Annotated in this window: 36 protein-coding genes (1 of these 36 running past the window's edge); 18 read left to right on the top strand and 18 right to left on the bottom strand. The window is 32.0% G+C overall.

Features of this window, described 5'->3' with window-relative positions:
- Positions 1 to 169: 169 nt before the first annotated feature.
- Positions 170 to 367, bottom strand: a complete 198-nt coding sequence (locus tag D7004_RS20505) for a hypothetical protein (protein ID WP_148042799.1) — start codon at positions 365 to 367, stop codon at positions 170 to 172.
- Between the two features lie 393 nt (positions 368 to 760).
- Here D7004_RS20505 and D7004_RS13715 point away from each other — a divergent pair, with 393 nt between their 5' ends.
- The 8 genes from D7004_RS13715 to D7004_RS13680 all read left to right on the top strand — a co-directional run bounded on the left by D7004_RS13715 (position 761) and on the right by D7004_RS13680 (position 9,962).
- Entirely contained in the window at positions 761 to 1,441 is a 681-nt protein-coding gene (locus D7004_RS13715; RefSeq protein WP_123206398.1) for a TolC family protein, read from the top strand.
- Positions 1,442 to 1,461: 20 nt separating this feature from the next.
- Positions 1,462 to 3,600 (top strand): exopolysaccharide transport family protein, encoded by a 2,139-nt coding sequence (locus D7004_RS13710; protein ID WP_123206397.1) that lies wholly within the window; start codon positions 1,462 to 1,464, stop codon positions 3,598 to 3,600.
- A 29-nt stretch (positions 3,601 to 3,629) separates the two neighbouring features.
- Complete coding sequence (locus D7004_RS13705) at positions 3,630 to 4,913, top strand: O-antigen ligase family protein (RefSeq protein WP_123206396.1); 1,284 nt, start codon at positions 3,630 to 3,632, stop codon at positions 4,911 to 4,913.
- A 104-nt stretch (positions 4,914 to 5,017) separates the two neighbouring features.
- Positions 5,018 to 5,641 (top strand): acyltransferase, encoded by a 624-nt coding sequence (locus tag D7004_RS13700; RefSeq protein WP_123206443.1) that lies wholly within the window; start codon positions 5,018 to 5,020, stop codon positions 5,639 to 5,641.
- Between the two features lie 9 nt (positions 5,642 to 5,650).
- On the top strand, positions 5,651 to 6,436 hold the full coding sequence (locus D7004_RS13695) for a glycosyltransferase family 2 protein (RefSeq protein ID WP_123206395.1): 786 nt from the start codon (positions 5,651 to 5,653) through the stop codon (positions 6,434 to 6,436).
- 10 nt (positions 6,437 to 6,446) lie between these two features.
- Entirely contained in the window at positions 6,447 to 7,646 is a 1,200-nt protein-coding gene (locus D7004_RS13690) for a glycosyltransferase (protein ID WP_208646840.1), read from the top strand.
- A gap of 1 nt (position 7,647) precedes the next feature.
- Positions 7,648 to 8,838 (top strand): glycosyltransferase, encoded by a 1,191-nt coding sequence (locus D7004_RS13685; RefSeq protein WP_123206394.1) that lies wholly within the window; start codon positions 7,648 to 7,650, stop codon positions 8,836 to 8,838.
- Positions 8,839 to 8,846: 8 nt separating this feature from the next.
- Positions 8,847 to 9,962, top strand: a complete 1,116-nt coding sequence (locus tag D7004_RS13680) for a glycosyltransferase family 4 protein (protein WP_123206393.1) — start codon at positions 8,847 to 8,849, stop codon at positions 9,960 to 9,962.
- A 4-nt stretch (positions 9,963 to 9,966) separates the two neighbouring features.
- On the opposite strand, the gene D7004_RS13675 is transcribed toward D7004_RS13680, so the two are convergent.
- Positions 9,967 to 10,788: a glycosyltransferase family 2 protein gene (locus tag D7004_RS13675; RefSeq protein ID WP_123206392.1), complete on the bottom strand. Its 822-nt coding sequence runs from the start codon at positions 10,786 to 10,788 to the stop codon at positions 9,967 to 9,969.
- Between the two features lie 137 nt (positions 10,789 to 10,925).
- Here D7004_RS13675 and D7004_RS13670 point away from each other — a divergent pair, with 137 nt between their 5' ends.
- The 5 genes from D7004_RS13670 to D7004_RS13650 are packed head-to-tail and all read left to right on the top strand — an operon-like array spanning position 10,926 to position 16,374.
- Positions 10,926 to 11,501, top strand: coding sequence for a gluconate 2-dehydrogenase subunit 3 family protein (locus D7004_RS13670; protein WP_167459495.1), 576 nt, complete (start codon positions 10,926 to 10,928; stop codon positions 11,499 to 11,501).
- Between the two features lie 2 nt (positions 11,502 to 11,503).
- Positions 11,504 to 13,189, top strand: a complete 1,686-nt coding sequence (locus D7004_RS13665) for a GMC oxidoreductase (protein WP_123206441.1) — start codon at positions 11,504 to 11,506, stop codon at positions 13,187 to 13,189.
- Between the two features lie 21 nt (positions 13,190 to 13,210).
- A complete protein-coding gene (locus tag D7004_RS13660) occupies positions 13,211 to 14,587 on the top strand; it encodes a lipopolysaccharide biosynthesis protein (protein ID WP_123206390.1) in 1,377 nt (458 codons plus the stop codon).
- Positions 14,574 to 15,458 (top strand): glycosyltransferase family 8 protein, encoded by an 885-nt coding sequence (locus tag D7004_RS13655; RefSeq protein WP_123206389.1) that lies wholly within the window; start codon positions 14,574 to 14,576, stop codon positions 15,456 to 15,458. Before D7004_RS13660 ends, D7004_RS13655 begins: the two co-directional genes overlap by 14 nt.
- A gap of 31 nt (positions 15,459 to 15,489) precedes the next feature.
- Positions 15,490 to 16,374 (top strand): glycosyltransferase family 8 protein, encoded by an 885-nt coding sequence (locus tag D7004_RS13650; RefSeq protein ID WP_167459494.1) that lies wholly within the window; start codon positions 15,490 to 15,492, stop codon positions 16,372 to 16,374.
- Between the two features lie 16 nt (positions 16,375 to 16,390).
- On the opposite strand, the gene D7004_RS13645 is transcribed toward D7004_RS13650, so the two are convergent.
- The 3 genes from D7004_RS13645 to D7004_RS13635 all read right to left on the bottom strand — a co-directional run bounded on the left by D7004_RS13645 (position 16,391) and on the right by D7004_RS13635 (position 20,561).
- Positions 16,391 to 17,344 (bottom strand): glycosyltransferase, encoded by a 954-nt coding sequence (locus tag D7004_RS13645; protein ID WP_123206387.1) that lies wholly within the window; start codon positions 17,342 to 17,344, stop codon positions 16,391 to 16,393.
- Positions 17,329 to 18,840, bottom strand: a complete 1,512-nt coding sequence (locus tag D7004_RS13640) for an ArnT family glycosyltransferase (RefSeq protein WP_167459493.1) — start codon at positions 18,838 to 18,840, stop codon at positions 17,329 to 17,331. Before D7004_RS13640 ends, D7004_RS13645 begins: the two co-directional genes overlap by 16 nt.
- 416 nt (positions 18,841 to 19,256) lie before the next feature.
- On the bottom strand, positions 19,257 to 20,561 hold the full coding sequence (locus D7004_RS13635; RefSeq protein ID WP_123206385.1) for a hypothetical protein: 1,305 nt from the start codon (positions 20,559 to 20,561) through the stop codon (positions 19,257 to 19,259).
- A 753-nt stretch (positions 20,562 to 21,314) separates the two neighbouring features.
- Here D7004_RS13635 and D7004_RS13630 point away from each other — a divergent pair.
- On the top strand, positions 21,315 to 22,178 hold the full coding sequence (locus D7004_RS13630; RefSeq protein WP_167459492.1) for a hypothetical protein: 864 nt from the start codon (positions 21,315 to 21,317) through the stop codon (positions 22,176 to 22,178).
- On the opposite strand, the gene D7004_RS13625 is transcribed toward D7004_RS13630, so the two are convergent.
- The 4 genes from D7004_RS13625 to D7004_RS13610 are packed head-to-tail and all read right to left on the bottom strand — an operon-like array spanning position 22,175 to position 25,795.
- Complete coding sequence (locus tag D7004_RS13625) at positions 22,175 to 22,603, bottom strand: hypothetical protein (RefSeq protein ID WP_123206383.1); 429 nt, start codon at positions 22,601 to 22,603, stop codon at positions 22,175 to 22,177. The two genes, D7004_RS13630 and D7004_RS13625, sit on opposite strands and share 4 nt — an antisense overlap.
- A 2-nt stretch (positions 22,604 to 22,605) precedes the next feature.
- Positions 22,606 to 24,042, bottom strand: a complete 1,437-nt coding sequence (locus tag D7004_RS13620; RefSeq protein ID WP_123206382.1) for a GMC oxidoreductase — start codon at positions 24,040 to 24,042, stop codon at positions 22,606 to 22,608.
- A gap of 5 nt (positions 24,043 to 24,047) precedes the next feature.
- Positions 24,048 to 25,103 carry a UbiA prenyltransferase family protein gene (locus D7004_RS13615; protein WP_123206381.1) on the bottom strand — a complete coding sequence of 352 codons (1,056 nt, stop codon included), beginning with the start codon at positions 25,101 to 25,103 and terminating at the stop codon, positions 24,048 to 24,050.
- Positions 25,100 to 25,795, bottom strand: a complete 696-nt coding sequence (locus D7004_RS13610; protein WP_167459491.1) for an HAD family hydrolase — start codon at positions 25,793 to 25,795, stop codon at positions 25,100 to 25,102. The genes D7004_RS13615 and D7004_RS13610 overlap by 4 nt, the downstream gene beginning before the upstream one ends.
- Before the next feature lie 70 nt (positions 25,796 to 25,865).
- Here D7004_RS13610 and D7004_RS13605 point away from each other — a divergent pair, with 70 nt between their 5' ends.
- Together D7004_RS13605 and D7004_RS13600 are read left to right on the top strand one after the other, a co-directional pair.
- A complete protein-coding gene (locus D7004_RS13605; protein ID WP_123206379.1) occupies positions 25,866 to 27,506 on the top strand; it encodes a glycosyltransferase family 39 protein in 1,641 nt (546 codons plus the stop codon).
- A gap of 2 nt (positions 27,507 to 27,508) precedes the next feature.
- The gene (locus tag D7004_RS13600) at positions 27,509 to 28,354 is read left to right on the top strand and encodes a beta-1,6-N-acetylglucosaminyltransferase (RefSeq protein WP_123206378.1); all 846 of its coding nucleotides are present in this window, start codon (positions 27,509 to 27,511) and stop codon (positions 28,352 to 28,354) included.
- Between the two features lie 3 nt (positions 28,355 to 28,357).
- Here the strand turns inward: D7004_RS13600 and D7004_RS13595 are convergent, their stop codons facing one another.
- The 4 genes from D7004_RS13595 to D7004_RS13580 are packed head-to-tail and all read right to left on the bottom strand — an operon-like array spanning position 28,358 to position 31,482.
- Positions 28,358 to 29,170 carry a methyltransferase, TIGR04325 family gene (locus tag D7004_RS13595; protein ID WP_123206377.1) on the bottom strand — a complete coding sequence of 271 codons (813 nt, stop codon included), beginning with the start codon at positions 29,168 to 29,170 and terminating at the stop codon, positions 28,358 to 28,360.
- A gap of 8 nt (positions 29,171 to 29,178) precedes the next feature.
- Positions 29,179 to 30,276 carry a DegT/DnrJ/EryC1/StrS family aminotransferase gene (locus D7004_RS13590; protein WP_123206376.1) on the bottom strand — a complete coding sequence of 366 codons (1,098 nt, stop codon included), beginning with the start codon at positions 30,274 to 30,276 and terminating at the stop codon, positions 29,179 to 29,181.
- Positions 30,251 to 30,625 carry a sugar 3,4-ketoisomerase gene (locus tag D7004_RS13585; RefSeq protein WP_123206375.1) on the bottom strand — a complete coding sequence of 125 codons (375 nt, stop codon included), beginning with the start codon at positions 30,623 to 30,625 and terminating at the stop codon, positions 30,251 to 30,253. The genes D7004_RS13590 and D7004_RS13585 overlap by 26 nt, the downstream gene beginning before the upstream one ends.
- The gene (locus tag D7004_RS13580) at positions 30,610 to 31,482 is read right to left on the bottom strand and encodes a beta-1,6-N-acetylglucosaminyltransferase (RefSeq protein WP_123206374.1); all 873 of its coding nucleotides are present in this window, start codon (positions 31,480 to 31,482) and stop codon (positions 30,610 to 30,612) included. Before D7004_RS13580 ends, D7004_RS13585 begins: the two co-directional genes overlap by 16 nt.
- A 285-nt stretch (positions 31,483 to 31,767) precedes the next feature.
- Here D7004_RS13580 and D7004_RS13575 point away from each other — a divergent pair, with 285 nt between their 5' ends.
- Both D7004_RS13575 and D7004_RS13570 read left to right on the top strand, forming a co-directional pair.
- Complete coding sequence (locus tag D7004_RS13575; protein ID WP_123206373.1) at positions 31,768 to 32,679, top strand: glycosyltransferase family 2 protein; 912 nt, start codon at positions 31,768 to 31,770, stop codon at positions 32,677 to 32,679.
- Between the two features lie 9 nt (positions 32,680 to 32,688).
- Complete coding sequence (locus D7004_RS13570) at positions 32,689 to 33,858, top strand: glycosyltransferase family 2 protein (RefSeq protein WP_123206372.1); 1,170 nt, start codon at positions 32,689 to 32,691, stop codon at positions 33,856 to 33,858.
- An 8-nt stretch (positions 33,859 to 33,866) separates the two neighbouring features.
- Here D7004_RS13570 and D7004_RS13565 read toward each other — a convergent pair whose 3' ends face one another.
- The 5 genes from D7004_RS13565 to D7004_RS13545 form a co-directional block, all read right to left on the bottom strand.
- Positions 33,867 to 34,652: an FkbM family methyltransferase gene (locus D7004_RS13565; protein WP_123206371.1), complete on the bottom strand. Its 786-nt coding sequence runs from the start codon at positions 34,650 to 34,652 to the stop codon at positions 33,867 to 33,869.
- 81 nt (positions 34,653 to 34,733) lie between these two features.
- The gene (locus D7004_RS13560) at positions 34,734 to 35,567 is read right to left on the bottom strand and encodes a cupin-like domain-containing protein (RefSeq protein WP_123206370.1); all 834 of its coding nucleotides are present in this window, start codon (positions 35,565 to 35,567) and stop codon (positions 34,734 to 34,736) included.
- 117 nt (positions 35,568 to 35,684) lie between these two features.
- Positions 35,685 to 36,371, bottom strand: a complete 687-nt coding sequence (locus tag D7004_RS13555) for a 4'-phosphopantetheinyl transferase family protein (RefSeq protein ID WP_123206369.1) — start codon at positions 36,369 to 36,371, stop codon at positions 35,685 to 35,687.
- Positions 36,372 to 36,380: 9 nt separating this feature from the next.
- On the bottom strand, positions 36,381 to 40,403 hold the full coding sequence (locus D7004_RS13550) for a non-ribosomal peptide synthetase (RefSeq protein WP_123206368.1): 4,023 nt from the start codon (positions 40,401 to 40,403) through the stop codon (positions 36,381 to 36,383).
- Positions 40,403 to 41,156, bottom strand: partial view of a polyketide synthase gene (locus D7004_RS13545; RefSeq protein ID WP_123206367.1) — the final stretch only. 5,870 nt of this gene lie beyond the right edge of the window; only the last 754 of its 6,624 coding nucleotides appear in the window; its start codon lies off the right edge, out of view; the stop codon is at positions 40,403 to 40,405. The genes D7004_RS13550 and D7004_RS13545 overlap by 1 nt, the downstream gene beginning before the upstream one ends.

Genomic DNA, 41,156 nt, shown 5'->3' with positions numbered 1-41,156 from the left:
TAATTTGGATTGGCGCAAAGGGGTCTTTTTCCTTTGGCGAACCTTATCAAATTAACTCGGCTAAGGGGAACTTTTTAGATTGGCGAAGAGGGGTCAATTTGAAGCGGTTTATCCAGCGATAGTACAAATCAAAGACAGCATCAAACAAATTTTCTGAATCAATTCTACATCAATTCCAGAAAAAATTGGCATATTCATCAAATGTAATGTATTGATCTCTACGCTTATTCAATACAAACCTTAAATTTCTAAGCACTCTTTGTGCTTGTGCTAAGCTTTTTCCAGTTAAGATGCTAAATCCTTCGGATAAATACATACTCTTTTCATGTGTTGTTTGTTTAAACCGCAACAAGTTGGGAGGTGCCATAGCTTTACAATTTTGATTTACGGAGTTAAGCCCTTAACAGCGGATCATCTGCGCTTCATCTGCCGATGGAGACTAAGGAAAAAGCAAACTGTAAAACTATCCTACCCGAGCAGTGATTCAATGAATGATAGTTATTAAGCCTAATATCTGAAAAAATAGCTTTTTTGACAAGAGATAAAAAGTGCTAAATGATGCAAAAAATTATAAATAAGAATAAATAGTGCAATACGTGCTTATTAATAACCCATATTTTTTAGTACACGAAAAACACTTTAGTATTTTTTTTCTTTCACATAATTAAAAGAAACAAGTTTAATTGTATCTTTATCCGTTTTTGTAGCATCCCATATTTAAATTCAAAAATAAAACCTATATAAATCAACCCTATTATTAATGAAAACTTTACTAAAAATTACGCTCGCATGCTTAATCTTTTTAAGCGTGAATGCTTATTCGCAAGAAACAATTATTCCTGAAATAAAATATGCTGATTTAGAAAAGTATATTGAATTGGCAAAACAAAATTTTCCTCGGGCAAAATCTTATCAGCTTCGTTCTGATGGTGTGAAAATTGGAATTACTACGGCTAGCTTATCTTATTTAGATATCTTTAACGCTTCGTATTTTTACAGACCAGGTGATAGAGCTGTATTAGATCCTGTTAATCCTTATAATGTTAATGGTGTTCAATTTGGTGTTGGTATCAATTTAGGTAATTTGCTAACCAAACCTTTCTTGGTTAAGAAGGCTAAAATCGATTATGAACTTGCAAAGCTTGAACAAAAAGATTTTGAGCTTTTGTTAGTTAATGATGTTAAAGTTAGATACTACGATTATATCCAACAATTAAGCTTGTTAAAAATCAGTTCTCAAATGGCTCAAGATAATAAAGGTGTAGCCGAAAGTTTGAGACTAAGATTTGAAAAGGGAGAAATTACTTTAGATGCATACAATCAATCTCGTATAAATCAATTCACATCTTTCCAACAAAAAATCCAAGCAGAATCGTTGTATTTAAAATCTAAGGATCTGTTGGAACAAATTATTGGCATGAAGTTAAGCGAGGTTAAATAAGAGAAATTAAAATTCTTTAAATGGATATAAAATCACTTTTAAAACTGATTAATAAATATAAATGGGTGCTAATTCTAGTGCCCATTATTGCTGTAACAATTACTTACTTTTTGGTTCAAAATTTACCTAAACAGTATAGTTCAGAAGTTCAAATATCTACGGGACTTTTAGATCCTTCGAAAAAAGTTATTTCAAATGAGACCACCGATTTTTTTCAAGTAAGTCAACAGTTTAATCAAATTATGGAGAAATTCAAGATGAAAAAGATCATGAATATACTCGCTTATAATTTGATGATTCATGATTTAGAAAATCCAAAAAAGTCATTTAGAAAATATAGTGAAAAGCTTGATTCCTTAAATGCTCAAAATCGAGCTGAATTGATCCAGATATTTAGAGAAAAACTTGCCACTAAATCAATACTAACATTATCCGACAATAATGGTAAATACAAACTTTACAATTTGGTTGGTTCAATGGGATATGGTGAGGAAACACTGAGAAAGCAAATTGAAATTAACCATGCAGATAACAGTGATTTAATAACTTTAGAATATGTTTCTGAGAACCCAGAACTTTCTTCTTATGTTGTAAATACATTAGCTGCCGATTTTATTAGTAACTACAGCAGTGAGATAAGTTTTAACCAAAATAATTCCATAGTTCTTTTAGATTCTTTACTGAAACAAAAGGAAGTTACTATGAATGAGAAAAATAACGCTCTGGCAGCTTTCAAAAAGAATAAAGGGTTTTTAAATCTTGATGAGCAATCGGGCTCTGTGTATGGTCAAATTACCCAATATGAAGCACAACGGGCTGATGCATTAACAAAAATTCAATCCAATCAGGGTGCACTGTCAGTTATACGAAGTAAACTAAATGGAAATGACTCATACACTGCAGGAAGTACACAAGCCGATAATCGCGAACTTATTCGTTTAAAAGGCGACCTCAAAATTGCTACAGATAGGTACGTCGACAACGGGTTTAAGGCTTCAGATCAATTAAAGATCGATTCTATTAATAGAATTATAGTTAGAAAAAGTAATCAGAATGCTGATGAAAATGTAGTAGATCCACGTGCATCTAAACAAACACTAATTGCGCAAAAAACAGCCCTTGAAATATCACTTGAAGAGCAAAAAAGAAGTCTAACTATTATCAATCAGCAGTTAGGTATTTTAAGAGCGAAATATAGCAGTATGGTTCCTTATGATGCTGATATTCAAAATTATCAGAGAGAGGCTGATTTGGCCATTAAAGAATATACAACTGCTTTAGATCAGGTTAATCAAAATAGGGCAGGACAGAGCTTAGGACTAAGATTGCAGATTGAACAACTTGGCTTGCCAGGTAATCCTGAACCATCTAAAAAGATTTTCTACCTATTAGGTGCTGGTGCAGGAAGTTTTATCGCCAGTTTTGGATTTGTATTATTAATATTCTTTCTCGATCACAAAATTGTTAGTGCTCAACAGTTGGCCAACGCAACAAGATCGAAAACGCTTGGTGTATTAAACAAAATCGAAAGCAACGAAAGAAACATTAGAGATATTTGGAACGATAAAGATGGGAATCAAAACTTCGAGCTTTATAGAGATATGCTTAGGTCGTTACGTTTCGAAATCAATAACCAAATGGATGCAGATGGGAGTAAGATTTTGGGCATTACGAGTTTGGTAGCAGGCGAAGGAAAAACATTTTTATGTTACAGTCTGGCTTACGCTTTTGCAATGACTGGTAAAAAGGTTCTTTTAATCGCTGATGAGCTTCCTGTTGTTCAATCTGATAGTAAGGCTCTTGCTACCAGTCAAAATTTCCAAACGTTTTTAATCAAAAAGGAGATTCATACAGAAGATCTGATAACGATTATGAATAAAAGTAAAGCCCGAGAATCACTTTTAGAAATTCAAAGCATAAAAAGTCTTCAGGCTGGTTTTGACGTATTAAAAGATGAATTTGATACTATTATTGTAGACGTAAATGCACTTCAGGATATAAACATTGCAAAGGAGTGGCTTCTATTTACTGAGAAGAATATTTCAGTTTTCGAAGCCGGTAATACCATTAAAGATTCTAATAAGGAGTTTGTAGATTATATTAAAAAACTACCTGGATTTTTAGGATGGGTGTTAAATAAAACTCAGGTACAGAGCTAATTAAAAAAATATAACTACCTTTTGTATTTATGGTTGCTAAAGTTGTCGTTTACATATTATTAATATATTGCTTTGTTTACTGGCTTATTTCAAGAGAACTAGGAATAATGTTTCCTATTGGTATTCTCATCGAAGTAATCATGTTAATTGCTTTTATATGCGCAATTTTTTCAGTTCCTAAAGAAAATTGGAAGAACTTAAATAACGACCTATTTTATCTTTTTCTGTTTTGGTTTTTTTTAAGTGTACTCGAAGTGGCTAATCCTGCCGGTGCAAGCACAATAGGATGGCTTAAAGAAATTAGATCAGCTGCAGAATATCCTTTATTAATTGTTACGCTTTATTTTTTAGTTTTTAAAACCAATAAAGATTTAGATTATTTTTTACTGATTGTTATTGCATTATCCACCGTTGCAGCTTTAGATGGTATAAAGCAGTTGCATTTTGGTTTATCAAAAGGAGATAGAATATTTTTAGATAATGGAGGTGCAGTAACCCATGTATTGTGGGGACGATTAAGGGTATTCTCATTCTACTCTGAAGCAGCACAATTTGGTGCATCACAAGCACATATTGGTTTGCTAACATTAATATTGGCGTTAGGACCGGTTAAAAAGAAGGTAAGGATTATATTGTTAACATGTTCGGCGCTAATGTTGTATGGTATGCTAATCTCTGGAACTAGAGGCGCTATGTTTGCTTTAGTACCTGGAGCCTTTGTTGCAATATTACTCAGTAAAAAATTCAAAGTATTATTTTTAGGTGGTGCATTAGCGATACTATTTCTATGTTTTTTAAAGTTTACAAATATTGGCAACGGAAATTACAATATATATAGATTTAGAAGCTCTTTAAATCCAGATGATCCCTCTCTAAATGTAAGATTAGCCTCTCAAAGGGTTTTAAAAGAATATATGAGCGGTATTCCGTTTGGCGGTGGTTTAGGTGTTGTTGGTTCAAATGGAATGGCTTATAATGCTGATAAGTTTTTATCAAAAGTACAACCAGATAGCTACTGGGTTAAAGTTTGGGCCATGTATGGCATTGTTGGTTTTACCATTTGGATTTGTATGATGGTATATATACTCGGGCGATGTTGTGGTATTGTATGGGATATAGAAGATGAGGGTTTAAAGATAAAGGCGATTGCATTAACATCTGGTTTTGCAGGAATTCTTTTTTGTAGTTACGGTAATGAAGTTATCAATACTATGCCCACAACGATTATAGTATATGCATCAATTGTTTTTGTATATATGATGCCTAAGCTAGATCAAGAATTAAAAGAAAAAAAATTAATTAAAATAGCCTGATATGCCCTGGGAGATATTTAGTGTACCTGCTATAATTTTCTTTATAATTGGTTTTTTTAGAGGAAGAAGAAAACCGAATACAGAAGATTTTAACGAATAAAATAATGACCTCAATCATCTCTAAAATAAAATCAAATCCAAAGTTGAAAAGTTTAGCGTTAAGTATGCTAATACCAACAAATGATAATAAACCACGTTTATGGGTCCGTTTGTTTTTAAATCCATTTAAACATAAAAGAGGTAAAGGCGCTATTGTTAGGTACAATACCAGGCTTGATGTTTTTCCGTTTAACGATTTTCGCTTAGGTAATAATTCTGTTATTGAAGATTTTGCAACAATTAATAATGGTGTTGGTGATGTTATCATAGGCGACAAAACCATTGTTGGTATGGGCAATGTAATCATCGGTCCAGTCACTATTGGAAACCATGTTATGATGGCTCAAAATATTGTGATATCTGGGCTAAATCATGGTTACGAAGACGTAAATACCCCACCATCCCTTCAAAAAGTTTCGTGCAAACCCATCGTAATTGCTGATGATGTATGGATTGGCGCAAATAGCGTAATTACCGCAGGAGTAGTACTTGGCAAACATTGTATCATTGGTGCAGGGAGCGTAGTTACTAAAAATATTCCCGAATTTTCTGTAGCAGTAGGTAATCCTGCAAGAGTAATTAAGCAATATAATAAACTAACTTCCTCATGGGAGAAAATATCCCTTTAACTAAAGCAAATGGAAACCACAACGAAAGTTGCATATTTTGATGATATAACGCTAGTGATTACCCATTACAATCGTAGTAAATCTTTAGAGCGTTTGCTTTCCGAATTGAAGAAAGCTAATTGTGCTTTTAAAGAAATTATTATATCAGATGATTGCAGTTCGGTTGAACACATTGATTATATTAATAGTTTAAGCAACCAATACGATTTTAAGTTGATTACTACACCTGTTAATAAAGGTCTAGGAAATAATTTAAATAAGGGTTTAGATGCTGTGAAAACGCCATTCACTTTATACATACAAGAAGATTTTATCCCATTAGATAATTTTGCGCAAAATTTAGAAAACGGTCATTCCCTTTTAATGGAGCGTGAGGATTTTGATGTGGTTCGCTTTTATGCTTACGAAAAATACCCTTACCTAAAGAGTTATAAATACGGTTTTTCTGAAATGCTTTTTAAATGGTGGTACCCTGGATTAAATAAATTTGCTTTATATAGCGACCATCCTCATTTAAAAAGAAGTACTTATTTTCAAAAATTCGGGCGATATATCGAGGGAACATCTGGTGATAAAACAGAATTTGGGATGATGATGTCTTTTATCAAGCATGGGGGTAAGGCATTTTTTTTCGATGAACATAAATCTGTATTAGAGCAAGTTAATTCATCATCGGAGCCAAGCACTATGCATAGAAACATTTGGCGTAATAGTGATAATTTTTTTGTTAGGCATTTAAGAACTGCTTATAGATATGTTAACTGTTATTCAGGTCTTTATTTAAGAAAATTTTAATCAACCAAAATTGGAAGGAATAGATTTTGTAATTGTTGGGCAACAACCTTGGGATACTGAAATTGGAAGCAATTGCAAGAACATTGCAATAGAAATTAGTAAAAAAAATAGAGTTTTGTATATCAACTCTCCTTTAGATAGAATTACACTTTATCGAGATAAAAATAATCCAAAAACTAAGCGAAGATTAGATATTATAAAAGGGAAAGCTAATGGATTGATTGAGGTTCAAAATAATTTATGGAATTTGTACCCAGATTGCATGGTAGAATCTATCAATTGGATTCCTAGCACAGTTATATTCAATCTTATAAATTATTACAATAATAAAAAGCTATCTAAATCTATATTAAAAGCTACAGAAAAGTTAGGTTTTAAACATTTCATTCTTTTTAATGATAACGAGATGTTTAAAGGTTATTTCTTAAATGATTTTCTGAAACCAAAAGCAAGTGTTTATTATTCAAGAGATTACATGATTGCTGTTGACTATTGGAAAAAACACGGGGAGCAGTTAGAACCTAAGTTAATTGCAAAAAATACTCTATGTGTAGCAAACTCTACTTTCCTTGCTGATTACTGCAGAAAATACAACCCAAATTCCTTTTATATCGGGCAAGGCTGTGATTTAGATATATTTTTTAGGAAGAAAACTCAGCCTGAAGCATTAGGTTTGGCCAATATTAAACGACCAATTATTGGTTATGTTGGTGCAATACAAAGCATCCGTTTAGATAAAGATATTATTGCTCATATAGCCTTAACAAAACCAGAATGGACAATTATTTTGGTAGGGCAGGAAGACGATATTTTCAAAGCCAGCGATTTACATAATTATAAAAATGTAATATTTACTGGAAATAAGCCGATTAATACTTTGCCAGATTTTATAAATGCGTTTGATGTTTGCATAAATCCTCAACTTGTTAATATGGTTACAATTGGCAATTATCCACGAAAAATTGATGAGTATTTAGCAATTGGAAAACCTGTTGTTGCAACCGCTACTAAAGCAATGGAATCCTTTTCTGACTTTGTTTATTTGGCTGAAAATAAAGAGCAATATATTACGCTCATTGAGCAAGCACTGGGGGAAAATAGCGATACGCTGGAACAAAACAGAAGAAGTTTTGCATTAAAACATACATGGGAAAATAGCGTGAAAGACTTATATAAAGCAATCGAAAATACCTTATCAGATAAAAATTAATATGGAAGTTTTGATTACAATTTTTATCATTTTTCAAGTATTGGTTGGCTTTAATTTATTGCTTCCGGTATTTTTATATCTTTTTCATTTTTTTAAAAGCAAAAATAAGGTTTCGACAGTTGCAGGAAGCGAGTATGATTATGGAATAATTGTTACGGCTTATCAACAAACTACCTTGTTAACAGATGTTGTTAAATCAATTTTAAATTTAAACTACAATAATTATGTTGTTTATGTAGTTGCTGATGATTGCGATATTACCAATCTAAACTTTAATAGCGATAAAGTTATATTACTTCGTCCGGAAGAGAAATTGGCTAGTAACACCAAATCTCATTTTTATGCTGTTAACAGATTTATTAGACCACATAAACTGTTAACTATAATTGATAGCGACAATTTAGTTGAACCAGAATATTTAAATGAATTAAACAAATTTTTTGATTTAGAGTATTTAGCGGTACAAGGGGTACGTAAAGCCAAAAACTTGAACACTGCTTACGCCTGTCTTGACGAGGCTGGAGATATCTACTATCGGTTTATAGATAGGAAACTTTTGTTTGATAATGGTTCATCTGCCTCATTAGCTGGATCTGGTATGGCTTTCACAACTTCTTTTTACAGAGAATGTTTAGAAACGTTATCCATTGAAGGTGCTGGTTTTGATAAAGTTCTACAAATGGAAATTTTGAATCGCGGCAAAAGAATAGCTTTTGCAGAAAGGGCAATTGTTTACGACGAAAAAACTTCTAAATCTCAACAATTGGTTAATCAAAGAGCGAGATGGATAAATACTTGGTTTAAGTACGCTGGTAAGGGCGTAAAATTGGTTTTTAAAGGAGTATTCCAGCTTAATAAAAATCAATTTCTTTGTGGACTTATCTTTTCAAGACCACCTTTATTTATTATTGCCGGGCTATCAATATTATGCATTTTGATAGATATCTTTTTCCTAAGCAGTATGTTAATTTTTTGGCTTATCGCGATCGTAAGTTTCTTCTCGATATTTTTTATTGCTTTAAATTATTTTAAAGCACCAAAAGCTGTTTATAACGCCCTGGTAAAAGTTCCAGTTTTCATGTTTCTTCAAATACTGTCATTATTTAAAGCAAGAAAAGCAAATGAAATATCTACTGCCACAATTCACTATAACGAAGGGATAGTAGATGAATTGGAGCGTAAAAAAAACTAATACGAATTATGAAAACTGCAAGAAAAAAAATCTTACATGCCATTAGGCAGGGCCAGGTTGGTGGCGGTGAAACGCATGTATTGGATTTGGTAAATAATTTGGATAAGGGTAAATATGAATCTGTAATTTTATCATTTACAGAAGGACCAATGGTAGAACAGCTTAAGTTGGACGGCTTTAAAACCTATGTTGTAAGCACTCAAAAACCATTCAATATTAGTGTTTGGAAAGTGGTTAGGCAAATTATAGCAACTGAGCAGATCGATTTAATTCATGCTCATGGCACCAGAGCCAATTCAAATACTTTTTACAGTGCAAAATCACTTAAAATTCCATTAGTTTACACGGTTCATGGTTGGTCTTTTCATCCTGACCAAAGTAAGGTGGTAAAATTTATCAGGAGTATGAGTGAAAGGTTTCTTGTTGCTGTGGCCAATAAAACGATTTGCGTTTCGAAAAGTAATCTTGTAGAAGGAAAAAATAAATTTCCAATGTCAAATGCAACTGTAATTGCAAATGGAATAGATCGTTTCAAATTTAACCCAGATAAAGAATTTAAAAATATACGAGCGGAATTTGGCATTGATGAGCGATCGATTTTGGTAGGATACATTGCCCGGATTACCAATCAGAAGTCTCCATTGGCGTTTCTTAAAGCGATAGCCATGCTTCCAGAAAAGGAAAATGTTCACCTTTTAATTGTTGGTGATGGTGATTTAAAAATACAAATGCTTGCATTGTCAAAAGAATTGAACCTCGATAAGTACATCACTTTCGTAGATTTTAGAAGCGATATACCTGACATTTTAAATGCGATTGATATTTTCTGTTTACCATCATTATGGGAGGGTTTGCCAATTGCTTTATTAGAAGCAATGTCTATGCGAAAAGCAATACTAGCATCAAATATTGATGGCATTACAGATTTGATACAAGATGGTGTAAATGGTTTACTGGTTCCACCTGCTGATGTAGAAAGTCTATCAAAAGCTCTTCAAAGACTAATTTTGGATAAACAATTAGTCAAAAATTTAGGTCTTGAAGCAGAAAAAACAGTTCAAGAAAAATTTAATATTTCCACGATGACTAAAAGTATTGAGGCTGTTTATCAGGAATTTATTTAGTAGGTTAACTTTTTTTTATGTGTTTAAAGTTAAAATATTTTATAAATCTATCGTAAGTAGATTTATATATTCCTCCATCAACAATTATTCTTCTGTCTCCTGTCCATACTATACTTTCACTTTTGGTAACCCAATGTAATTTGCCAAAGCCAGCTTTACGTAATTTCATGGCTAGCCAACCGTCTTCATTCGTTCCAGTAGGATGAACAAATCCATCTACATTTAAACACTGCTCTCTGCGGCATGCTGAATTAAAACCATAAACATTTAGAGCTTCTTCTTTAAATAACCTGTTTATGTGTCTGTTAAAATCAGATAAATATTCATAGAAAAAGTATAAAATTCTTGGCGTTTCTTCGGGAATAAAAGAAAATCTGCCGTAAGTTAACGCAATTTTATTATTGTTGTGTAGCGGATCTATCATGTTATCTATCCACGATTCTGGATATATTGTATCAGCATCAGCATTTATGATATACTTTCCTTTTGCAGCAGCCAGCCCAGCGTTTCGGGCATTTGTAATACCTTGTTTTGTCTCATTAACGCAAATAACTCCACAGGCATTTATCAGTTCTTCCGTTTTGTCTTTAGAATTATTGTTTACAACAATAACCTCTATTGAATACCTTGATTTCGTATTTGATAATGAGTATAATGTTTTTAATATATTTTCTTCTTCATTGTACGCAGGTATAACAATTGAAATATCAGGTGTATCGCTAAAAAGTTTCCTGAAATTTTCATTTATTGACCTTATTTCAGACTTTAAAACACTCGAACTCTTGTTGTATTTTTGGACACTAATTGGGATGAAAACAGGTCTCATTAAGTTATAGATTGGGGATAATTGATAAATATATATCAAAAACTTTAAATGTTTAATAAAAAAAAATAATACCGCCAATTATCAAAGATTTGTTCGATTAATATTTATCTTTACTTTTTGTAATTATCCCGCTCATTTTGAATAGACGAACATCCTTAAGAAGTATTCTAGCTTTAAGTGCTTTAGGTATTTCTTCATTTTCTGCCTACAAGTGGTTCGATCTACATCAAAAGATTAGCTTAAGTCAGATCGCTGATTTCAAGGTGCTTATAGCTGAACTTGCAGAAACCATTATTCCACAAACAGATACACCAGGAGCCAAAAGTGCCGGTGTTCAAAACTACATAATTAATGTTTTGCATAACTGTACTTCTAAAATAGAGCAAAACAAATTTTTGAATGGTCTGGAAAATGTTCAAAATTATACTCAAAGTAAATTTAATAAATCTTTTGATCGTTGTACTCCCTTAGAACGTGTAGAAATATTGAAGCATTTTGAAGAGAATGATACTTATCGCTACCAAATTTTAAATAAGATAAACAATAAACTTGTCGGTCGTCCTTTCTTTACACTATTAAAGCAACTTACAGTTGAGGGCTATTGCAGCTCTGAACTTGGTGCATCTCAGGGTTTATCTTATGATTATATACCTGGAAGTTTCATTGCATGTACATCGCTAAAACCAAATCAAAAATCGTGGGCAACGAAATAAATATGGATAAAACTGTTAAAACAGAACAAGTTTATGATGCCATTGTAATAGGTTCTGGTATAAGTGGTGGTTGGGCGGCTATGGAATTGTGCAAGAAAGGGTTAAAAACATTATTACTCGAGCGTGGAAGAGACGTAAAACATATTGTGGATTATCCTACAGCAAACCTTAAGCCCTGGGATTTTAAAAATGGTTTACATAATACGCTTCAGGATATTGAAAACGACCCAGTTCATAGCAATGTGTATAGCCCGGCCGATAAACATTTTTTCGTAAGTGATAAAATTCATCCATATATTCAAGAAAAGCCATTTAATTGGTTAAGAGGGTACCAGGTTGGTGGTAAATCATTAACTTGGGGAAGGCAGTGCTACCGTTTGAGTGATTTAGATTTTGAGGCAAATAAAAAAGATGGGGTTGGGGTAGATTGGCCAATTAGATATAAAGATTTAGAAAAATGGTACGATTATGTTGAGCAGTTTATTGGTGTGAGTGGAAAATCAGAAAATTTACCACAATTACCTGATGGAAAATTTCTACCACCAATGGAACTAAATTGTGTAGAAAGCCATTTAAAAACCTCAATAAAAAATAAAGAAAACAGAATATTAACGATAGCTAGAGTTGCGAATCTATCGCGTGGTTGGGATAATAGAGGACCTTGCCAAAACCGTAATTTGTGCAATAGAGGTTGTCCTTTTGGGGGTTATTTCAGTAGCAATAGTTCAACTATTCCAGCTGCAGAAAAAACAGGCAATTTAACACTCCGTCCATTTTCTATTGTCGCCGAAATCCTATACAACGAGGAAACTCAAAAGGCCTCGGGTGTAAAAGTAATAGATGCAAATACAAATGAAACTTTAATTTATAAATCTAAAATTATATTTGTTAATGCTTCAACTATTGCTACCACGTCTATATTATTAAATTCCAAATCAAAAAGATTCCCTACAGGATTTGGTAATGATAGCGGCCAGCTTGGACACAATTTAATGGACCATCATTCATCTGCTGGTGCATATGGTGTTTTTAGTGGTTTTAAAGACAAATATTATAAAGGTAGGAGACCTTGTGGTTTTCTAATACCTAGGTATCGGAATATAAAAGATAATGAAGGTTTAGATTTTAAAAGAGGCTATAATATTCAAGGTGATGGCGAACGTAAGGAATGGGAAGACAGTCAAGGTGAAGCAGGTTTTGGAGTAGATTTTAAATCTAAATTAACAACACCTGGTCCGTGGACAATCTGGATGGCAGGTTGGGGTGAATGTTTACCTTATTTTGAAAATAAGATTTCTTTAGATGATATAAAGAAAGATAGATGGGGGCTGCCTTTAGTAAAAATAGATTTTTCATTTAATGAGAATGAAAAAAATATGATGAAGGATATCCAGGAAACTTGTGCTAGTATGTTGAAAGACGCAGGTTTTTCTGATGTGAGCATGTTCAATTATAATAAACCTGGAGGTTCTACCATTCACGAAATGGGAACAGCTCGTATGGGAACCGATCCTGCTACATCTGTTCTTAATTCTAACAATCAAATCCATGCTGCAAAAAATGTATTTGTAACAGATGGAAGTTGTATGACATCTTCTGCGTGTCAAAATCCATCATTAACATATATGGCGCTTACGGCCAGAGCTGTTGATTTTGCAGCAAACGAAATAACTAATGGTAATTTATAACAATGCAACAACGCTAGATAAATGATAAAAATTATAAAAAAGGCGTTTGCAATTTTTAAAAACATGCATTTTCAATCTCTGCTGGCCAATGGAATGATGGCGGTTTTTGGAATGATTACCTTATCTATTTTATATAGAAACCTAACTGTAGTTGATATTGGTATTTATATATTCTTTTTAGCTATTGTTGGTTTGATAGATAATTTACGGGCAGGATTTTTAACCATAACAATTGTTAAGTTTTTTTCTGGTACTACCGAAGAGCGAGGAAATGAAGTTGCTGGTTCTGCCTGGCTGTTAGCAATGGTAATTTCGGTTATATTTTTAATTATTAATATACCAACCTATTTTATTTCAAGCTATGTAACCGATCAGGGTCTGGCATTATTCTTAAAATATTTTTCCATTATATCCCTTATTACGCTTCCATGCTTTATGGCCGATTGTATCGTTCAGGCAAGTAAGCGATTTGATAGATTGTTGTGGTTAAGGATATTTAATCAAGGCTCTTATACATTAGTTATATTTACTTTAGCCTATTTAGGCAAACTAAATTTAATGACTGTAATGTACACCTTTATAGGTTCTAATTTATTTGCCAGTTGTATAGTTTTAGTATTGAGATGGACTATGATTTCATCAGTTTTTAAAGCAAAACTTAATACAGCATGGGAACTGTTCCATTTTGGAAAATACAGCATGGGTACCAACATCAGCTCTAATTTATTTGGCGTAACAAATACTTTTGTAATTAATTTTTTAATAGGACCTGCTGCTTTAGCCATGTATAATTTAGGTGGAAAATTATTACAAATAGTTGAAATACCATTATTAAGTTTTGTTACCAGTGGTATGCCTTTGTTATCTACCCATTATAACAAGGGAGAAAAAACTGAAATGATTTATACGTTAAAGAAACTAATCGGTATGTTAACTATTGTATTAATACCTGTAATAATTATAGCTTTAATTTTTGCTCAGCCTATTATTCATTTGTTAGGAGGTAAAGGTTATGTTTCCAATGAGGCTCCTAACCTTTTTAGAATATTTATGGTTATTGCATTATTGTATCCTGCCGATCGGTTTTTTGCAATTGGAGTAGATATCATCCACCAGCCAAAAATCAATTTCTATAAAATTATCATAATGTCGTTAGTAAATCTTGCGGCTGTTTTTGCATTCGTTGGTATTTATCACTCTGTTTATTCCATAGCTTTTGCATCTATAACACCAATAGTTGTTGCAATTTATATGACGTATAAACCATTAAATAAATATTCAAAATTTAGCTTTTTAAGCATTTACCAGGTTGGATTTAAAGAGTTAATTCTTCTTATAAAACAGTTAAATAATACTTTCTTTAAGAGTTCACATAAAATAGTCAATGAAAAAAAATAATATTTCTGTTGTGTTGGCTTGCGATAACAACTATGTTGTTTTATTAGCAGCGTTGTTGAAATCAATAGAGATTAATCATATTGATAATGCAATTGTCGATGTTTATATTGTTGATGACAAAATTTCTAGGGCAAACAAATCAAAGTTACAACAATCGTTAAGTTTAGATAAGATGAACTTAATATGGCTAAAAATGACGGAGATAATTCCTAAAGACATTAATCTTCCGATTGTTAATAATGCATATCCGATTAATACGTATATCAGGTTACTTATACCGTATATCGTACCTAAAGATGTTGAGAAGGCGATTTTTATGGATGTTGATATGATAATGCTTGATGATATCGCTAACTTATGGGCTATTGATACAGGAAAATTTGTAATAGGAGCGGCAAGCGATACCATTGGCCCTATAACTAAAACAATTGGAAACGGAATTGAAAACTACAAAGAGTTGGGATTGAATCCGGATGAAAAGTACTTTAATGCTGGTTTGCAAATCATTAATGTTAAAAAATGGCTCGAGCAAGACATCACCAGAAAAACAATTAATGCTATTAATCAGAATAAAAAATATGCATCATTAGGCGATCAGTACGGTCTGAATATTGCGTTAATTGGAAACTGGTTTGAAATTGATAGATTATGGAATTGTTTTTCTGTAAATGAAGATCCTAAACCTAAACTCATTCATTATTTTCATAGAAAGCCTATTTATAAAACTTATGCTTATAACTATAGAGATGAGTTTTATCATTATCTAAATCAAACGAAATGGGTAAATTTTAAACCAATTGGTGCCTCAAGCAGATATTTAAAAAAGGTAAATAACATCATTCAAAAATTGAAGTTTAAATTTTTGAAATAATAATCAGATAATTTTATATAACTCTTATAGCGTGAAAGTAAATAATAATATATCGATAATTTGTGCTAGTGATAACCACTATGCAATATTAATTGTTGCATTGCTTAAATCAATTGATTTAAATCACAAAACTGACGAACACATTGATTTTCATATCATTGATGATGGAATTGCAAAGTCATTCAGAAAAAAACTAGAATCAATTGTAGATCCATCGAGGATAACCATTAAATGGTTTAAAAGCAAAGAAATCGTCCCATCGCATATCACGATTCCTGTTGATAGTTCGGCCTTTCCATTAACAGCGTATATGAGGGTTTTTTCTCCTTATGTTGTCGACGAGCATGTAGAAAAATTAATTTATTTGGATGTAGATACCATTGTCCAAGATGATATTTCAAAATTATGGAATCTATCTTTAGGAGAATATACGGTTGCTGCAGCACAAGATGTTGGTAAAACAGTTGATTGCAAATGGGGTGGAATTGCAAATTATGCTGAATTAGGACTTACAGCTGATACAAAATATTTTAATTCAGGTGTCTTAGTCGTAAATCCTAAGAAATGGAAGGCAGAGGGTATTTCTGAGAAAGTGATTGATGCTTTAAGAATTCATAAAAAATATGTTCAGTTGGCAGATCAATATGGTTTAAATGTTGTTTTGGCCAATAAATGGTTACAGCTCGATCCAAAATGGAACTGGTTTGCCTTTAATGAAAATGAAAATCCATCGTTGGTTCATTTTCTTGATATTAAACCAATATTTAAAACATATAACTCGAAAGAAGTTTACAAAGATGAATTTTATAGATATTTGTCGTTAACTCCCTGGAAAAACTTTAAACCAATTAGCGGAAATCAAAGGCATATCAGGAAGATTTTTAATAAGATAAAGAAGGCTTTCATAAAATTATAGAAGAAGAATTCTTCTTCTATAATTTCAAGCTATCGGATGGTAAAATTTCATTGTTAGCTAACTTATTAAATATTTCACTCTTGCTCTGGCTCTTTTGAGATATCATATTTAGCAATAGAATTCCCATCACAAAGAAGCCGATACATATTAGTGCTGTGGTAAATAAACTTACAGTCATAGTACTGGCCCAACCTAAAATAGCTTCATCTGTAAAAAATTTCTTGTATAATACAATACCGATAAAACCAAAGAAGGAAACGATTATCAGCATAAAAATTCTTAAAAAAACCATTAATAGTTCTTCTGCATATTCTACAAAGGATTTAAATGCATGGTGAACCAAGCTGGTTAAATTCATTTTTGATTTGCCATCAATTCTTTTTAATCTATTGTAAACAATACTAGTTGATGAAACTTTTTGTTTAGAAAGATGAGCAGCAAAATGTATAAACCCTGTATAGCATGAGGTTTTCAAAACCTTCTTTTTAATCATGCAGAAATTTCCAAAATTTAATACTTTTCCGGTTATAATTTTAAATATAAATCGGTAAATATAGTATGAAGCTTGGAAAGAAAAGCTTTCTTTTCTTCTACCTCTTGCTACATTAATGATATCGAAATCTTTAAACTTAACCAAATCAGCAATGGCTTCGGGGTCATCCTCACCATCAGAATCCATTATGATAAATTTATCAGATGCTATACTATTAGAATATAACAGGCCTTGATAAATTGCTGCTTGGTGACCAACATTAAAATTCAATTCTAAAATTGTTAATGTTGCATTTATTGCCGAGAATTTAAATTGCTTTAACAAAGAAAGGGTATGGTCTGAAGAGCAGTCATCTACTACAACAACCTCAAAGGTTTGAGGGAGTTTTTCTATCACGCTTTCAACATTCTGCAGAAATGAAATTACGGTAGTGTTTTCATTAAAGCAAGGGGTAATAATTACTACTTTCTCTTCCATGTGCTTTTATTGTTCTTATAAACTAAATACCCATCGCTATTTAATACTAACGTGTAATCTGAGTTTTTGATTTTATTAAAATCCTTAACAATTTCATATTTAGAATTCGGATTAGAATCGATTATGTATTCTATATCTCCATCTTTTAATAACTTTTCAAATTCATTATATCCAACAACTTCAAGCTTGCTGGTAGAATATTCTAGTATATCTCGCTGTGGTACAAGACAATTTTTGAAATAAATGTTATTTAAAAATTGTCTGGATGGAGCATAAGTATCAGTTCCTAAATTTGAATAAACGTATTTGTCATTATTACTTTTAAAATCTGAGCTAATGAGTTTAGCTATCTTGGCAGTACTTGTTTTTTGTGAAATTAATTTTGGGTCTTCTTTAAAATTTGCGATTGATTTAAAAGTATTAAAACCGAATATTAAGATTATGAATAAGCAAAAAAACGAAGTTAATGAGTACTTATCAATGAAAAATTTTAGTCCTTTTACCGATGCCTTAATTTTAAAACTTTGATTAAGTGCTACAATTAATGCCAAATTCATAAACACCACATAGTATTGAGTTGTTGCCCCCATTTTAAGTGCTGTTACTGATGCAAAAATTAGCGTTCCTAATCCGCTTATGGCTAAAAGCTTACTAATGTCTGCTCCTTTGAATAGTAAGTTTCTACTAAGCAAAAGATATAGAAAGTATAAAATTAAAGGCCAGCCAGTCAAGATAAATATGCTTCTAGTAAGTATATATTCTACGAAGTTTGTAACATCAATTCCATTTTTTACTCCCCCAATAATGTTCTCAAAAAATGATGGATATATTAAATGAGCAGTATAAAAGAGAATTCCGTAAAATAGAACAGTAGAAGCAATCAGTTTTAGCATAGTTGCCCAATCTTTAATTAGGAATGTAAAACCCACAAAAATTATAATAAATTGTATTCCACTTTGTTTTGAAAATACGGCAATAGCTGTTAGTGCAACAGTAAGCAGTAGGTTGGCAATATTTTTTTTACCCGATTGATAATATACAATCATTGCGTAAATAGAAGCAATTCCTGCTAAATCGTGTAAAGAATCTGGCCTTACAGCAAAATTATGTGCAAAATTTAAAGCGAATGAAGCAACAAATAGTATTAAGGTTTTACTACCAGATATTCTAAAATAATCTTTGCCAATTCTGTAGATAAGGTATGAACTTGCTAAGTTGAATATCAAGTTCCAAAATCTACCAATGTGGTATAAAGCATAAATATTATCTTCTGTAAAACCTAAAGATTTGGCGGTGAAGGCATTTATAAGGTAATATATAGGTGTATATTGTGTAATGGAGAAAGGAGCATTTAATGGCGATGTATATAAATTGCCATTGTAAAGGAGTTGCTGAATGCTGTAGATTACATTCTGTTCCATACCTGCAATATCTGCTATATTTAGGAAAATCACCAATATCCTCAAGGTAATAAGTACTAATAAAAGTACTATCAAGAAGTATTTAAAAATGAGCCTCCACTTATTTAAAATTATCATTATTGTTGGGATGATTGTAGTAATCAAGTTATAGGACTTGATATTATGCTTTATAAGATATGAATAGGGCTTATGTAGTTTGCGAAAAGTTAGAATTAATATATAAAATATGATAGACGCTATTTAGACGCATCATTAATTTTAAAAAAAATAAGTTGTACAGACTTTTATAGTCTATAAAGGTTAAATTCATCTGAAGAGTGTTGTATAATAGGGAATTATCTTGCTAAGATATAAAACATTTCATTTGGTTTTGAAATTTTATTGAAAATCGCTTTATTATCAAGTTTTTAAGAACAACTTACTCTAATTATATAAAAAAAAAGGTTCGTAAATTTTATTATACGAACCTCAAAATTTCTTACCTAGTATTATTATATTCCTGCTGAACCAATTCCAGCAAATAGCGAGGTGAATTTGCTTATGTCTGCTACAGCACTTGATTGTTGAGCGAAATATTTGTTATTCGAAATATTTGTTTTAGCAGCATTTCCATTATAATTTATCATATCTGTTATAGTGCCTTGCGCTTTATATAATTCAAATCCTAAATTGTTATAATAATCTAAAGTACCACCAAAATTATATAAATCTAATATTTGACCTTCCCAATCTTTTGATGTATTCATTTTACCAACCGTATTATTGTACACTTTAGCATTTACAAAAGTTGTTTTTCCAGCAATGATGTTTCTATCAAATTGTTGAATTTCAAAACCTCCGTATTTTCTTGTGTTATAGCAAATGTTGTTGTATATTTCGACTGTAGCCGGAGAATTGCCTCTTGAATATATCCACATTCTTATGGCATTTCCTTGATAGTTAGTTAATTTATTATCGTGAAAAACACCATTACCCTGCATGTAGAAAACGCCGTTATGATTATTGGTTGATTGATTGATATTATTCACGATGTTGTGATGGATGTCATAATCCTGTACATTGGTAAATGCACAAACGCTTCCAGCATTTGTGTTTTGAAATATATTATTAGCGATTTCAACGCCTTTAAAAAGGCCTGTATCCTCGTTCTCGTTTAGGTTGCCTCCAAAGGAGATTTGACCAGCATTATCAAAAAGACAGTTTAAAATTTTAAAATTTTCAACTCTAGTATTTGAAGTCCCATTGAAAGCTAAATTACTTCCATTTGTTTTCTCTCCTGCAATGCAATAATCATTTACATTTTTGAAACTCATATTCTTCAGCGTAACACCGTTCATAAGTCCATTCAGTTTTATCGCTCTTAAAGCAATATTTTCGAAAGCAAATCCGTAGGTTAAACTGTTAATTGCGTCTCCAGATATTGTTACGTAACTAACATTGTCCGTTTCCATACCTTCAGATATATTTACCTGTCCGTTGTTAACAATTTTTACTGGACTTGAAGATGAAGCTAAAATATTCTTGATGTAGATGCCTTTGTAAGTGCCTCCTTTTACTTTTATAAGTTTAATTGATGATAAGTCTAAAGATTTCCCATCGATTGTCAAATAACCGGAACCTGTACCAACCTCGTACGATGGAATTATAGCCACCGGTGTTGTTGGCGTTGGACTAGTTATAGGAAGTACAACAGATGTTTCAGATTTTATCTCTTCAGGAGTTGTATTTTTTTTGCATGCCGCAAATAGAATAACAATTAGAGCTATGAAAAGATGCATTTTTTTGGTGATTCTCATTAAAATTTGTTAAAGATAAATTAATAATTGTTTGTTGCTTCTAAAACGGGGGATAATTTGATTATTGTGTATTAATTTGCTCGCTAAAATTTTATAAAGATTATATTTTTATTCATTAAGGTTGTTAAAAGGTATTAAAGCTGGTTTATCATTAAAATTAAGTATGAAATAAAATTAAAAATAATTTGTAATTATGACATTTCAATTACAATCAAATTTGTTGATTTTTATTTTATAATTACCTGATAATGTGCCGTTTATTTAATATTGCTTGGTTCGAGTTTGTTTTTGTATTAAGAAAAATACAAAACATTTTATTTCTGTTGTGTTTGATGTTTTGCATTATTCATATCGCAATATATGATAATTTTTAAAAAATTATCATGCCATAGAAATTAACTTTTTATTATCTTCTTGCTTTATCTAAATAGTCCTCAAGGTATTAAAATCAACACTCTAATAAATATTGATTATTTCAAAAATTGTTTTCAAAGGAAATAACTTATCCCATTTATTTGCTTTTTGCTTAAACCACTTTCCAATTCCTTAATAAAATAAGTGTTAATTTTAATAGTTATATATTTGCATTGCAAAAATTAAGGTTACCATCTCTACTTAAAAACCTTTTTTAATTGCCGAAAATCATCTATGTTTAAAAATTTTGTGCTATTATCTTATGGAAGTGACTTGGAGTATAAGAGAGCAATCTTTTGTATTTATAGTTTTCTTAGTTGGAAGCCGAATTTGAATAACTTGAGGTTTGTTATTTACACGGATAATCCTGAGGCATTTAAAACGCATCTTCCATCATTAAATATTGAATATGTATTACTTACGGAAGATTTGGAACGGCAATTTTTAAAGGGAACCACATTCAACCATTTAAAAAAGGTTGGTGTTATTGATTTAACCTTTAAAAAATATCCCAATGAACATCTATTTTTTGTCGATACAGATACGTTTTTTATAAAGAATCCATCAAAAATTTTAAACTCATTTGTTAAAGGAAAAAGCTTTTTACACAAACGCGAATACAGATTAGGTGATGCGATATCGGAATTTGCAGTATTTAATCAAGCACATTTCCCTTTATCTTTTATGAAATTTATTTCGGGAAGAGTTTTAAAAATGAATAATGAAACTGTAAAGTTTGATGAAAATGACTACAGCTGGAATACTGGCTTATTAGCATTAAATAGCGATTTTTCATCTTATATGGAAGATGTAGCAGACTTAACTTATCAATTTTACCAGAATTCGAAATGGTTTGTTAGTGAGCAGCTTGCATTCTCTTTAGTGCTTCAAAAGGTTACCGAAATAAGACCTGCCAATGATGTAGTGTTTCACTATTGGGGGCAAAGGCAAAAGCTATTTATGGATAGTTATTTAGATGAGTTATTTACTAGCAATAATTTTAATAACCTAGAGTCGGGCATTACAAATTTGGCTTTAAAGCAGTTAGAGAAAATGCTATCTAACGATATTATTCTTGAACAAATAAATATTGCGTTGCAAAAAAAAGATTATCCTTATTTCTTAAAACAAAGTTTGAAGATAATTCTAAAAAACCCATTAACTACCAGTATTTATAAGCAGATTTACAAAGAGCTGATTTAGGTAATTTGTTGGTTATCAGGCAATAGGATGTATGAAAATGGATTGGCTACTGGGCTTTTATAAGGATCGAAAATTCCTAAGTATTTAACTGTTTTTTCTACATTCATTTGGTTTAAAAAGAAATCGGTTGATAAAAGATAGTATCGTAAAAGGTCATTTACATTGTTAGAACTGTTCGAGTTACTTCTTCCATAATATAAAACTTTCCATTTTACATTCGCCATTACGTTATTGGATGCATTCTTAAAATAATCGTTGATGTAATTATTTAGTCCTTCTTTATCTAGTTTTAAGTATGACAATTCTTTCTCGATTAGCTTAGCTGCGTATTTTTTTATGCCTGGCGAAACAAAATAGAGTGATGGTGGAATTGCAACCATACCAACCAGCACACCCGATAATAATAAAAAGCTTCTTCTTTCCATAATTAAAACATTTTATCAGCTGCAAATAAAGATAGGGCAGATAGCGTTAAGCTGGGGTTAGCAGCACTATATGTAGTGAAAGCCCCTGCACCTAAAACAAACACATTTCTATATTTGTGGTGCACTAAATATTTATCTACCACACCCGTTTCTGCATTTGCAGACATTCTCGTTCCGCCAATAATATGACCTTCGTTTGGAAATGGGTCCAGATACTTTAAGCGTTCAACCGGCAAGCAGGATAAAATTTTAGGTAACTCTATTTTGGCGTTTTTGAAGGCTTTCTCCGCATAATCAGAACGACCATCATAATGCACTTCAGGTTTCAATTTATTTGCAGATGTTGTGATGTAATTTTTATCATCTGGTAAATCTTCAAAAACCAATCTAAAACTCGCAATGTTAAGCCACTTATTTTCTTCAAACCTAATAAATGGTGCATTATTTACTTCAATCAAGCAGGCTGCATAATCTTTTCTGTGTTGCCCATCGTAAAGCATATAACCATTTGCATTTACCCAGGTACTGCCACCTGCATTACTCAAATTATCTAAATATATCAGTACCTGAATGCCCAATTGTTCACCAAAACCTTTACCTGTGAATTTATTTTTATCGCCAGAATTTAATAAAATGTTTGTGTTGAAAAATGGATTTGCACCTAGTGCGATAACTTCCCCTTCAGCAGTATATTCTTTTTCATCTTTCATGTAGCAAACTTTTCTAGCTACATCATTTACCATTTCTAATTTATAAACCTGGGCTCCATAGATAATTTCTACTTGCGGGTTTTGGTAAACCATCATACCAGAGTTTTCAATGCTAAACTTTGCATCAACAGGGCATGTGCCGCAAGTGCTTGATGCCATGCATGCATTTCTACTTGCAGTTGCGCGGCTCGCCCTTGCAGTGGGTTGGCTTATATATTGATTGCCATATTTTTTATTTAAAATTTCATCTACCTTGCTAAATCTATGCGCTGGAAGGGGATATTTCCCTTTCTTCGGAAATGGTGTATCATCTGGACCTGAAATTTGCATAATTTCTTCAGCTTCATCGTAATAAGGTTCGATATCGTCGTAAGAAATTGGCCAATCTTGAGCAACTCCAAAAAGCGAATTCATTTTAAAATCAGATGGCATAAAACGTGGTGTGCAACCCCACCAGCAATTTGAGCTGCCACCATATCCGGTTGTAAAATGCCAATCTTTTTTTGGATTAAAATTTTCTACAAGCGAATCCCATTTTTGTTCGTATTTGATATCGGGTAAACTTTCTCCTCTTCTCGCTTTAAGCTTTTCTGCATGGCTGTAAAAATAGCCTCTCTCCAAAACCAAAACTTTTTTATTTCCTTTATTTTTGGCTAGATATTTTTGTAAAAAGAATGATGAAGCAAAACCAGTCCCAACAACAATTAAATCATAGTTATCGTTTTTCATCAATTTTAAGAATCGTAATTGTAATTATTTGCGTTATTTAAAAACCAGTGTAACCAAGGAATATCAACAAACATGAGTACACAAAGTAAGGCCGTAAAAAGTGCCAAATAAAGCATAAACCATTTTCTGGTATATAGTTTTTCAGAGCCCTGAACCGGCGAATCATCTAACAATCCTATTTTAAGATACCAGGAGAACAGCAAAGCAAAAAACGGGAAGCTCACCAAAAGCTCAATTCTATCTTTTATTAAGAATATTCCCATAAAAAAGGCGCAGGTTATTGCATAAAAAAACATCGAAACCAGTAAGCTATTTTCATTGTAAATCTTAAATGATTTGCGGTATAAACCAGCCATTTTTGGGTTATCAATTAACCTATATTCGGCAAATCTTTTTGTAGCCATTAAAAATGCACCACCCATCCAATAAGCGATGATTATACTAACAGGAGGGAAGGTGTTAATCCAATTTAAATCCCATTTACTACTGGGAATCCCTAAAGCAGGACTAAATATAAACCAGCCTGCCGCAAAGCGAATTGGGTTATTTACCGATTCACTTAAAACATCAAGAAATACACGGTCTTTACTTCTGAATGGTTTCACATTATAAATTATTCCCATTATCAATAAAAACGTGGCTACCGACATAAATTTTATTGATACGAAAGAGGAAAGGCCAATACCTATAACCGCCAAAACTGCGTATTCTGTATAAACAATTGTTGGATTGATCATGGTTACCACCGCTGATCTTTTCCTCTTTAAAGGGTGGAATTTATCGAAACCCGCGTCTAAATATTCGTTTATAACATAATTTGCAGATGCTATCAAGCACATGCTTACAACACCCAAAATGATTTTTATGATAAGTGCTGAATTTAAGGGAGTGTGAAATATAGATAATGCAAAAAGCATCCCAGGTACCATAAATAGGTTTTTTACCCAATTATCTGGCCGAGCTATGGTAACATATTCTTTTAAACCTGCACGTCGGAGTTCAGTTTCTTTTGGCTTCTCTGAAGATTCCGGATCTTGGGGATATGTGATTTTATCGATCATAATGTTTCCTGCTTAACAACATTAAGCACTTGTTTTGAGAGGTTTTTAAATAGGGAATTATTTACACTTACATCATTCACCAATACGAATGGAACACCTGCTGCTTTTGCGCATTCGCCATCCAGTTCCAATCGGTCGCCGATAAATAAGCATTGATTTTTATCTGTGATGCCAAATTTAGTACATATAAATTCTAACCCATCAGGATTAGGTTTGAATGCATTGATTTGAGCATCAGTTGAACTAACATATAGATCGGCTTTTAGCTCCATAGCTTTCATCTTTTCTATGGAATCGTAATCAGAATAGATCGCGATACGAATATTTTTTTCGGCAAGTGATTTAAACAACAGATGAATGCCGGGATATGTGCATGCCTTTAAAAATTGATTGGGATAGTTGAATATCCATTTACTTACAACTTCTTTAATCTTATCAATCGGTTGATTTACTTTTTGCCTGCACCATATATATTGTTGTTCATTAAGATTTGGACCTTTAAATCCTTTGTTTTGCTCTCTTTCTTTTCGGAAATGGTATAGAATAAATAATTCGTTAATCTTCCAGGGACGAAAAACAAAATACTTCATTAAGGAGAATAGCATTTTTTTTCTGAGAAGGCTTTGATTATATAAGGTACCATCAACATCAAAAACTACTACCTCTAAATTATTCAGAGAGATATTATGCACAGGGGGTGATTTATTTATGTAAAATTATTAAAAATTCCGATATTGCATAAAATCCCGACGGTCTATTTGCATGCCATTCCCATTAAAAAGCGCTCTGAAAGATAAATTCAGTTATTATTTATTTTTATTAATTATAGTTTTAGGCGTATTTTTAAGATTATACCATTACTTCATCAATAGGTCTTTGTGGTTGGATGAGGGCTATTTAGCATCAAGTTTGTTAAATTTTAACTTTCAGCAGCTATTAACAAAACCATTAGATTATCAGCAAAAGGCACCAATAGGATTTCTTTTAATAGTAAAATTATTTCTAAATATTTTTGGTCATAATGAGTATGGATTAAGAATCGTACCGCTTTTATCAGGATTATTATCAATCCTAATATTTATTCCAGTTACAAAGTATTTCTTAAAACGCACTGGTATTTTGGTTGCAATGGCGATTTTATGTATTTCGCCGGCATTTATTTATCACTCTGTAGAGATTAAGCAATATTCTACCGAATTGCTATGTTCGATTTTATCATTTTACCTGTTTATTAAATATAGAACACTAAACGGTTTTAAAGAAATAATTATCTGGAGTTTAGGCGGATCTATTACACTTTGGTTTTCGTTTTCTGCAATTTTTATATTAGGTGGCATTGGTTTAGGCTTATCGATTTACTATTTGATAAAAAAACAATGGAATATTTTATTTAAAAGTTTAATACCATTTATCATCTGGTTGATAAGTTTTATTTTACTGTTTGTTTTTTTTATTAATAAAACTCCAGATGCTGAATGGGTAGTTAATTGGTTTAGATTTTATGGAGATTTTATGCCATTACCACCTAAATCTGTTTTAGATTTAAGTTGGTTTTTTACAAGCTTTTACAGGATGTTGGATTATCCTATGGGTTTACTTTGGAATTTTGTTGAATCGGGAACGCAAACTCATTTTTATACTCCATTTATTAAGATGCCATTCTTGCCATTTATCTTATTGGGTGCAGGAATTTATTTTAGTTTTAAAAAGTCGCTCCAAAATTTTAATGTACTGGTGTTTCCACTGCTATTGGTATTGCTTGCTTCTGGCTTAGAACTTTATCCGCTAACAGAAAGGTTTTGGCTGTTTTTAACACCAATCTTTATGCTATTGATAGGTATCGGTTTGGACTGTTTAATTAGGAGTAAGCCATTAAAAATCATTATCGTTTTCCTACTATTAATCTCACTTGTAATTCAATCCTTTCAATCTATTACAAACAGTGCTACATTTTATAAACACAAAAAATCATATCAAAAAGAGTCATTTGATATGATAAACAAAGAATTTAAAGCTGGAGATGCTGTTTATGTTTATTGGAATGAATTGCCCGGATTTAAAGTTTACTCGAATTTAAAAAAATATAAGTTTAATGCTATTGAAGGTCAGGATTTTAGATGGAATTCTAAAAATCTTGCTGAATATAACGCGAAATTGGATTCAGATTTTAAAAAAATTAAAAATAATAAAAGAGTTTGGGTTATCTTTAACAACAAATTTCTATCAAATGTTGGTGATCCTATTAGCATGCCAAAATGGTATTACGAAAATAAGAATCTTCCTGCAGCAAATTTAAAAACAGAATTATCGAAAATAGGGAAGTTTATTAAAACATCAAACACGGCTGATGTTAGCGTTTATCTCTATCAAATTACAAATCAACCCAACAAAATTAATCCCTAATAATGCGTGTTGCTCATATTATAATGGTTCATAAAAATCCGACGCAGTTGTTGCGTTTGGTAAATCGTTTAAAACACCCAGGATTTGATATTTATATACATTTAGATGAAAAGGTTGATGCTGTTGAATTTAAGCTACTGGAGCATTTGCCGCAAACATATTTTATCAAAAAAAGAGTAAATTGTAACTGGGCAGGCTGGAGTTTTACCAGAGCAATAGTTCAATCGCTTAAAGAAGTTATCGCTACTAAACAGCATTATGATTTTATCAATTTAATTAGTGGTCAGGATTATCCGATACATTCTGCGGATGAAACCTACAATTTTTTTATTGATAAAATCGGTCAAAACTTTATGCATATAGAAAAAAAGGAATCGGTTTGGTACCAGGAAGGGCGTGATAGATTTGAGAAATTCCACTTTACAGATTCAGGATTAAAAGGCAAATATCTTTTACAAAACGTAGTTAATTCCATAGCCCAAAAAAGGAAACTACCTGATGATATGGAATTTTACGGGGGTAGTAACTCTTCTTGGTGGACAATCACTCACGATTCTGCAGCTTATGTGGTAAGTAAGCTGTATAGGAATTCGAAATTTCATGATTTTTTTAAATACACATGGGGTTCTGATGAATTTGTTATAGCAACTGTAATCATGAATTCTGAACACAGTAAACATACCAATCATGATAATCTACGTTACATAGATTGGTCTGAAGGTAAGCCCAATCCGAAATATTTAGGCATCGCAGATTTATCTAAAATCGTTGATTCTAAAATGATTTTTGCAAGGAAATTCGACATCGATTTAGATTCTGCAATATTGGATGAATTGGATAAATATTAATATCTATTTCAATTTCCAAAAAGAACCCTGGTAGCGAAATGGTTTAAAGTTTATATAATATTTTTGAGATTCGGATATAAAATCAAACTCCAATTCGTAATTTTTCCTGATTTGATTTTCTAATTTATTTTTCCCAAAAAAGATGCAAGGATATGAAGCCTCTATGCCATAAAACACAGGAGGAACCTTTTGAATCGTTATTCTATCATCCTCGGTATCATTATATCCAACTAAATCAAGCATTAGGTATGGTATATTAAATGATTGTAGGTGATTTAGAAAATTATATGGTTCTTTGATGTATTGTAAAGTGCTTGAAATCAAAAGTATATCAGGTGTTTTTCCATCTGCAATACATTCTTCTATTGTATAATAAAATTTAACATGAGCATTTTCAAATGATTTTTTACCAACTTCTACATAGTTAGCTTGCTCAATAATGCACCAGTTTAATTCTACTAAATGTGATAGATACTTGATGCACTGGTAATAGGAGGTTCCTAATGACCCGCCAAAATCTATTAGTGTTAATTTATTTCCATTTCTACCAGCAACTAACAGTAATATGCTTAATAAAGTGTGGTTAACTTGTACTTCATCATATATAATTCCATCCCTTTCATAAATAGCCACTCCATCTCTTACCTTACCGGTTGTTTCTACAATTCTATTTAATATATGACTTTCATCGTAACCCGTACAATGCTCCTTGGCTTCATCAAATGATTTGAAATTACCTTTCCAGCCATATTTGAAACTAAACCAACGTAATGTATTTAATACTGGTGGAGCAAGTTCTTTTAATAAATAGTGCATCAAATGGATTAATTAAATTGATTTATAATCTCAACAACTTTATGTATATCATTTTCTGTGTGAGCAAATGAGCATGGCAAACTTAATGTAGTGGCATGTATTTCTTCTGATATTGGATAACTCAAATTATTTAGCTGGTAAAGCGCTTGTTGCTTATGTGGAGCAACTGGATAATGGATTTCTGTATCAATATTGTTTGCTGATAAAAAAGCTTTTAATCTATCTCTTTCTTTATGCCTAATATTATAAATGTGGTAAACATTACCAAAGTCGTTATCAATTGTTGGTTTAACAAAATTATTATTCAAGTTACTTTGATATATGGAGGCTAAAGTTTTCTTATGGTTATTGATTTCGGTTAGGTAAGGTAATTTAACTCTTAAGAAAGATGCTTGCACTTCATCCAAACGGGAGTTATAGCCAATTATACCATTATGATATTTCTTTTCCGAACCATAATTTCGCAATTGCCTAAGCTTAATATAATCCTCTTCAGTTTTACAAATTATCGCTCCGGCGTCGCCCAGTGCACCAAGGTTTTTTGTTGGATAGAAACTAAAACAACCATATTCACCAAAAGTACCGGCTAATTTTCCTTTGTATTTGGCACCATGAGCCTGGGCACAATCTTCAACAATTTTTAAGTTATTTTGATTAGCTATATTAATTATAGGTTCCATTTCACAGCATTGACCATATAAATGAACTACCATAATAGCGACGGTTTTCGACGTTATAGCACCCTCGATTTTTTTAGGATCTATATTGTATGTTTCCATATTTGGTTCAACAAATACAGGCACTAAATCGCATTGCAAAATTGCTAAAATGCTAGCTATGTAAGTATTTGATGGCACAATAATTTCATCACCTTTTTTAAAATTGCAGCACTTTAACGAAAGGATTAGTGCATCTAAACCGTTGGCAACACCAACCACATAATTTTCATAGTGATAGTTGGCAAATTCTTTTTCAAATTGTGCAACTTCATTACCAAGTATATACCAGCCACTATTTAAAAAATCGTTAAATTTTAATTTAAAAGCTTCTTCGAACGGTTTATTTAGAGCCTTTAAATTCTCATAAGGTATTCTCGTATGGCTCATAAATATAATCTTTGGGGTCAAATGCTGTTGAAGCAAGAACTAATAGTATTGCATCTTCCGTAAAACTATGCATCACATGCCAATCGTTAGGCTCTAAAATCAGGCACTTTTCAGGCGTATCTAAATCGAATATTTCAGTTTTTTGTCCGTCGTTGTTGGTTATTTTACAAGATCCTTTAATGCAAATAGCTGCCTGATAAGTATTGTGATGTCTGTGACCACCACGATCTGAATCATCCACTGCATAGATGTAAAAGAGGCGTTTAATTTCAAAATTGACAACCCTATCTAATACGGTTAAAATTCCGCGACTGTCTTTATATGTTGTGAGGTTTATGATATGACCCATGTGAATGCTGTAAAGATTGTTAAAAGTTGAGTATCAATTAAATCCAATAATTTTTTGCTTTTGGTTTCATTTACCTTTCTGGCGAAAAGCATGTTAGAATTTTTCAAAGCATCAAAATCACTTTCATCTAGCACTTTGGGATTTACACCTCCTAATGACCAGTCTATATATCTGTAATTTTCGTTTTTAATCTTATCTTTAAATGGCGAGTTTAATAACATGGTTTGAAATACAAACTCGTCACTTCCCCAACAGAGTGAAAAGAAATTAATTAGTTTTTTATCACTTTCTACTTTTGTAACTACATACATGGCAGCTTTCGGACTTAGCATCCAAAACATTGATTTGCCATAAGGATGCAAATTGTAAGGTAACTTCCTTTTAGGCATAACGTAGTTAATTAAATTTTCTAAGGTAGTTTTGCCTTTAAAATTGTAATTGGCTAAGAAGTACTTTTCCATTCTTATCAAACCCTCTTTCCAATCGTTTTTGATGTCTTTATAGCTTAAGAACTCTTTATCACTTTTTTCAAAAAATTCGGCTAAAAAAGCTGCAGGTTTTAGGGGATAATCTTGGCCACTTAAAAAATTGATGTACTTATAATCAATGCCTCTGTTAACAATTTCTTTTATGCATTCAAATGTTGCCTTTACGGTGTTAAATCCAGCCCATTTAACATCAATTCTATTGTTGATAAAATAAACGTTAGGTATTTTTTTTAAAAAAAGATGAGGGTTAATGTCGAATTTTTTATCAACATGAATATAAAAATCGAAGTTTTCATGCATCATGTTGTTAATCATTCTCTCTGTCTGGTGAGGGTCTGTGTATGTTAAAATAAGGTGAGCTATGCGCATTTTTTCGATTAGGATGATGTAATTATTTAATAATCTACAGATACTCTAAATACTCAAAGTAGCTTGTGTAACATTAGATTTGTTAATTACCAAAAGGGACAATGTCCAAATTTAGGAATATATATTAAAACAGAGTCCTGATTATGGGATAATAATTATTCTTTTCTGTATAATTTCAGATACTTTATATTACATGTTTGATTAACTAATTTACAACAAACTACTACAGATTTAGTTTTATTTATATTATCTAGTTGGTGGTAATTTCGTTATTTTTACCCAATAATGAAGTCAGTATCAATCATCACCGTTAATTTCAATCAACATCAGGTTAATCTAGATTTTTTAAATTCACTAAAGCAAAACCCTTCTAAACATGACCTAGAAGTTGTTTTTGTGGATAATGGAAGTAGAGAAGAATTTGAGCAGGAATACAAATTAATTTATCCGGAATTAATTTATGTGCGCTCTAATCATAACCTTGGTTTTGCCGGCGGCAATAACCTGGGAATTGAAAAAGCAACAGGTGATTATCTATTACTTTTAAATAATGATACTGAAATTACTTCCAGCACCATAGATGTTTTGGTTAATGAAATGGAAAGTAATGCCCAGATTGGTTTAATATCTCCTTTGATTTTGTATTACGACGAGCCTGATACCATTCAGTACGCTGGCTTTACGGAAATGAACTACCTTACCTGCAGAAACAGTGGTATTGGGAGCATGCAGCAAAATAAAGGTCAGTTCGATAATGATAGCAGAATTACTGGATATTGCCACGGTGCGGCAATGATGTGCAGAAGAACTGATTTAGATCATGTTGGTTTAATGGCTGATGAATTTTTTCTGTATTATGAAGAATTAGATTGGTGTGAACGATTTAAAAAAGCAGGTTTGCAAATTTGGTTTACAGGAAAAACTAAAATCTACCATAAAGAATCGATGAGTGTAGGGAAGGAGAGTGCTATAAAAACTTACTTCATGACTCGTAACAGGATGCTATTTATAAAAAAAAACACAAGCATTATTAACACAATTTTATTTAGTTTGTACTATATTTTTATAGCCTGCAGCAAACAAATTATAACTTACCTTTTAAAAAATAGATTGGATTTAGTAAAGTGGACATTTAAGGGTGTCTCTTGGAATTTAACTCATTCTAAAAACAGTAAAAACTTAGGTTTTAAAATTTAAACATCCCAAATGATTATAGCTTTCTGGATTTCTCTATTCCTGATAATTTACACTTTTGTAGGTTATGGTTTTTTATTATTACTATTGGTTAAGATAAAAAGACGCTTTACAAAACCCTTTTCCTTTAGTAATGATGCAGAATTACCCACTGTTACCATTCTGGTTGCTGCATGGAACGAACAAGATATTATTGATGAAAAAGTTTTAAATACCATCGATTTAGATTATCCGAAAAATAAAATGCAGGTTATTTTTATCACTGATGGCTCTACGGATGAAACCGCAGAAAAGATAAGTAAATACAGCGAAATTGAGCTGTTGCATGAAAATATTAGAACTGGTAAAATGGCTGCTATTAAAAGAGCTATGCCTTTTGTTAAAAACGAAATTTTAATATTTACTGATGCAAATACCTTTTTAAATAAGGCAGCTATAAATGAACTTGTTAAGCATTATCAAAACCCTAAAGTGGGTGCAGTTGCCGGTGAAAAGAGAATAATGGTAGAAGAACTTGCTGATGCTAGTTCTGCAGGCGAGGGTTTTTACTGGAAGTATGAATCGAAATTAAAAAAATGGGATTACGAACTTTATTCTAATGTGGGGGCAGCTGGTGAGCTTTTTAGTATTAGAACAGCCCTTTATCAGCCGGTTGAATCGGATACGATTATTGATGACCACCTGATTGCCATGCGTATTGCTGAAAAGGGCTTTATAATCGCCTATGAACCAAATGCTTATGCATCAGAAACATCATCAGCAAATGTGAAAGAAGAGCTGAAAAGAAAGATAAGAATGGCAGCCGGAGGAATCCAATCTATTTTAAGGTTAAAGAAAGCCGCCAATCCTTTTCATTATCCAGTGCTTACATTTCAGTATATATCTCACCGGGTTTTAAGGTGGACAATAACACCGTTTTTATTAATCTTGCTTGTTATTCTTAACCTGATAATTGTGCTAAACACCGATTTGATATTATATCAAATAATTCTAGTTGCTCAACTTTTATTTTACTTTTTAAGTGCGTTGGGTTGGTTTTTCGAACGCAAAAACATTAAAATAAAAGCATTTTTTATCCCTTATTATTTTTGTATTATGAATTATGCTGTGTTAGCAGGAATGATTCGTTATTATAAAAAGAATCAAAGTGCAGCTTGGGAACGTTCACTACGAAAGACTTAAAAAGGGGATTATTCCTTCGATTTTAAAAAATCATAAACATCTTTACGCACAAAAGTTCTTTTCATCATATAGGTAGAATGAACCATAACATATCCTGCTTTAAGAAGCTGATTTGATGATTTTCTTATTCTAAGCTTATGTGCTAAATCTTTTTTATGGTAAACTTCATCAAACTCAATACAAATAATTTTGATATCGAGTTTATCTTTTATAATGCTATCAATGACTGTGTATTCAGCGCCTTCAATCTCTATTTTAACCAAATCTACTGACATGTGACCAAACTCCTGCATAAAGTTCTTTAACTTATCTACAGGTGCTTCAATATAATCGTCAGAATCTTGGAAGAGATAAACAGAATGAGAAATATAATTATCTAATTGTGGTGCGTAAAATTTTAAGGTTGTTTTTTCATTCCATACACCTTTGTTTACGTATGTTATTTCATTTATCTGTTTGCTATTTAAACGATAAAGGAAATTTTTATCATCAAAAACTCCAAATGTTTCGCCCTTTTCTAATGTATTTTTTAATTTTTTGAAATAGTTTATACCTTCAGGCATTGGGTCAAAAATGAAGACATTCGAATCGAATAAAACTTTTAGTTCTGTATCAAACGATATATCTTCTCCAGCACCTATGCAATAGCATATAGAATTTTTATCTAAATAATTATTTGGAATGGTATAACCGTGATGTTCAGAACCAACATGAATCAAGTTCTGAAGTGGTTTAACATGCGAGTATGGGTGAAATTTAATTATTTTCTTTAAAGTTTCTTTAAGAGCAGCCATAATTTTGCTTTATTTAGATTTGAAAATTTAAACGATTGTTAGATTGAACGTAATAAAAATTACAAGGAGATATCCGAAATTTTATTTCAAACTATTTCCAATTTTACAACCAAGCCATGCATAACTATGCATTGTTAGTGCTTTAACTAGTCCTTGGCGTCTTTTAAAATCCCAGACATCTTTTAAAAACGGCTTATAATTTTTTTCATTTAACTGATCGAACGCTACAGAAATGGTAGTGGTTAGCGAATAAGCTGAATGCCATGTACCAAATGGTATAAATAATGTTTCGCCAGGGCCAACTGTAAAGTTAATTGGTGTAGCATCTTTATATTTAGGGAATTTTTCATAATCAGGCTCGAAAATATTCACCTCCGAGCGCCACGGGTCATCGGCTTTTGGGTAAAGGAAATCCTCCTGTCCACGTGGGAAAACAGTAAACTGCTTTTCTCCATATAATTGTGTAATCCAGGCATTTAAATGGTAATAATCTAAATGCAGGTATGGAAATTTACCACCTGGGCCGCCAATAAATAGTTCTGTTGCACTACCCCAATAACCTTTTTTAAACCATTGACTCTCTAACCAATTTGGTAATGCATAGTTTAAGTTTAACGGTTGAATGAGCGGTAACAATTCAGGTATATCTGTAGTAATATTATATTTTAAAGGATATGGTGCAGGATTTTCGACCGTGCTGTTTTCTACCAGATCAAAAACCTCGCTCATGGTATAAGATTTACCTTCTTTATTTAAAACCCTTTCGCCGTAATTAGTTTTAAACCATTCCGGAACGAATAATCCTTTGGCTTTCCAAACACTGGAAGCATTTTTAAAAACAACCGGAATACCTGGTTCGTAGAAATTTTTTAAAAATTCCTGGTGTGTAATGTTATCAACTCTTTGAATTTCCATGGGATGAAAATGATGTTTGGAATGCAATTATAATTATAAATTTTAGTTTGGGCGTATTTGTTAATTAAGATATTCTGGAGGTTTAAACATTTCTTTATGCAAAATTTACGATATGAATTAATGTTTTAAATGCCAATATTTATAAATGCTTTGATGGTCTGGTGATGCTGTACTTAAAAAATATCCATCGTTTAATTTTAAACTTTTTAGCTCATAAAAAACGCCAAATCGCTCTGTTTTCTCTTCTGTGCAATTTATTGTCGGAAGATTGTCTGTTAAACCTTCTCCGGTTGCTTTTAATAAGGCCTCTTTCCTTGTCCAGAAAAGATAGAAGCTATCTAAATCTGTAATTCTTTTAATTTCTTCTTCTTTAAAACATTGATGGATAAGCTCTTGGTAATCCAAAACTGGGTTTATCGCCTCGATATCAATACCAACAGCATACGGGCTAATTGCTAAAACAACATAATCTCCACTGTGGCTTATGTTAAAATTTATATTATTTATATATGGTTTTTTGTATTCATTAAACTGAAAATGTATATCGGCAGGCTTCTTGTTTATCATTTTAGCCAAAATCATTTTGCTATAAAACTTACCAATAACATATCTTTTAGTATCCCTCGCTTGTTTAAATTTACTCGCTTTAGTTAACTCATCGGCGGTTAAAATTTGTTTGCAATTATTTTTTATTGCTTGATATTTATCAAGTGAAATTTTAAAAATATTTATAAAGTGTTTATTTACAAGTGTTCTTTCCTCATAATCTTCCCATAGCAGTTTATCATTTATCAGGTTGTCCAATTTATTCTATCAGTAATCGATGGTTTTTAAAACTCTATTTAATTGGTCTGACAAAATTTTAACATATTCAGGTTTAAAGAACTGAAGATGTTCAAGCGGAATATCAATTACAGTTAATTTTCCATTGATGTAGGGTTCCCATCCATTTGTTTCTGAATGCGGTACGTAGCTTAATAAGATGTCATTTGATTTAAATAAATGTACATCTACATCATATTTTTTGATTTTATATTTTTTAAAGGCTTTTGCATGTACAGATTGAATGTTGCCTAATACATATTTTGGGTTTGATAAATCTTTTTTAGTTGGTTTTATTTTTTTATAAATATTGTACATGGTGCCTAAGCTAAAACTCACTTTATGGCGAAGGAATTCTTTTGGATGTTTGAATAGATAAACAAAGCCAAAACCTACAAATTTGAATGTCCAATTTATAATTTCTTTGTGATTGTTTTCACTAGCCAATTGTATATAACTTTCTCCATCAAAATAAGTATCTAAAAGTCCTAGAAATGAAACCTTTTTGCCTATTTTTTCCATTTGGTAGGACATTTCTAATGCAATTGTTCCGCCAGATGAGTAGCCCATAAGTAAATATGGTCCGTTAGGATTATTAGCTAAAATTTCATTAACATAATCTGCAGCAATTTCTTCGATTGTATTGGATGGTTCAATTTCAGGATTTAAACCCTTCGGTTGCAAGCCGTATATTGGCCTTTCAGGATCTATTTCTTTAGCTAACGGCTTAAATACAATAATATTCATGCCCTGTCCATGAACAATATATAGAGGTGCTTTTGTGCCAGATGATTTGATTGGAATTAGAGAATCCCAATTGATATCTTGCTTTGACTTATTTAATTGTTGCGCAAATTTTTCTACAGTGGAATTATCAAATAGAATGGAGAGCGGCAATCGCAAATTTGTTTGCTTTTCTATTTCTACCATAACTTTTATAGCAATCATAGAGTGTCCACCAAGCTCGAAAAAATCGTCTTTTATACTGATTTTTTCAAGATTTAGGTTTTTTGCCCAAATATTCGCAACAAGTGTTTGTATTTCATTTTGTGGCTCGACAAATCCTTCTATATCTGGCTGATTTCCTGCATTGAACTCCGGCAGTGCCTTTCTGTCAACTTTACCATTTGATGTTAAAGGAAGTTTATCGAGCTCAAGAAAGATTTTAGGAACCATGTATTCTGGCAGTTGCTTTCTTAAAAACTGAACTATCTCATCTTTATCGAAATTACTGTTCAGCACAACATATGCAACTAACTCCTTTTCTCTTTGGTCAACTTCTACTGCAAAAACCGCAGATTGCTTTACATTTTGATGCTTTTGTAATGCATTCTGAATTTCACCCAATTCTATTCTATTGCCTCTAATTTTAATCTGGTCGTCAATTCTTCCTAAGTATTCTATATCACCGCTGGCTAACCATTTAACCAAGTCGCCGGTTTTATAAATCTTTTCTTCATTCCTGTTATTCGGGTTTTTTATGAATACGCTATCAGTGAGTCCATCATTATTAAGATACCCTTTTGCCAGACCTAAACCACCAATATAAAGTTCGCCAGGAACACCGATTGGACAAATTTTTAAATTTTTATTTAATACATATATAGATGCATTTGAAAATGGTCTTCCAATTGGAATAATTACGGGATAATCATAATTTTTATCAACCAAATGAATCAATTTACCTATTGTGGTTTCTGTTGGACCATAATGGTTCACAATTTGGCAAGATGCATTTGAGGCTTTTATTAGCTTGATGTATTCTGCAGGCAATGCTTCACCACCAAACATTAAAATCTTATGCGGTGCTAATAATCGCTTTTGAGACATTAAAAACTTCCATTGAGAGGGAACAATTTTCAGAAAATCAATTGGATTATTAATAAAATACTGATGAATATAATCGGCGTTGTTGAATCTGTCTTTTGCGAAAATATGAAGTTGAGCACCTAATGTTAGCGCACTAAATAGGGTAGTATTGCCCAAATCGGTTGAAATTGCAGAACCAAGTGCAAAACTTATGCACCCTTCTAAACCAGGGATTTTATTTCTTAAGCCAAATAGGTAATCAGTTAATGCAATGTGCTGAATCATAACACCTTTTGGGTTTCCTGTTGAACCGGAAGTATAGATGATATAAGCTAGAGAATCGGGATCAGAAACTAACGATGGTTTTGATGAGTTTTCTTTCCAGGCAGGAGCTGTATGATCATCTATGGCAATTATTTCTAGAGCTGGTAATTCATTGAGTTTTTTAGCAGTTACGCCGTCGCCAATGATGAGTTTAGAGTTTATTTCATCAGTAATGATCTTAATGCGGCAAATAGGATATTCCGGATCTATTGGAACATAAGCACAACCTGCTTTTAATATTCCGAATATCCCTATAACCGTTTCCAAAGATGGATGTATGCAAATTGGAATTAGTCCATTTTTTGGTAAACCTTTGTTTAATATATAATGAGCGAGTTGATTAGCCTTTATATTTAATTCTTTGTAGGATAGCGATTTACCTTCGCATACAACAGCAATGTTGTTAGCTTTGATTGTTACTACATTTTCAAATAAATCGAGGATGGTAAGGTTTTGAGGGAAATTTAGGCTTGATGGTGTTATGTTTGGAAAGGGATTTACATTTGAAACAGTATCAGCAATTAACGTATCAGGATTATCGGAAATAACTGTAAGCAATGAAACGAAATCATTCATCATTCTATTTATCGTTTCAGAAGTAAATAGCTGTGTATTATAAGCCCATTCAAAAATCATCGAATCTTTTGAGCCATTAACATTTAATGAAATTTCGAAGGTTTGCGATACTCTAGGATTTGATATAATTTGATGCCTTAAGCCTGAAAAATTAACAGCATCATCCATGCCTCTATCAACATTGAAAACAACAGGAACCAATGGGATATTGGCTTTGTTCCTTTTAATATTTAACTTTTTTAATAATTCGCTAAAAGTTAATCGCTGATGGTCATAAGCATCCAGTATTTCATTTTTTCTTTTTAATAAGTAATTTATAAATGAAACATTTGGGTCTATTTTACTACGTAATGGCAATAGATTAACACAATGACCAATTAAATTTAAATTTTCAGATGCCAATTGCCCAGCTGCTGGTAAACCCAAAACTATATCTTCCTGTCCGGTTTGGTTATACAAAAAAACTTCAAACGCAGCAATTAAGGTAGATACAACACTACTTTTTGATTTGACTGACAGGCTTTTAACTGAATCATAAAGTTTAGCATCTACTACATAATCATTTCTTTTACCCTGGTAAGTTCTGGTTGTTGGACGGCTAAAATCCAGAGGCATATCTAATACAGGAACATCATCTTTAAATAGATTAAGCCAAAATTCTTGTGTTTGAATATATTCTTTTGTGCGACTAAAAGCTACCTGCTCAATTGCATAGGTACTTATTTGATCTGGAGCTTGAAGTTTAGATTTAATTCCGCCTAAGCAAGCATTGTAGCAATTGCTTAAATCTTCGAGAATAATTCCTAGCGACCAGCCATCTCCAATAATATGATGAATGATTATGGTAAAGTAATGTGTTTCGTCATCAAGTTTATGAACAAATAATTTAAATAACGGACCATCGTAAAGTTGAAAAGGAATACTAATCTCATTTTGTACAAAAGCTTTTAGTTCTTCTTTTATCCGAGCTGAATCAATATGGGAAAAATCATTAAAAATAATTTGGTCATCTACCTGATTGTAAACAATTAAGTTCTCGCCATCTTTAGAAATTGTTGATCTTAATGCTTCATGACGAGCAGTAACCATATTTACAGCTTCTTGGAAAGCCGCGAAGTTAAATCGACCACTTAAATTTAAAGAAACAGATTCGTTATATGCTAAACTTGCTGCATCGCCACCGATGATGCATGATAACCAAATCTCTTTTTGAGATTCATTTAAAATAATAACTTTTTCAATTTCTTTTCCCTCTTCAAAAGGGTTAAAATCTACTTCAATTAAGTTAGCCTCTGCCATTTTCATTAGCTAAGTTTAACCTGAAGATATTTTCCCTCTTGATTTGAATCCTGCACGAACCAGGCAGGATTTCCTTCTCTATCTTTACCAAGTTTGGCGCCCGTAACTGGTGGGTTATTTTTATCAACAACCACCTCATCAATCTTAAAATTATTATTTACTTTATTTACTGATGGAAAAAATCCTGCTTCAATCATTTCATCCATACTTTCTACAAAGCAGCTGATTATGCTATCGATGTTTTGGTAAGTTAATGTTTCTGTAATGAAACAAGGAAAACCATCCAACACATGAATTCCTTTTTCACGCATCAAAACAAACATCAATTCGCTGTATGGTATTTCTTCATAATATTTTACTTTCCATAGCGAACCATAATTTGCTACATAAATTGGTAGTTGTCTTTTATCAAATTCTGCATTAACTGCTTTTGCTAAGTAAGCACCTTTATCGTTTAAATCTTGTTGCAAAGAAGGACCTTTTTCTTTCATGTAATTTAACGATGCCTTTGCAGATGCAAGCGCTAATGGATGCCTTACAAATGTTCCGGCAAAATAGGTTACACCAATTTCTGGATATGAACCATCACCATATTCCCAGTTACCGCCATCTAATGCATCCATTAAATTGCTGTTACCAGCAATTACGCCAATTGGTACACCTGCTCCAATAACTTTACCGTATGATGCGAGGTCAGCCTTTATGCCAAATAATGCTTGTGCACCACCTGGATGCATTCTAAAACCAGTGATTACTTCA

The sequence above is a fragment of the Pedobacter jejuensis genome, assembly GCF_003725795.1.
GTDB lineage: Bacteria > Bacteroidota > Bacteroidia > Sphingobacteriales > Sphingobacteriaceae > Pedobacter > Pedobacter jejuensis.
Note: the sequence above shows the minus strand (reverse complement) of the source record. Positions and strands in the feature narration are given on the sequence as shown.

Excerpts from the sequence above, each read along its gene's own strand:
- D7004_RS13715 (WP_123206398.1), top strand. The coding sequence starts at position 761 with ATGAAAACTTTACTAAAAATTACGCTCGCATGCTTAATCTTTTTAAGC.
- D7004_RS13570 (WP_123206372.1), top strand. The coding sequence starts at position 32,689 with ATGATTATAGCTTTCTGGATTTCTCTATTCCTGATAATTTACACTTTT.
- D7004_RS13565 (WP_123206371.1), bottom strand. The coding sequence starts at position 34,652 with ATGGCTGCTCTTAAAGAAACTTTAAAGAAAATAATTAAATTTCACCCA.
- D7004_RS13705 (WP_123206396.1), top strand. The coding sequence starts at position 3,630 with ATGGTTGCTAAAGTTGTCGTTTACATATTATTAATATATTGCTTTGTT.
- D7004_RS13605 (WP_123206379.1), top strand. The coding sequence starts at position 25,866 with ATGCCATTCCCATTAAAAAGCGCTCTGAAAGATAAATTCAGTTATTAT.
- D7004_RS13575 (WP_123206373.1), top strand. The coding sequence starts at position 31,768 with ATGAAGTCAGTATCAATCATCACCGTTAATTTCAATCAACATCAGGTT.
- D7004_RS13695 (WP_123206395.1), top strand. The coding sequence starts at position 5,651 with ATGGAAACCACAACGAAAGTTGCATATTTTGATGATATAACGCTAGTG.
- D7004_RS13645 (WP_123206387.1), bottom strand. The coding sequence starts at position 17,344 with ATGGAAGAGAAAGTAGTAATTATTACCCCTTGCTTTAATGAAAACACT.
- D7004_RS13550 (WP_123206368.1), bottom strand. The coding sequence starts at position 40,403 with ATGAAAATGGCAGAGGCTAACTTAATTGAAGTAGATTTTAACCCTTTT.
- D7004_RS13585 (WP_123206375.1), bottom strand. The coding sequence starts at position 30,625 with ATGGGTCATATCATAAACCTCACAACATATAAAGACAGTCGCGGAATT.
- D7004_RS13665 (WP_123206441.1), top strand. The coding sequence starts at position 11,504 with ATGGATAAAACTGTTAAAACAGAACAAGTTTATGATGCCATTGTAATA.
- D7004_RS13600 (WP_123206378.1), top strand. The coding sequence starts at position 27,509 with ATGCGTGTTGCTCATATTATAATGGTTCATAAAAATCCGACGCAGTTG.
- D7004_RS13675 (WP_123206392.1), bottom strand. The coding sequence starts at position 10,788 with ATGAGACCTGTTTTCATCCCAATTAGTGTCCAAAAATACAACAAGAGT.
- D7004_RS13595 (WP_123206377.1), bottom strand. The coding sequence starts at position 29,170 with ATGCACTATTTATTAAAAGAACTTGCTCCACCAGTATTAAATACATTA.
- D7004_RS13620 (WP_123206382.1), bottom strand. The coding sequence starts at position 24,042 with ATGAAAAACGATAACTATGATTTAATTGTTGTTGGGACTGGTTTTGCT.
- D7004_RS13655 (WP_123206389.1), top strand. The coding sequence starts at position 14,574 with ATGAAAAAAAATAATATTTCTGTTGTGTTGGCTTGCGATAACAACTAT.
- D7004_RS13625 (WP_123206383.1), bottom strand. The coding sequence starts at position 22,603 with ATGGAAAGAAGAAGCTTTTTATTATTATCGGGTGTGCTGGTTGGTATG.
- D7004_RS13700 (WP_123206443.1), top strand. The coding sequence starts at position 5,018 with ATGACCTCAATCATCTCTAAAATAAAATCAAATCCAAAGTTGAAAAGT.
- D7004_RS13710 (WP_123206397.1), top strand. The coding sequence starts at position 1,462 with ATGGATATAAAATCACTTTTAAAACTGATTAATAAATATAAATGGGTG.
- D7004_RS13560 (WP_123206370.1), bottom strand. The coding sequence starts at position 35,567 with ATGGAAATTCAAAGAGTTGATAACATTACACACCAGGAATTTTTAAAA.
- D7004_RS13590 (WP_123206376.1), bottom strand. The coding sequence starts at position 30,276 with ATGAGCCATACGAGAATACCTTATGAGAATTTAAAGGCTCTAAATAAA.
- D7004_RS20505 (WP_148042799.1), bottom strand. The coding sequence starts at position 367 with ATGGCACCTCCCAACTTGTTGCGGTTTAAACAAACAACACATGAAAAG.
- D7004_RS13685 (WP_123206394.1), top strand. The coding sequence starts at position 7,648 with ATGGAAGTTTTGATTACAATTTTTATCATTTTTCAAGTATTGGTTGGC.
- D7004_RS13680 (WP_123206393.1), top strand. The coding sequence starts at position 8,847 with ATGAAAACTGCAAGAAAAAAAATCTTACATGCCATTAGGCAGGGCCAG.
- D7004_RS13660 (WP_123206390.1), top strand. The coding sequence starts at position 13,211 with ATGATAAAAATTATAAAAAAGGCGTTTGCAATTTTTAAAAACATGCAT.
- D7004_RS13615 (WP_123206381.1), bottom strand. The coding sequence starts at position 25,103 with ATGATCGATAAAATCACATATCCCCAAGATCCGGAATCTTCAGAGAAG.
- D7004_RS13635 (WP_123206385.1), bottom strand. The coding sequence starts at position 20,561 with ATGAGAATCACCAAAAAAATGCATCTTTTCATAGCTCTAATTGTTATT.
- D7004_RS13580 (WP_123206374.1), bottom strand. The coding sequence starts at position 31,482 with ATGCGCATAGCTCACCTTATTTTAACATACACAGACCCTCACCAGACA.